We start from the raw sequence: 43,386 nt of genomic DNA on the forward strand, positions 1-43,386 counted from the left end.
GTGATGTGGTTCCGGTCCGCGAACTCCCATACGGGCCCGCAGCTATGCTGCATCAAGAGGCCGGACAGATGGCAGCATCCGACTACATGCACCCCTCTCAAAAACCGCTTGCATCTTTAGGGGCGTCCACAGATGGGAAGCACATTTGCTCTTGCGATCCCAGCGCCTTGCACAGCAATTCAATCAGCTTGTCGATCTTTTTATGCATGCCTTATTGGGGAGGCTGGACGCGAAAATACCTTAGCTTAACAAACACAATTCGCGGCTAAAAATACTCTGATAACGAAGGAAACTTTCCACCCAATGGGGACATGGAATAGGATGATAGATGTCTGTCTTGCGGCCATGATGTCGTAACTTAGCAACGCTCGCGCGGACAGATTCTTCATAACAGCGGTCATACCATAAACCCAAAGCGCCCCAAACAGGACCCAAAGCCCCTCCCAACGGGAAGGCACTTTCACATTAGATTCTGGGATTCCCTATCCAAAGGGCTGGTGCTGCTGGGGAGGATTGAACTCCCGACCTCGTCATTACCAATGACGCGCTCTACCACTGAGCTACAGCAGCCTGCACCGAAGTTGCGGCGCTATGCGAAGGGTTGCGCTTAATGTCAAGCCGCTTGCGCGTTGCGTTGGCATTTGGCATCGGGCGATCATGTCAAAAGAAAGCGACCAACGGCAAACCGAACGTGCAGAAAGATTGCGTGCGGCGCTGCGTAACAATTTGCGTCGCCGTAAAGCGGCGGGAAATAGCAAAGCAGACACCGTTGTTGATGATCGCAAATCAGACGATTGATGGTGCCCACTGACGCTTGAGAGCCGTCTTTGTTCTGCCCCCGATAAAAAAAGACCCGCCGTTTCCAGCGGGCCTAACAGGAAAAACAACTTGGCGTCGTTTGACGTCGAGCCCTTCGGGTCGCACGCCCTCTATTCACTGAAAACAGGAGTCGCTCTTGCACGGAATCGTCATAGCTGTCGTTTACATTTGACATTTTCGGCCAACCGTTTTGCGGTAATGGTTAACATATTGGAAAATAGCGTTTCTTACATCTTTGTGACGCCGGCATTGCGTTGGCTAATTTTGTGAGAGATAGCAGCCCCATGTTATACGCCTTCGCCCGACCCTTTCTGTTTCTTGCCGATGCCGAGCAAGCCCACAATCTGTCACTTGCCGCGTTGAAGCTTGCGCCAATACCCATATCAAGTGATGCCGACCCGGTTCTGGGTCAGGATTTCGCATCGCTGCATTTTGCAAACCCCGTCGGTCTTGCGGCGGGATATGACAAGAACGCCGAAGTTCCCCTGGAAATTTTGCGACTCGGCTTCGGGTTCACCGAAGTGGGGACGTTGACCCCGCTGCCCCAGTCAGGCAACCCGCAGCCGCGCCTGTTCCGGCTTGCCGAGGATCGTGCGGTCATCAACCGAATGGGGTTCAACAATGCGGGTCAGGACGCGGCCCTTACCCGATTGGCGAAAATATCCGGACGGGTAAAATCCGGGCCAATCGGTATCAATATCGGCGCGAACAAGGACAGCGCGGATCGGGTGGCGGACTATGTATCGGGCGTTCGCAAGATGGAGCCTTTTGCCGATTATCTGACCATCAATATAAGTTCCCCCAACACACCCGGGTTGCGCGCGTTGCAGGACAAGGCGGCGCTCGATGACCTGTTGGCACAAGCGATGGCGGCGCGGGTGCAGGGCAAGCCGGTGTTTTTGAAAGTGGCACCGGATTTGCAGCCTGCGGATATTGATGACATTGTCGAAGTCGCGCGCGCGCGCGGGGTTGCGGCCCTTATTGTATCGAACACCACAATCGGCCGTCCGGCGCTGAAATCCCGATATTCTGGCGAGAGTGGAGGTTTGTCCGGCGATCCCTTGCGCGACCTCGCGCAGCAGCGGCTGGTGGATTTTCGCAAGGCCAGCGGCGGACAGATGCCGCTGATCGGGGTAGGCGGCATAACCAGTGCTCAGGACGCCTATGCGCGCATTCGGGCGGGCGCGTCGCTGGTGCAGATTTACAGCGCACTGGTTTACGAAGGACCGGGCCTTGCGGCGCGCATCAATAAAGGGCTGGCGCGATTGTTGAAAGCGGATGGTTTCCAGAGCATTGCCGATACTGTCGGGGTGGATGCCTGAAAAGGGGCTTTGCCTTGGCCGCACCGCGCCGCTAGACACGGGCGCATGAAAAGATTTCTTATCGCATTATTTGCCGTTGCGCTCGCGCCCCAATTTGCCAGTGCCAACACGGTTGGTGTGGCTTCTTCCGCCGACCCAAGGGTGACCGAGGCTGGCATGGAAATGCTGAAGCAAGGCGGGACTGCTGCGGATGCGGCCATGGCCATGATGCTGGCGCTGACGGTGGTGGAGCCGCAATCAAGCGGCATCGGTGGCGGCGGGTTCCTGATGTATCAGGACGCAGGCAAAGGCGTATTGAGTACTTTGAACGGCCGCGAAACCGCGCCGGCGGCGGCCACGCCTGACCGTTTTGTCGGGCCGGACGGAAAACCCATGCCCTTTTTGCAGGCTTTCCAAGGCGGACGTTCGGTGGGCGTACCGGGCAATGTCGCATTGATGGCGCAGGCGCATAAGAAATGGGGCAAGCTGCCTTGGGCAACGTTGTTCAAACCCGCCATCCGGCTGGCGCAAAAAGGATATGTGGTCAACGCCACGCTGGAATCGCGGTTGAAGATGGTCGAGCGTCTCTGGCCCAATTTTGATGAGGCGCGGGCCATTTACTGGGTGGACGGAAAGCCGGTGGTTGCAGGCGCGACAATCCGCAATCCGAAGCTGGCCGCGACGTTGAAGCTGATCGCCAAAAAGGGACCGGACGCCTTTTACAAAGGGGCGGTGGCAAAGCAGATTGTGGACGCGGTCACCAGCAGCAAAGTCGGTGCAGGGGATATGACCCTGACCGATCTTGAAAAATACCGGGTCAAGGAACAGGCGGCGGTCTGTGCGCCTTACCGTATCTATGTCGTCTGCGGCATGGGGCCGCCTTCATCGGGGGCGACCACGGTTTTGCAGATCTTGGGCAGCTTGCAGCGGTTCGACATGACGGCGATGGGCAAGGACAATCCCAAAAGCTGGTTCCTGCTGGGTCAAGCGATGCAACTCGCTTATGCCGACCGCGAGAAATATCTGGGTGACAGCGATTTTGTCGAGGTGCCGGTGAAGGGCCTTTTGGACCCTGAATATCTAAAGCAACGGTCGGCCCTGATCGATCCGGACAAGGCACGGGCGGACTATCCGGCGGGTACACCCCCCGGCGCCATGCCTCGCACCGCGGCGCTTTCGAGCGAGGTTGCCGGCACAACGCATTTCGCCGCGGTTGATGCCAAGGGCAATGTCGCCAATATGACCTCGACCATCGAAAGCGTGTTCGGCAGCCAGTTGGTGGCGGGAGGGTTCTTCCTGAATAACGAGCTCACCGATTTCACCTTCGCGCCGGAAAAAGACGGCGCGCCGGTGGCCAACCGAGTGACGGGTGGCAAGCGGCCCTTGTCGTCGATGTCGCCGACAATCGTCTTTGACCGTGACGGGCGGGCGGTCCTCACGCTCGGTTCTGCGGGTGGCAAAAGGATCATCATGCACGTCACCAAAACTTTGGTCGGTGTGCTTGATTTCGGTCTTCCGCTGGATCAGGCGATAGCTTTGCCCAATATTTATTTCGGGCAAGGCGAATTGCAAGTCGAAGAAGGAACTGCACTTGCCGCGATGGCCGACACGCTTTCCGGCTTTGGCCAGAAAGTTCAGCCGTCCGATCTGGGGTCAAAGGTCAATGGGGCCCAATGGCGATCCGGCGCGTGGACCGGCGCGTCCGATCCGCGCAGCGAAGGAACGTCGGCGACGCTCGATGACAAAGGCAAGGTGACTGTGTCGGTCCCCAAAACGGACAAGGATGCACCCGCGGCGAGCATCCACTGAGTTCCCGTCAATCTTCGGTTATCATGCTTTGGGTTTTTGTTTCGGGGAGCATCAGATATGCGATCACCGTGGCCCCGACGCAGATTGCGACATACCAGAAGAAGCCGGTTTCATTGCCCTCACTTTTGAACCACAGCGCCACATATTCCAGCGTTCCGGCAAAGATCGTATTTCCCACCGCATAAGGAAAGGCAACGCCCAGCGCGCGGATGTGGGCGGGGAATAACTCGGCCTTTACCATTGCATTATTGGCGGTGTAGCCGCCGTGCAGCGTGATCGGAATCAGGATGAGCGCCATTGCAATAAGTGGCGAAGTCGCCGTGCCGACCAGCGTGTAAACCGGCACCGCGACCAACGCGACGCCGACACCGGCGATCAGCAACAACGGCTTTCGCCCGAACCTGTCGGCAAGCATCCCGGCAATCGGTTGCAGGCAGAATGACCAGATCAATACGCCTGCGATAATCAGGGTCGCCGTCTGTTTTTCAAAGCCCGCGGTATTGATGAGATATTTCAACATATAGGTGGTGAAAGCATAAGAAGCGAGGCCGCCGCCGCCCGACATCACCATGACCAGAATGCAAGACCGTTTATGGTTGCGCCACAGCATTTTCAGCGATGAATGTTCCTGCTTCTGGTCAATCGTCGCAAAGGATTTCGTCTCGGTCATCGTGCGCCGCAAAAGATAGACGCACAGCGCGAGAATGGTCCCGATAACAAACGGAATCCGCCACCCCCAGTCGCCCAGTTGCGCCTCGCTTAAAATCGCCTGCAGCAACAATGCGACCAGAATGGCAAGCAATTGGCCGCCGCTGAGCGTGGCATATTGGAAACTGGACCAGAAGCCGCGATGTGCCGCCGGAGCCATCTCGGACAGATAGGTGGCGCTTGACCCATATTCACCGCCGACCGATAACCCTTGCACCATACGTGCCAAGACAAGGATGACGGGGGCGACAACACCGGCCTGCGCGAAAGTCGGCGCGCAGGCAATGGCCAGCGAACCGCCCGCCATCATCAGGACCGATAATGTCAGCCCGGCCTTTCGGCCATGCTTGTCGCCGTAAATCCCCATCACCCATGCGCCGATCGGCCGCATCAGAAACCCGGCGGCAAATATGGCGGCCGTGTTGAGCAATTGCGCGGTCAGGTCGCCTTCGGGGAAAAACAACGGTGCGAAGTAAATGCTGAATGTCGCATAAGCGAACCAGTCATACCATTCGACCAGATTTCCGGCCGATCCGCTGATGATCGAGACGAAGCGTTGCCGGTTCATACAGGCAGACCGATCAACGAAATCTGGCGGCCATAACCGGGTTCGTTGCCGTGGCAACTGCGGCGGTAACTGAAGAAACGGTCGGGCTGGCTATAGGTATCTTCGCCCAGACATTCGATCTGGGTGACGCCCGTCTGCGCCAGACGCGCAGCGACATAGCCTTCGATATCAAACTGGTAATGGCCTGCCTTGCCATCGGAAAAAAAACGGTCATTCTCCGGATTTTCGGCGACGAAACGCTGGTAGAAACCGCTGTCCACCTCATAGCTTTTCTGCGCGATGCACGGGCCGATGGCGCATCGGATTCGGCTGCGGTCGGCCCCCAGTCTTTCCATCGCGTCCAGCGTATTTTCGGTGATTCCGGTCAGCGCGCCTTTCCACCCGGCGTGGGCCGCGCCGATAACACCTGCCTCTGTGTCTGCGAACAGGACCGGCACGCAATCCGCGGTGACGATGCCGAGCAGCAGGCCGGGGCGGTTGGTGACCATCGCGTCGCCCTTGGGCGGGTCTTCAGGATCGATTGCATCTGTGACCGTTACGACATCGGGGGAATGGATCTGGTAGACGCGGGCAATGTCGGCGTCGGGCAGCACGGCCTCAGCGGCACGGCGGCGGTTTTCGAGCACGGCCTCGCGTTCATCCTCGGACCCCAATCCGACATTCAGCCCCGCATAAATGCCGGTGGACACGCCGCCGATGCGGCCCAAAAATCCGTGCGGGACATCGCCCAGCATCCTTGCCTTGATAACTTCGACGCTCATCTCTTGCGCTTCTCCCTCCGGTCTTAATTGCAAGCGCCGCGCTTGACGGCAAGCCATTAGATTGCGAACCAGAGCATATGGGCAAACATATGCTGATTTTCGGAATGGGGTACACGGCTTCGCGGCTGGCCGGCCGGTTGCGCGCGTTAGGGTGGCAAGTCACCGGAACGCGGCGGATGAGCGGGGAGGGGGCGGTGGCCTTTGACGACCGCTTTGCCGTGCTGCACGCGCTGGAAAGCGCAACGCATATCCTGTCGAGCGTTCCGCCGCTGGCCGAAGGCGTCGACCCTGTGCTTGACCAATATGGCGACGCCATCGCGGCCAGCCGTGCGGAATGGACGGGCTATCTGTCGTCCACCGGCGTTTATGGCGATACCGGCGGCGCGTGGGTCGATGAGAGTGCGGCTATTGGTCAGGGCCGCCGCACCGCGCGCGCCGACGCGGATCTGGCATGGCAGGCGCTGCGGCCAGATGTGCACGTGTTCCGCCTTCCCGGCATATACGGGCCGGGGCGCTCGGCGCTGGACCGGGTGCATGAGGGCAAGGCGCACCGGATTGACATTCCCGACCAGATTTTCAGCCGCATCCATGTGGACGATATCGTCGCTGCGGTGGTCGCGTCCTTTGCCGGACCATCGGGTGTTTACAATATTTCGGACGACCTGCCCGCATCGCAAAACGCGGTTATCGAATATGCCTGCGACCTGACTGGCGCAAAATGGCCGCCGTTGCTCAGCCTTGAAGACGCGCAGCTTTCGCCGATGGCGCGCGGATTTTATGCTGAAAACCGACGGATATCGAACAGGAAAGCCAAGCGGATGCTGCAATGGATTCCGCAATATAGCGATTACAGACAAGGACTTAAGTCCCTGATCGATTCATTAAATCAAAATGGTGATTGACGATAATGGACCTATCGGCCTAGCCTCGCGTTAATACGGCAACAGACCGGACGTTACTGTTGTTAACGGGAGAATTATTTTGGCATCTATCGCCGCTGAGTCCAAAATGGGCGCCGTCAAGGCTCCATCGCTTTTATTGATATTGACCGAGTTGCCACGCGCCTTGCTGGAAACAGGTTCGCTGCCTTGGGCCGCGCCGTTTTTGTTGCGGGCACCCAAGGGGGACGGACATCCGGTAATGCTGCTGCCGGGCTTTATGGCTTCGGAATTTTCGATGCGCGCCTTGCACACCTATCTCAAAAAGCTGGGTTATGATCCCTATCATTGGGAATTGGGCCGCAATCTGGGGCATAAGGCAGTCGGACAAGAGGGCGAAAAAATGATCGCCCGCCTCGACGAAATTTACGCAAAAACCGGCAGGAAAGTCAGCCTTGTCGGCTGGTCATTGGGTGGATCGTTCGCACGGATGCTGTCGCGCCGCCGCCCTGACCATATCCGTCAGGTCATTTCGCTGGGCTCGCCGATCACCGGTACACCCAAATCGACCAATGCGTGGCGCGCCTATCAATATGTGACCGGGCAAAAACTGGATGATCCCAAGATGAAGGAACAGGTCAGCGAAGGCCATGCCGTGCCGCCGGTTCCGTCCACCGCGATTTTTTCGCGCACCGATGGCGTAGTCGCCTGGCAAAATTCGCGAGAGCCCAAGTCGAAGACCACCGACAATATCGAAGTGCGCGGCAGCCATTGCGGCCTTGGCGCGAATCCCGCAGTTTTGTGGGCCATCGCCGACCGTCTGGCCCAGCCCGAAGACGGCTGGAAACCCTTTGAACGCACCGGTGCCCGGGCGTTGGTCTATCCGTCGTCGGGGCATTAGGTTTTCAATAACTCCTCTCCCCTGAAGGGGAAAAATAAGACGCAACTCCTCTCTCCTTTAGGGGAGAGGTACGTAGTCTTATGGCTTTAGCCATTAGACGAAGTGGAGAGGGGGAGTTGGGGCACTGACCTCACCGTTGTAGCCCCTCTCCAACTACGCCTAGGCCTTGCGGCCAAGGCTTCGTATCCTCTCCCCTGAGCCGAAGGCGGCCAGAGGCCAACGGGAGAGGGGAGGGCTGGCATCAATGTTCACGCCCTTTTTTCACCCCCGTGCGCCTGCCCCCTTTCCATTCGCGCCATTCAACCCTAACAGGGCCAACATGTGGCACCTTCATCAATATCCGCTTTGTCCGTTCTCGCGCAAAGTGCGTTTGCTTTTGGGTGAGAAGGGCGTCGCCTACAGCCTTGTGCGCGAAAATCCTTGGGAACAGCGGGACGATTTTCTGCAAATGAACCCGGCGGCACGCACGCCGGTGATGCGTGATGCCGAACGGAACATAACATTGGTCGATTCCGTCGCCATTTCGGAATATATCGACGAAACCGTTTCGGCCAATCCCATGATAAGCGGTACCGCCCAATATCGGGCCGAAATCCGACGTCTGGTTGCTTGGTTTGACGAACAATTTTACGGCGATGTGACGCAGCCGTTGCTGCACGAACGGATGAAAAAGCGCCTGATTGACCGCCAGCCACCCGATAGCCGCGTGCTGCGGGAGGCTATGAAACTGGCAAACGGGCATCTGGAATATGTCGATTATCTGATCGACCACCGCGCATGGATGGCAGGATCGGTGATGAGCATGGCCGATCTGGCGGCTGCGGCGCAAATTTCCGTTGCCGATTATCTGGGCGGTATCGACTGGACCGGCCATGAACAGACCAAGGCATGGTACGCCATGTTCAAATCCCGCCCCAGTTTCCGGCCATTATTGTCCGAACGCATGGAAGTCATCGCGCCGCCCAAACATTATGAGCAGGTGGATTTTTAGGGGCTGCAACGTTGCGCCTTCTTCTTCGCGCCTTTGTGTCTTTGTGTGAGATTACCCTCTCCCCTTCAGGGGAGAGGATACGAAGCCTTGGCCGCAAGGCCTAGGCGCAGTTGGTGAGGGGCTTCGACGGTGAAGGCAGTGCGCCAACTCCCCCTCTCCACTTCGTCTAATGGCTGACGCCATAAGACTACGTATCTCTCCCCTGAAGGGGAGAGGGGGGAGACACTCTCTCAACCCTCCGCCAGTTCCTTAAGCTGCTCCGCGCAGGCGCCCCAGCCTTGCTGGAATCCCATCTCGTCATGCTGCTTCGCCTTGGCTTCATCCCAGTGGCGCGACCGTGCGGTGTACCGCGTTCCGTCGCCCTCGGGTGCGATTTCCCAGATGCCGAGCATGAAGGGATCCGTCGGCATCAGGCTGCCGTCAGCGCGCCGCACAACGGCGTCGGTGGATACGAAGCGAACGCCCGGCACCACTTCCAGAAAAATACCCTCTTGCGGATGCTCTTCGCCTTCGGGGCCTTTCATCACCATCGCGCTTCGTCCGCCGCTATGCCATTGCTGCTCAATGATTTCGGTCCGCCAGGGTTTGGGGCACCACCATTCTGCCATGCGGTTGGTCATGATATCCCAGACCTTTTCCGGCGGCGCGACGATAAAGGTGCTTACCGAGAGCTCCCAGCCATTTTCTAGTGTTGCGGTCATGTCGTGTCTCTATTTATCCAAAGCCCGTGCCGTATCGACGATAGGCGCGAACCCTCCCATAATCATCCTTTTGCCATCGAACGGCATTTCGCCCAGTTCGGCCATGCGCGGGTCGGACATCATTTTCTGGAAGGCTTCATCGCGCGTTTGTTTGTCGGGATATTCGCACCAGCTGAACACGACAGTCTCGTCTTCCTTGGCGTTTACCGCGCGTTTGAAATCGGTGAGCGTGCCATCGGGTACATCGTCACCCCAGCATTCGACCATTCGGGTCATTCCGAATTCTTTGAATAACTGCACCGCACTTTCGGCGTGCTGGCGGTATTTTTCCTTATTTGCGGTGGGAACCGCCAACACAAATCCTTCGATATACATTGTTCTTCTCCTTTGGTTTTGCGACGAATTGGTCAGGCCTTTGGCTGCGTATCGCCAAGCGGATGTCCCATCGACCAGCTATAGCCGAACGGATCCTTGATTTGCCCATAGCGGTCGCCCCAAAACATGTCCTCAGGCGGCATGGTCGCCGTTGCGCCCGCCGCCACAGCGCGGGCGTACCACGCATCGGCGTCGTCAACCTGCAGGTGCAGGGTCAGGCCGCTGCCGCCTGCAACATCGGCTTCGGCGGCGTCGACATATTCGGGAAACTCGTCATGCAGCATCAGCGACGCGCCATTGATATGGATATGTGCGTGCATCAGGCGCTTCCCGTCCTCGGCAAGCATCCGGCGTATCTCGGTTGCACCGAATGCCTTGATGTAAAACTCTATAGCCTCGGCGGCGCGGTTGTCGCCGATCTGGATATGCGGGGTCAGCCCGCCGGTTGGTGTATGATCTTCGTTCATTTCCTCTCTCCTTTTCTCGCTCACTCTTTTTTGAACAGCATGGCGACATAGCGTTTCAGGTGGGTAACGCTGTCGCGGGCAATTACGGGATGGCCATTGGCTTTGGCCAAAATGAATGCGCCCTGCAGGACGGCCTGGATATGGTAGGCAAGGCTGAATGCGGTAACGCCTTCAGCGACCCCGTGGATGTCGATGGCCAGTTGGATATCCTCGGCGAGCCGCATCGCATAAGCGCGGATGCTTGCGTCGCAGGCGGCGCGGATGGGGTCGCTGCTGTTATAGCTTTCCTGCACTATGGTGCCGACAAAGCAGGTGAAATCCTCCGCCGGGCCATCAAGCATCGACAGCCGGAAGTCGATATGACCCATCAAGCGGTCGAGCGGGTCGAGAAGCCGGGTCCAGTCGGGCAGGGTGAAGATGCGTTGTTCGGCAATGTCGGTCCATGCGCCCGCAGCAGCGACGGCCAGCGCTTCTTTCGAGGCGAAGTGGTGAAAAAAGGCGCCTTTGGTGACGCCTGCGCCCTGACAGATTTCATCGACGGACGTTGCTGAAAAGCCCTTGTAGCGCACGGTCGCGATGGCGGCGGCTATCAGCCGTTCGCGCGCGGAAACGGGCGAGGGGGCAGGCGTGCTTTGGGCATTTCGGGTGCGACTCGGCGGCATATCTTACAGGATACCAACCAGTTGGTATGTGTCAATAGAAGCCTCTCCAAGCTTCAGCGGAGTCAACAAACTGGAATGAGTGTCCGGAATAAAGCTTGAAATATCAGCTAGTTTTAGCTATAACTAAGGATATATTTTGATGGAGTGGTGTTGGCAGCGTGGTGTCACCAAAAGCCTATGAAAACATGCCTGCCCATCGGCGCAGGGGTGACTACGCCAAGGACAGGCATGAATAAAGCGACGGCTTGCTTTGTGTCCCGATTATACCGTGCGGGGAATTTCCAAATGATGTTTGGGCACGGTTAAGACAATATTAGCCCTGATCTGACGGCGTTGCGTAATAATCTTTCAACAATTGAGGAAAATACACATGGTGTCGACAGTCTCGACCGTCGCCTATCTGGGGCTGGAAGCGCGAAGTGTTGAGGTGCAGTGCCAAATTGCTCCGGGAATGGTCGGCTTTGCAGTCGTCGGGTTGCCCGACAAAGCGGTGGCCGAAAGCCGCGAACGGGTGCGCGCCGCCATATCCGCGCTGGGGCTGGCGCTCCCACCCAAGCGGATAACGATCAACCTGTCACCGGCCGATTTGCCCAAAGAAGGCTCGCATTACGACCTGCCCATCGCGTTGGCGTTGCTTTCGGCAATGGGACTGGTCGATGCGGAAACGCTGGCGCATTATGTCGTCGTCGGGGAACTGGGGCTTGACGGCAAGGTTGCAGGTTCGCCGGGGGTATTACTTGCCGCCCTGCACGCATCATCACGCGACATGGGCCTGATTTGCCCTGCGGTGCAAGGGTCGGAGGCTGCTTGGGCCGGGCAAATAGAGGTCGTTGCCGCGCCGGATCTGTTGGCTTTGCTCAATCATCTGAAAGGGCAGGCGTTGTTGCGGGCACCCGAACCTGGTGTTGCTGATCCGCCAAAAGCGGGGCCGGACATGAAAATGGTGAAAGGTCAGGAAACGGCGAAACGCGCCCTCGAAATTGCGGCGGCGGGTGGACATAATCTCTGCATGGTCGGGCCACCGGGGGCCGGCAAATCGTTACTGGCATCCTGTATGCCCGGAATTTTGCCCGAATTGACACCGGCCGAAGCACTTGAGGTTTCGATGATAATGTCGGTTGCCGGCGGCCTCGAAAACGGACGGCTTGTTCGCAGTAGGCCGTTTCGAAACCCGCACCACAGCGCATCCATGCCCGCTTTGGTCGGTGGCGGTGCGCGCGTTCGGCCCGGAGAGGTGAGCTTGGCGCATCTGGGCATATTATTCCTTGATGAGCTACCCGAATTTCAGCGCGTCGCACTTGATAGTTTGCGCCAGCCTTTGGAAACGGGTGAAGTCAGCGTTGCACGCGCCAATAGCCATGTGACCTTTCCTGCAAATTTCCAACTGGTCGCCGCTATGAATCCATGTCGCTGTGGCCATTTGGGCGATGCGGCTTTGGCCTGTAGCCGGGCGCCGCGCTGTGCAGCAGATTATCAGGCGAAAATTTCCGGGCCATTACTGGATCGCATTGATCTGCATGTCGAGGTGCAGGCGGTCAGCGCGGCTGATCTGGTATTACCGCCACCTGCCGAGGGTTCTGCCGAAGTTGCCAAGCGGGTGTGGGCCTATGCCTTTGCGATGCCATTCAGCTAACGTTTTTGGTTTAAAGCCAAGAAATTTAGCTGCGTCGGAGCGCGACACGCGACCATCGGGCGTGACAGTTACCTTTGTAATTTCAAGATTATTCATCAATTTAATCCTTTGAGGTCAATTATGACCCCAATTGATTACTATGCTTTCTAAGGCCGAGCAATACCATGGAGTCATATATGACCCCAAATTATATTGACATAATGAAGTCTGTTGCCGTAAATGTCCGCAACATTCCCTAAAAGGTAGTTGTATGGCCGAAAAATCTAACTTGAAGCGAACGCCGGCGAATGCCGTCCATTTGAAGCTGCGATTTACGGAAGAACTGCGACAAAAACTGGAAGCGGCAGCTAGGGCCAGCAACACGTCGATGAACGCTTATATAGTCGAGGGGCTTGAACGATTGCTTCAGATTGGCGAGGGCTTCGATGACTTTCCATCTCTTGCGCTTTGGCATGAACTAAGCAGCATTGTCAGGCGGGTAGAACGTGTCACCGAAGCGAAATGGCAATCGGACCGCAAAACGTTTGTAGCTGTATCATGTATGATCGATGCGCACCTGAAGGACCTACAACCGCCCTACGTAAATGAAGCCGTCTTGCTTGAAGTTCAAGGCAAGCTGGCTCAACTTGAAAACAAAATCGAGGGGTTGCTTGGACTATTGCAAGATGCTGGTGCACTTCGACCTATTGCATCGGAAGTTTCTGGTCGCCCGATTTCGCGCGGGCTATTCAGCCCATTGATGCTGGCCAATCCTAGTCCAGAGAACCTAGTCATTATTCGGCTTTTGCAGGGCCTTGGTTACGAGCCTACTTTGAGGCTCGATGACCCTGTTGACGACTGGAAGCTGGGGGACGGCGATGTTCTAAATCCAGTAGCCGCACAATCATTGTTTCAGCAGATTCCTCGTCTGGCCAATGACCTTCACGCCTTACGCAAACAATTGAACGAAGCATTTCAACCCAACGATCTGGCTGAAAAAGAAGGAAAACGTCTTGCTAATTCTCTTCGTCAGCGAATGACGATGGCCAACGATTTTGGAGAGGCAACCTAATGGCATTAAGGTTTCAACGACTGACGCGACCCGAAATCCGCAATCTCGGTATCGGATCGCGCATTGCCGAACACGGCATTATTGTGGAGCGAATGAAGAGTGGAGACCTTCGGTTCAGTGTAAATGTGATGATCGACGGACAGCGCGTCCATCGCGTTATTGGCCGCGAAAGTGAAGGGGTAACGCGGGAGCAAGCAGAGCGAGCCATCGAAGCGTTCCGCACAAAAGCCAGAGAGGGGCGCCTCGATCTGCCAACCGGTCGCAAAGTGCATCGCACATTCCGCGAAGCCGCCGAACAGTATCTTGAAAATATCGATACCACCCTGCGAGCCGGAATGCGCGGTTATCAGGACGTCCCGAACAAGAAGCGCCACCTTCTGACTTATCTTGTGCCATACTTCAAAGATCAGCGTGCCGACAAGGTGACAGACTTCGCCGTCCAACATTACGTGCGTCATCGCCTCGAAAAAGGTGCAGTTCTGGCCACGGTGAACCGCGAACTCTCTACGCTTTCTCATTTTATGAACAGGATGATTCAGTGGAAGTGGATAAAGGCCGATGACAAGCCCAGAATTGAAAAGGAAGATGAACCTCGCAAAAAGATCGTAATTCTGTCTGGCGAACACCAACAGGCTCTGATGAAGGGCGGCATCGCGGACCAAGACCCCGCAACATGGCTGTTCATCGCGTTCGGTCTTAATACCGCCATGCGTCACGGCGAGATATTGCGGGTCCGCTGGGATGAGATCGACTTCGCCAGTAACCGCATTCACATACCGCAAGCGAAAGCCGGGCAGCGTATCCAACCGATCACCGGTAGCCTGCGGACCATGTTAGAAAACGAACGTAAATCCCGCGACGATCAGGAAGGGTATATTTTTACGCACAGACGACATGGCGGTAAAACTCCATATCGCAAGAGCATGGCACGCCAATTTGAGCGTGCCGTCCTTCGTGCCGGACTTGAACCGACCAAGGTTACCCCCCACGTCATGCGACACACCGCTATTACGGCGCTGGTTCAGGCGGGCGTAGATTTACCGACCATTCAGAAGATTAGCGGCCATAAAACGCTTTTGATGGTCATGCGCTATGTTCATCTAGCAGATGACCATATCGACACCGCTATCGCTGCTTTGGACACTGGAATGTTTGACGCGATTACACCAGAGTTACACACAGCAGGAAATTTGGCATTGAATGGTAGGGCAAAGGTTGTCGCTATCAGTAGCGGGAAGGCCGCATAAAACCGTTAGTTTTTGTCTGGTGCGGATGGCGGGACTCGAACCCGCACGCCCAAAAGGACAACAGATTTTAAGTCTGTAGCGTCTACCATTCCGCCACATCCGCGTGCCGATAGCGCAGACAACATAATTACATTGCGGTCAAGTCGCTTTGGTAAAACAGCTTATTTGTTAAGCTGTTCGCGTACTTCCTTGCCGGGCTTGAAATATGGGACACGTTTCGATGGCACCTCCACCGATGCGCCGGTCCGTGGATTACGGCCCTTGCGGGGGCTGCGTTCGCGGGTCGAAAAAGCGCCAAAACCGCGCAGCTCGACACGTCCGCCATCGGAAAGTCGCTGGATAATCTGGTTAAAGAACAAATCGACAATCTTTTCGATTTCTTCAGTTTTGAGCTCGGGATTCTCGCTCTCCAGTTTTTTAATCAACTCGGACCGGATCATGGGCAAAGTCCTTCATTTTGTTTTTAAGTCGATACCCGAGTTAATAGAAGCCGTGCGACCAAAGGGATCCGGCTCGGGAGCGTCGCAAAGCTGCCAGATTATTTTTTATTTTACAACGCATTTGCAGCAGGAACGCTTGTTCAAAAGCATAAAAAACCCGCTCTCGTTTCCAAGAGCGGGCTTTTTTGTCCCAAAAATAGAACTTTTGTTAGAAAGCCGTGGCTTACTTCTTCACGCCCTTCAGCGCTTCGCCCAGAATGTCGCCAAGCGATGCGCCCGAGTCGGACGAACCATATTGCTCAACAGCCTGCTTCTCTTCGGCAAGTTGAAGTGCCTTGACCGAGAAGTTCGGCTTTTTCGAACGGTCGAAACCGGTGATCATGGCGTCGAATTTCTGGCCAACCTGGAAACGGTCAGGACGTTGTTCGTCGCGATCACGGCCAAGGTCAGCGCGCTTGATAAAGCCGGTTGCGCCGTCTTCACCTGCCTGCACTTCAAGACCGCCGTCGCGTACTTCGAGAACGGTGACCGTTGTCGTGGCACCCTTCTTAAGTCCGCCAGTCGTAGTCGCTCCTGCAGCGGTGGGGGCACCCTTTTCGATCTGCTTGATGCCAAGCGAGATACGCTCTTTCTCTGCATCAATGTCCAGAACGATGGCCTTGATCGTTTCGCCCTTGCGGTGAAGATGCAATGCCTCTTCGCCCGAAATGCCCCATGCGATATCCGACATGTGAACCATGCCATCGACATCGCCATCGAGGCCGATGAAAAGACCAAATTCGGTCGCGTTCTTAACTTCGCCTTCGACGGTCGATCCGACTGGGAATTTCTCTGCAAAGCTTGCCCAAGGATTATCCTGAGCCTGCTTGAGACCGAGCGAGATACGACGCTTTTCCATGTCGATATCAAGAACAATGACGTCAACTTCCTGGCTCGTCGAAACGATTTTTCCAGGGTGGACATTCTTTTTGGTCCAGCTCATTTCCGAAACGTGCACCAGACCTTCGATGCCGGGTTCGAGTTCGATGAATGCGCCATATTCAGTGATATTTGTGACCGCGCCCTTAAGCTTGGTGCCAACCGGATAATTCTTGACGGCGGCATCCCAAGGATCGCTTTCAAGCTGCTTCATGCCAAGGCTGATGCGCTGTGTGTCCTTGTTGATGCGGACGATCTGGACCTTGACGGTGTCACCAATGTTGATGATTTCGCTCGGGTGATTGATCCGCTTGTAGCTGATGTCGGTGACGTGCAGCAGGCCATCGATGCCGCCCAGATCAACGAACGCACCATAATCGGTGATGTTCTTGACGACGCCGTCGATGATTTGACCTTCGGCAAGATTCTGGATCAGGCCGGTGCGCTGTTCTGCGCGGGTTTCTTCCAGAATGGCACGACGCGAAACGACGATGTTGCCACGCTTGCGGTCCATTTTCAGGATGACGAAGGGCTGGGCGATGTCCATCAGCGGCGCAACGTCACGCACGGGGCGGACGTCGACCTGGCTGCCGGGCAAGAACGCAACGGCACCGCCAAGATCGACAGTGAAGCCACCTTTAACGCGGCCGAAGATGACGCCGTCGACGCGGTTGCCAGCTTCGAATTCGCCTTCGAGGACATCCCATGCAGCTTCACGGCGTGCACGGTCACGGCTCAGCATTGCCTCGCCATTCATATTTTCGACGCGGTCGACATAGACTTCGACTTCGTCGCCGACTTTCAGGTCGGCTTTCTGGCCGGGCATAGCGAATTCACGCAGCGCCACACGGCCTTCGGATTTGAGACCCACATCGATGACAGCATGGTCATTGTCGATTGCGGTTACCGTTCCCTTTACGACGCGGCCTTCAAAGCCACCGTCTGCGCCACCAAGTGATTCGTCGAGAAGTGCCGCGAAATCGTCGCGGGTCGGGTTTGGCGAAGTTGCCATAGGTTAGAGTTTCCTTACGTACTTTTTATCCGGCCAATCGGTTGGTTCCGATGGTCTTTGACCAGAGCTGCCTTATTACCCGAATAGCAATAAAGCGTTCAAAAACAGATTGTTGTACTCGAAATCACTGTCATGCCGAACTTGTTTCAGCAACTTACTCCAGCCGGTGCGGCGATATAGTAAGACCCTGAAACAGGTTCAGGGTGACGGGTGCTTCTTTGTGAACACTCCGGCCACGTCAGCCCCGGCGAAGCTTAGCCTCCACCAGCGCAATCGCAGCTTGAACGGCGCCGCCTATAGTCAAATCGCCGGTATCAAGCAAGAGCGCGTCTGCCGCTGGTTTTAGCGGTGCGTTTGTCCGAGATGAATCACGGGCATCGCGGGCAAGAATATCCACCAAAATGGCTTCTAACGATATGTCTTCGCCTCTGCCCGTCATTTCACCATGTCGCCGTTCTGCGCGAATTACCGCATTGGCGGTCACGAACAGCTTTACATCCGCATCGGGCGCAATCACCGTTCCGATATCCCGCCCGTCGAGCAATGCCCCACCGGGTTGATGGGCAAAATCAACTTGACGCTTATTCAGAGCCGCGCGCACCTCGGGATGCACAGAAACACGACTGGCAAGCCCGCCAACGGCTTCACTGCGGAGCGTAAGATCGTTCAAAACCGTTTCGGGAAAATCGCATGCTTTGCGTGCATCATGTGGATTGTCGGGATCGCCACAATTTTGCAGCACTTGAAACCCGACGGCGCGATAAAGCAAGCCGGTATCAAGAAAGGGTAAGCCATAATGCGTGGCCAATGCCTTTGCGATGGTGCCTTTGCCCGATGCAGTAGGGCCGTCTACCGCGATAATCATGGAAGTATGCGTGCCGGTTCAGTGTGAATGCTCATGCCTTGAGCGCCTCAATTATGGATTCAAATGTTGGAAAGCTCGTCGCAATAGGTGACACGTCGTCAACCGTGACGCCGTGATAGCAATGCTGTCCCGCCACGGCGAAACTCATCGCTATGCGGTGGTCCAGCGCGCTGTTCACAGTAGCACCGCCTTCCAGCGGCTCGCCGCCGCTTCCGTCGATGACCAGTCCGTCCGCGCGCTCTTCGACCCTGGCGCCGATGGCTTTCAGACCCGCTGCCATTAAAGCCAGCCTGTCACTTTCCTTGACGCGCAGTTCGTCCAGTCCGCTGGTTATTGTCCGACCTTGTGCCATGCTGGCGGCTACGAAGAAGACCGGAAATTCGTCGATCATGCTGGGTGCGACTTCGGGCGGGACTTCGATGCCGCGCAATACCGAATAGCGCGCAGTGATATCAGCGACGGGTTCGCCCCCCACTTCGCGTTGGTTAGTATAGGTCAATTCTGCGCCCATCACTTCCAGCATCTTGTATATACCGGTGCGGGTGGGGTTCATGCCGACATGGGTTACCGTCACCTCGCTTCCCGGAGTTATCAATGCGGCAACGATTGGAAACGCCGCAGAAGATGGATCTCCAGGTACTTCGATTGTCTGTGGCTTTAGTTCGGCCTCGCCAACAAGGCGAATATGGCGCACGCCTTTAATGTCCGTTTCAATGCTGAGATCCGCACCAAACCCACGCAACATTCGCTCGCTATGATCGCGGGTAGGGATGGGCTCGATTACTTCGGTAATCCCCGGCGCATTGAGACCCGCCAGCAAGACCGCACTTTTTACCTGTGCCGAAGCGACGGGTAAGCGAAATTGGATCGGAATAGCCGGAACCAGGCCGCGCACCATGAGCGGCAATGTGCCGCCCGGACTAGCGGTGAACTCGGCGCCCATGAGACTTAGCGGATCGATTACCCGTCCCATAGGGCGCTTTGACAGGCTCGCATCGCCAATAAAAGTTGCCGTCAGACGGTGGCTCGCAACCAATCCCATCAGCAATCGGGTGGACGTTCCGCTGTTGCCCATATCGAGCGCAGCCGCAGGCTGCATCAATCCGCCGACGCCAACACCGTGCACCGTCCAGCACCCGTCACCTATTCGTTCAATTGACGCACCCATTGCGCGCATCGCGGCGGCAGTGGCCAAAACATCTTCGCCTTCGAGCAATCCTGTAATCCTGCTCTCTCCGACTGCAAGGGCGCTGAGCATCAACGATCTGTGCGAGATCGACTTGTCACCTGGAACCTTGACGGTTCCGCTTAACGGGCCTGCGTTGCGAAAGGTGGCGGGACGTGGATTGGCGTTGTGCATAAGCGGTTGCTTTGCTTTCAAGGTCAATGGAAGTCAACAGACGCGAAACCAACCTCGTTTTGTGCAGATTGCCGTCACGCTTTGCACACTAGTTTTTGACAGCGCCGCAACGCTGTGGCAAAGGCCGCGCCAATTGACGGTGATTCATATATGTGGATCGCCCATTTCAAGCAATTTTATAAAGGATTTGAGCCTGCCATGATTAAGGCTGAATGGGGAACCAAGCGCACTTGCCCTAAATGCGGTACGCGTTTTTACGATCTCACCAAAGACGAACCGGTTGAGTGCATTGAGTGCGGCAACCAGTGGACGCCGGAACCCGTCCTGAAGTCGAAACAGCCGCTTCCCTTTGAAGAGGTTGAAAAGAAGAAAGACGACGCTGATTTGGCGGACGACGATCTCGATATTGATGTCGACGCCGTTGATGGCGACGTGTCGCCCGACAATGATGTTGACCTTGGCGGCGACGACGACCTCGGCGTGGCTGGTGGCGAAGATGAACCCGACGATATTTAAGTCGAACTTCGTGCTTGATATATAAAGGAGCGCCCGCTAGTGGCGCTCCTCACCAAATAGCCGCCTTGTTTGCGGCATGATGGGGCCTTAGCTCAGCTGGTAGAGCGCTACACTGGCAGTGTAGAGGTCAGGGGTTCGACTCCCCTAGGCTCCACCAGTCTTCGTTAAAGCTAAGGCTGGGAAGCCAGTTTGGTGGTTGGCGGAGTTGGTCGGCGCACTGGCCAAAACCCTCTCCTTGCCCTAAAGGCCACCCCATGCATTTTCTTGACCAAGCAAAAATTTTTATCCGTTCCGGCGCCGGTGGCCCGGGGGCTGTTAGTTTCCGGCGCGAGAAATATGTCCAATATGGCGGTCCCGACGGTGGCAACGGCGGCAAGGGCGGTGACATCGTAATTGAGGCTGTTGCCGGTCTGAATACGCTAATCGATTTTCGGTATGCACAACATTTCAAAGCCATGCGTGGAATTCAGGGCATGGGGCGTGACCGGCACGGCGCCTATGGCGACGATCTTGTTATTCAGTTACCCGTCGGTACGCAGGTGCTCGCGGATGACGAAGAGCGCAGTCTGCTACTCGACCTCACCGAAGTCGGCCAACGCGTCGTTTTTCTCAAGGGTGGCGATGGTGGACGAGGAAATGCTTCGTATAAAAGTTCGACCAACCGCGCCCCACGGCAACACGGTCCGGGTTGGCCCGGCGAGGAAATGTATGTCTGGCTCCGGCTGAAGCTTCTGGCTGACGCCGGACTGGTAGGGATGCCGAATGCAGGCAAGTCGACATTCATCAATCAGGTTTCGAACACCAAGGCGAAAGTCGGTGCCTATCCATTTACGACGACCCGCCCCCAGTTAGGGGTGGTGGAGCATAAAAGCCGTGAATTTGTAATTGCTGATATTCCGGGCCTGATCGCTGGAGCAGCCGAAGGCGTTGGCATTGGGGATCGCTTTCTGGGGCATATCGAGCGGTGCCAGATATTGATCCACCTGATCGATGCCACGCAGGAAGATCCGGTTGAGGCATGGCATATCGTCTGTGATGAATTGAGCGAATATGGTGCGGGCCTCAATGAAAAGCCCCAGATCGTAGCGCTTAACAAGGGCGATTTGCTTGACCCTGAATTGATGGCGGATATTTCGGCCCAGCTGCAAGCAGCCGGTGCGCAGGATGTTATCGCTATTTCGGGCGCCACCGGACAAGGCGTTGATCTGGTGCTTGACCGTGTGCTTGAAGCCTTGCCGGCGAAAAGCGGACTGGAAGGAGCAAAAGCCGACGGTCTAACCGAGGATGGGACATGGTCGCCGATCTAAATCCCGCCGCCTTTCCCGCAAATATTTGCCCTTTGCTGGTCGTAAAGGTCGGATCATCATTGCTGGTGCAGCCCGATGGTGGCGTGCGGCGGGACTGGCTCCAAACTCTGGTTGCAGACATCAGTTTGCGGCATCAGGCGGGGCAACGGATCATAGTGGTCACATCTGGTGCAATTGCGTTGGGTGCACGGCGACTTGGTTTTGACAAAGGTGGCCGCGCCAGTCTGGCTGATGCACAGGCCGCCGCATCGGTGGGGCAAATAATTTTGTCAGGCATATGGTCCGACCTGCTGGGCGCAGAAGGTCTGGCCGCGGCCCAGATGCTCGTCACTTTGGATGATTTGGAAGAACGCCGGCGCTATCTGAATATCGCGGCCACGCTTGATCGTTTGATCGGGGCCGGTGCCATACCTGTTATCAACGAAAATGACAGCGTGGCGACCGAAGAAATCCGCTTTGGCGATAATGACCGTCTGGCCGCACGGGTCGCGCAAGCCGCCGGTGCGGGTGGCGTCATACTTTTATCCGACGTTGACGGCCTATTTGATCGTGCTCCTAATTTACCGGGTGCCGTTCTCATACCTCATGTCGACAAGATCGATGGCCGGGTTCGTATCATGGTCGCGCAGGGCTCGACGTCGGGAATGGGTTCGGGCGGTATGGCTTCCAAGCTGGATGCAGCCGATATCGCAACGCGTGCAGGGATTGGTCTGGCCATTACTTCTGGCTTGCACCCCCACCCACTCGCAACCCTTACAACCGGTGGCCCGGCGACCTATTTTTCCCCACGGGCCAGCGGTTCCGCACGCAAGGCATGGCTAAGCGGCCGATTGACGGTAAAGGGCCGGATTAGAGTCGATAAGGGTGCGATTAAAGCATTAAAAGCGGGGAGCAGTCTGCTTCCGGCGGGCGCTATTGGCGTTGAAGGCGAGTTCAAACGTGGCGATGTGATCGACATCAGCGCCGATGACGGGCTTGCATTCGCTCGGGGACTTTCGGAATATGACGCAGTCGACGCCGCCCGGATTTGTGGACATAGATCCAGTGAACTGGGCGACATTCTCGGAACAGTTCCACGCTCTGTCCTCGTCCACCGTGACCAGATGGTTTTGCTTTGAAGACGGTTGCACTAACCGGTGCCACCGGATTCGTTGGACGGATAACAATGGACCGGTTGGTTGCGGCAGGGTGGCAGGTCCGGGCCCTGACACGTCGTGATCAGGCAGACAGACCGGGTGTAATATGGATCAATGGCGCACTGGATAACCCTGAAAGCCTGAAAAATATATGTGACGGCGCGGATGCTGTGTTGCACGTCGCTGGTGTCGTCAATGCACCTGATGCGGAAGGTTTTGAATCCGGCAATGTTACCGGCACCGCCAATTTGCTTGCCGCCGCCAAAGAAGCGGGCATCGCACGGTTTGTCCATGTGTCGTCGCTTGCCGCAAAGCAGCCCCATCTGTCGATGTATGGGGCAAGCAAAAAGCGGGCAGAAAATCTGGTTCTAAAGAGCATGTTCGACTGGACAATCATTCGGCCTCCCGGCGTTTTCGGACCCGGCGATACCGAAATGTTAGATATGTTTCGTCTCGCGATCAAAGGATGGGCACTGTTGCCACCACGTGGCCGGGTTTCGGTCATTCACGTTGATGATCTGGCACGGCTGTTGGTCGCATTGGTGCCTTCTAAACCGGGCGTTTCGGCGCAGATTTTTGAAGCCGATGATGGCGTTGTCAACGGTTGGAGCCACGAATCGTTTGCGCGAGCTATCGGTGCCGCAACCGGTCGGCGTGTAAGGGCTTTTCATGCTCCGCGCTTTTTGCTGAAAGTTGCAGCATCGGGGGATCGTCTTTTTCGCGGACGAAACGCCAAGTTGACACGGGATCGGGCAAGTTATCTTTCACACCCCGATTGGACCATTGATCCCGAAGCAAAGCCTCCGTCTGAGTTGTGGGTACCAAAGATTGCGACTTTACCGGGGCTGAAAGAAACCACCGACTGGTACAAGGCGCAAGGGTGGCTATAAATTGCCCTCTTGCCGCCTTAATCGGTTGCCATAGCGCGGCAAAACAAAAGGATTTGATATGACCGACCGTAGCGAAATGTTTGATCGGCTGAAGGGCCTGATCGCACCATTCAATAAAAAGGGTGTTGAAATTTCCGAAGTGACGACGTTTGCAGGTGATCTTGAATGGGATAGTCTAACCGTGATGGACTTTGTTGCCGAGGTCGAGGATGATTTCGATATCGTCATAAGCATGAACTTGCAGGCAGAAATTGAAAATGTCGGCCATCTCGTCGACGCGGTAAAGAAGCTTACGGATTGATCCTATGACTGACCTGTTTTCGAAATTCGACGCACTGATCGCCCAACGTGAAGGCTTGCTGGCCACAGGCGTGAAAGACCCGTTCAACCTTGTGATGGAAGAAGTGAAATCACCCACCGTTGCGGTCTGCAATGGCAAGGAAACGATCTTGCTCGGCACCTATAATTATATGGGCATGACATTTGATGATGATGTCATTGCTGCGGGTAAAAAGGCACTGGACGAATTTGGCGCTGGCACAACCGGCAGCCGCGTATTGAATGGCACTTTTCAGGGCCATAAAGAATGCGAAGATGCGCTTCGAGAGTTTTATGGAATGGACCATGCGATGGTTTTTTCCACCGGTTACCAGGCGAATCTGGGGATCATCAGCACCATTGCTGGCAAAGGCGATTATATCATTCTCGACATCGACAGCCATGCGTCCATTTATGACGGCTGTAAGATGGGCGACGCCGAAATTGTCGCGTTTCGTCATAATGATGTGGAGGCGTTGGAGAAACGCCTGAAGCGTTTGCCCGCCGATGCAGGCAAGCTGGTAGTGCTTGAAGGTGTCTATTCGATGCTGGGCGACGTGGCGCCGCTAAAAGAAATGATCCGCATTTCCAAAGAAGCCGGAGCAATGGTGTTGGTCGATGAGGCGCACAGCATGGGCTTCATTGGCGAAAACGGTCGCGGTGTTGCCGAAGAGCAAGGCGTGCTTGATGATGTCGATTTTGTGATCGGCACGTTCAGCAAAAGCGTTGGCACCGTTGGCGGTTTTTGTGTTTCCAATCATCCAAAGTTTGAAATTATGCGGCTGGTCTGCCGCCCTTATGTGTTCACGGCGAGCTTGCCGCCGGCTGTGGTGGCGTGTTCGGCGACTAGCATCCGCAAATTGATGCACAATGGCAACAAGCGCGCGCATCTGTGGGAAAATTCACGGACATTACATAAAGGTCTACGCGACCTTGGTTTCCAGCTTGGCACGGCCGAAGCGCAAAGCGCGATTATCGCGGTCATCATGCCGGACCTCGAACAAGGTGCGGCCATGTGGCAGGCTTTACTTGAAAACGGCCTTTATGTGAATCTCGCCCGCCCCCCTGCGACTCCTGCTGGAATGACATTGCTGCGCTGTTCGCTGTGTGCCGAGCATACGAGCGATCAGGTTGCGGATATTCTTGACCGGTTTGAACGGGCAGGGAAAGCGGTAGGGATTATTTGACCGCCTTGCGATGACAAGGCTCGACCGGAATACGCGTCTAATGGCTGTTGGTTTTGCGGCGATGGCCGGTATGGTCGATGCAATCGGATTTCTGGCTAGCGGCGGGTTTTTCCTCTCGTTCATGAGCGGAAATTCCACGCGGTTAAGTGTGGGGGTGGCCACCGGTGGACCTTATATCGGGATGGTTGCCTTATTATTGTTTAGCTTTGTCGTTGGTGTGACCGGGGGGTCTCTGATTGGCCGGAAGGGGGCTTTGTCTGACAAAAGGCGAAAATCGCTCATTCTAGGCATCATGTCCGGATTGCTGTTTATTGCCCCATTACTGGCGGGACAGAATATGCTTTTGCTCGCACTTTGCGTGGCAGCATTTTGTATGGGGGCCGAAAACACGCTGTTTGAACGCGATGGCACTGTATCTTTCGGCCTAACCTATATGACCGGTGCTTTGGTGAAAATTGGTCAGGGTTTGGCAACGCTTTTCAGCGGCGGAGAGCGGCTTATATGGCTTCCGTATCTGATATTATGGCTTGGCTTGGTGAGTGGTGCAGCGATCGGTGCAGCATTATTTGCCGTTTTTGGCATGGCGAGTTTATGGGTGCCGTCCGCCATTGCGGCCACGTTTGCGCTGACACTGACTTTAGCGGACAGAGCCCTTCAATAGCAGTTTCGGCACCAGAAAAAGCGCCGCTAATAGGGGCCATTTTCTTTGCCACGGTTTGATTTCGATTTGCGTTCCAGCGTGGCGGTTAATCTTCCATGCAAGATAATCGATCCCGCCTGCGTAGGTGAATGCAGCTTTCGCCAGCCGTGCCACAGTCAGGAACTTTCCGTTGCGGCGAAGGGCAGGCCAGCGGTCGCGTTCCTGCATTATCCGGCACTGTGGATCGGCAAGAATGTGCACCTTTCCCCCGCGAATTTCGTTGGCAATCGGCGTATGTTGTAACGCGGCGTGACCGAAACGCGCATAACGGTCAGGGTCGAAATCGACCACTGACGCGGGCCGGTCGTTCCGTTCCGCCCGTAGCTCTGCATCATAGGTCATCCGGAAACCTGTTTGCCATAGGTCTAGCACGTCGACCTCACGCTCGGTAAAGGCCAGTGCGGCATTTAGGAGCGTCGGCGCCGCACCGGAGATTGCGTTGGCAACCGATACACGCGCCGCAGCATCGGTTGACCAGACAAGTCGGGAAGGCTGGGCGAAACGGGCCCAAACTGATACGGCCGAAGCCGCTGGCCGGTTGAGGTCGTGAAAATCGGCTTCGCTCAAAACCGCCACTTTTGCGACCAATCCGTCATGTTGAAACGGAAATACATTCGGCGGCAACCGATGGTTCCATGTTGCAAGCCATTTTTGGGTATAAGTGGCTTCGTAACTGGACACTATCAGGTAGAAATCGAGCATCTGACCTTCGAGTTGTTTCGACCTCAGGCACGAGCCGTAGAACAGGACAGCGCTAGCTGCATTCGGATATTGGCGCGCGATATGCGCGGCAAAGGCCTGCACTTGGGGGTGGGCGGGTATGGCCAGTTCATCTGCAACAAGTTGGGTCAAAGAGTGCACAGCACTGCCTTAGCGATTTTCATATAGCTTTGTTAAGTGAGAAGATCAGGCCGCCAGTTTCAGAAAAGGCACCGGCGGCGTTGAACGCAACACGATAGGGTTACCACGACTGGCCTCGAATACCTCACCATCCAGAACGACGCTGCTGTCATCGCTGTCGATGCGGATCGTGTCGCCTTCCTGAAAATGGACACCCGTCATTGTGCGCTGCCCCAATTTACCGCCCAGCGAAGCCACTATCATTTTCAACATGGACCAGGGTCTTTGGTCGACCGCCAGAAACTTCATTAGCCCCTTGCGTGCGCCGCCAGCTTGTGCGCCGAGCAGCAACTTATCCAATGTCGTTACGATAAGTACCGAAAATATGCCTTGCAGTTCACCTTGCCGGATGAATGAAACACTGATGGGTTTCGCTCTTGCCGGAAGGAAATCAGCCTTTAGTCTGAAAATAGCTGAAAACAGCACCGCCATTGCCGCAAGGAAATGGCTAAGGCCATTTGGCAGACCGAGCGGATAAATTTTGTTCCGGCAATATAAGATTGTTTCCGCAAGCCCCGCCCCGCCCAGGAACATGCCCAGTACCGGTCTTGCCCCCTCGCTCCCGTCGCTCAAGGCGATCAGTTCGCGAACCACAATATGTTCCGACAAGTCACCTTTGGCGACCTCGATGATCCGGCTTAAGGCGACCAGCGGATCGCCCTCTGCGCCCAAGTCTAGCGCGATCAAATTGGTCTTGCCATTGGGTAACACGGCAACCGGCGGCGGCGCTCCGTCGAAATGGCCACCATGATAAAGTTCGGTTAGCGCAGATTGCACCGTCCCGTCGCCGCCGTTCACAACCAGAACCTTAGGCTTGACCCGCGCAATCATTTCCAGCGCTTTGGCGATCTGGCCGATTTCTTCGACTTCATAATGGAATATGTCAGGATTGCGGGCACAATAGCTGCGAACAGTCGGCAACAGTGACCTGTTTCCGGTTGAATTGGGATTCGAAAGAAGCGCTACAAGTGCCAAATCATGTCCGTTATAAATATTTCAGGTTGATGGTTATCTTGGTCACGCCCGGTCCGGCCTGAAAAGCGACCTTGCTGACCGATGGCTTGCCGAGGTTGAGGATGCTTATGCTCGGGTTATTGGAAAAGCCGCCGCCGTCCTGGCTGATGTCGGTTTTTCCGTTGCCATTGCGGTCATGGCGCACAGCGATGCCATATCGGCCCTCCGAAGGCACAGGAACGCAGAAATTCATATTTCCGGTACTTGCACGGCTTTCAACGCGATGCAGCCACCGACCCTTGGCCAACCAGGCACTGCCGGTTGCTGGATAGGATTGCACACGCACTTTACCTGCGGATTCTTTCACCCCGCGTACAACCACAAGCACCGACGGGCCTTTTTCCGCGGCGCAGCGAGTCATGTCATTACCGATTTCCTGACCAGCCACGGCTGACCCCGCCCCTAAAGCGAGCGCAGAAATCGCACAAATCTTAGCAAACTTCATCATATTAAAACTCCTGGAACAGTATTTTTGGCCTGTGTGTTTTCCAGCGCCATCGATATTGCCCCTGAACCTGATACCGTCTATCGAGTGAGTTTGCGGCCAAATTAGGGTAATAGGGCGACCATAAGTTGAAATTTATAACCGCCACTGACCGCTATATCTTTCGATTGGTGATGTTACCCTTGCTTGCGACGCTGGCCATCGCGGCATCGCTGTTGCTGTTGGAAAAAATGTTGAGCCTTTTCGACTTTGTCGCGGCAGAAGGCGGCCCGGTCAGCGTGGTCTGGCGAATGCTTGCAAATCTTGTTCCAGAATATCTGTCATTGGGTATTCCGATCGGCTTGTTACTGGGCATATTGCTGGCCTTCAGGAGGCTCGCAACCTCATCTGAACTCGATATATTTCGTGCGGTTGGGATGAGCTATTTTCGCCTTTTGCGTGTTCCATTCCTGTTTGCGATCACCCTTGCGATTGTGAATTTTGCGATTGTCGGCTTTGTTCAGCCGAGTTCACGTTACTTATACGAAGAGCTGCGTTTTGAACTGCGGTCGGGGGCCTTCGGCGCGAAAGTGCGGGTCGGCGAGTTTAACAATGTTGGCGAAAATTTGACGATGCGGATCGAAGAAAGCCGCGATAATGGCAATCAGCTATCGGGAATGTTTGTTTACGCCAAAGGCAAAAACGGGCAGTCGATTGCGGTTTCTGCAGAAAAAGGCCAGTTTCTGAGAACGGATGATCCTGACACCATATTGCTGCGGTTGGAAAAAGGCACTTTGGTGCATGACGCACCCAATTACCGAACCCCGCGGGTGTTGAGCTTTAGCAGTCACGATGTCCCGATACCACTCCCGAAAATAGAGAGCTTCCGTGCGCGTGGTGGCAAGGACAGGGAATATATCATCACTGAACTCATGCGGATTGGCGGCGATCCGGCAAAGCCTGCGATGGAACGCGATCAAGCCTGGGCGAACTTCCATTTCCGCCTTGTCGAGGTGGCGATGATGCTTTTGCTTCCGTTTCTGGCGGTTGCACTTGCCGTGCCGCCAAAACGTTCCACTTCGGCGCTTGGCGTTTTCCTGTCGATTGTCATGGTTGTGACCTATCACAAGATCAATGAATATGCCGAAGGGGTCGGCGGAATGGGTGTGGTGGATCCGTTTATTGCGCTTTGGGTGCCGTTCCTGTTTTTTGCGGCACTTATTCTTTGGATGTACCATATCATAGCACATGTACCCGGTGGGCAACCGATAGGTGCACTGGAAGTATTCGCAAGCCGGGTTGGCATTTTCCTACGCAAGACATTCAATTTCAAAAGAAAATCGCGGTTGGCAACGATCGGTATGCCAGAAGCGGAGGCGTAAACCATGCATTTTTTCCCGTCCCGCAACATTACGATTTATATGGCAAAGCTTTTTGTGGTGCGTACTCTTGCCGTGCTCGCGATGCTAGTTCTGATATTGATGACGTTGGATCTTTTGGGGGAAAGTGGGAAAATCCTTTCTGTTCCCGGTAACGATCAGGGTGATGTGATGCGCTACGTCATGATGCGAGCGCCCCAGATTATTGCCAGATTTTTGCCCTTTTCAGTATTGCTGGGCACATTGATTGCCTTTGCCACGCTTAGCCAGCATAGCGAAGTTATCGCGATGAAAGCGGCGGGTCTATCGGCCCATCAGATTTTGGCGCCGATGTTTGTGGCCAGTCTGGCAGTGGCGGGAATTTCCTTCGCTTTTAATGATATTGTCGTTGCACCCAATACCGCCCGGTTAAAGATTTGGCAGGCCGAAGATTATGGACCGGTCCCCAAAGATACCGGAATAAAAGCCAATGTCTGGGTCCGCGAAGGCCCGGATTTGATAAATGCTGCGACAGTTACCGGCACAGGGGCACAAATACAGCTTGGTGATGTCAGCCTTTATTTGCGGACCAATGGCAGCCTGCGTCAGGTGATAAGAGCGCGCGAAGCCCGATACACGGGAACAGCATGGAAACTGGACGACGTCACATCCTTTGATGTCGCCACAACCGAAGAACAAAAATTCGACACTATGACCTTTGGGAGCGATATCAAGCCCGACCGGTTCAATTATGTGAAGGTCGACGGCGATAGCTTGGGTTTCTTTTCGCTGATGAAAGCGATTGATGATTTGAAAGCGGCTGGCCGAAGGACCGACAATCTGGAAGGCATATTGTGGCATAAGCTATCGGCACCACTTTCGACGTTACTCATGCCATTATTGGCTGCGGTCGCAGCATTTGGTTTAGCGCGTTCGGGCGCGCTTTTCTTGCGGGCGGTGATCGGAATGGCATTAGGCTTCACATATTTCGTCGCGGACAATTTTGCACTCGCAATGGGGAATTTGGGTGCTTATCCGCCGGTTATTGCGGCTTGGGGACCGTTTTTGCTTTTCTTCCTGATTGGTGAAACCGTGCTGGTCCGAACCGAAGAGTGAGCATCGCAAGATGAGTGGCCCCATCGAAGATGCGTTGGTTCCGCCTGCGCCTGCGGTCAGCAATAAAGAAGTTGCCAAGGGTGCGGGTCTCGCCGCCCTATCCCGTTTAGGTGCACTTATCGAGGTTGTCGCGCAGCCAGCCTATACTTGGATGTTCGGTTTGTCCGGTTATGGCATCTATGTGGTCCTGTGGGCTGCGATCAATATATTGGCAAATATCCTCGATCTGGCGATGGGACAGGCGCTGCAACGTGTTGTCCCGGCAGAGGAGGATCGGCTAAGGCAACATGCGGCAGTCAAATTCGCACTGATAACGGGCACGGGTCTTGGCGTTTTGGCGGCAACGGTGATTTCCCTTTCGGCGGACTGGCTGGCCGGGTTTGTGGCGACTGCCCCAGAAGATGTGGCGCAAATGCCGCGGGCCATCGCGCTGTTTGCATGGAGCCTTCCGCTTTGGATTTTTGTTGAAATTGCGACTGCTGCCGCCCGTGCCAAGCGTGCATTTGGTCCGGAAATCCGGCTGCGTATTTTCTGGGAACAAATTGCACGCCTGCTGTTCGCGGCGAGTTTTTTCTTCGTCGGATTTGATCTGTTGGGATTGCTGTTGGGGCATATGCTGTCACTGGCGGTGACCGCAATTATGTCGGCGCAATTGCTGGGTCGCTATTATAATATGCGAATGCTGATCCGGGCCCCCATGACCGCAACGGTTCGTGCGGCGGTGTTGAAAGGCGGCGCCGCCATGTTGCCCCCTTCAATTGCACGTCGTGCATATAATGACCTGCCGCCGATTTTACTCAATCTGATGGTTCCAGGTGCGGCAGGCGCGGCTGCGGCGGGACTATATGGCATAGCGCGAAAAATCGCATCGATCCCGCTTATCGTCCGGCAATCCTTTCTTTATGTCCTGTCGCCACTTGCTTCGGCGCAGGCTTCGGTTGATCGTGGGGCGTTGCTGCCGATGTATCGATTTTCGACGCATATGTCGCTGTTACTTGCGGTGCCATTGACCGGTTTCATGATTCTGATCGCATCTGATATGTTGACCGCTTTTGCACCCGGGACTGCGGCAGCATTGCCGGTGTTGATTATATTGTTGGCGGCAAGGGCTGGCGAGGCTGTGATAGGTCCGGCAACACCAATTGTGGAAATGGTCGGCCACCGCGCTCTTCCGTTGCTTAACTCAATCCTGGGCCTCGCACTGTGGTTGCTGCTCGCCCTTGTCCTCGTACCCACTTATGGCGCATTTGGCATGGCAATTTCCGTTTCTGTCGCAGTGATCGCCACGGCATGGGCCGCGGTGGTGGAACTGCAAATCAGCGACCGGCTCAGCCCGTTTGGCGCGGGATTTTTCCGCGCTCTTGCCGCGGGCAGCGCGATTATCATTTTTCTGTGGGTGGCAGGCGAGGCGTTAATGCCATTTGGCGCACGCGTCCGTGCGTTGTCGCTCTTTGCATTGTTTTGGCCGTCTCTATGGCTTGGACTGCGTTATGGGTTGGATGAATCGGACAAAGCCGCACTAGGTTCGTTCCGCAAACGGCTGCGTATCTAGGGACGAATGCCCCAAATATATTGACAGTTGGCAGATGCGGACTCAAAAAAAGCTTATGACAGAAATTATCATCCGACCCGTCCTGACAAAGGCTGACAAGAAAGCCTTTGTGGACCTACCTTATCGTTTATACGCCGACAATCCCAATTGGGTGCCACCATTGAAGGATGAGGTTTATGGCCTGATTACGCCAGGGAAAAACCCGTGGTTCGAACATGGCGAGGCAGAATTTTTTCTGGCCGAACGCGGCGGCCAGATTGTTGGGCGTATCTCCGCGCATATCGATCACCTTGCCCTGCAGCAGCCAGTCGAACAGGGAATGGGTCCAGGCTGCGGCAATTGGGGCTTGTTCGAGGCCGAAGATAGTCATGTCGCTGCCTTGCTGATTGAAAGCGCGGAGTCCGCCTTGCGGGCGAAGGGCATGACCCGGTCATTGGGGCCAATCAGCCTTGCGATGTGGGATGAACCGGGCTTGCTTGCCGAAGGATTTGACCAACCGCCCGTGGTCATGATGGGCTATAACCAACCCGATTACGCCGATTGGGTGTTGGCGGCCGGATATGTCGGAGTGCAGGATCTGCTGACACTTGACTTGCCGATAGATAAAGGTTTTCCCGAATTGATAAACCGGATTGTTTCCATGGGCGAGCGGTCGGACAGAATACGGATAAGGCGCGTTGACAAAAGCCGGTTCGACGAAGAAGCTGCGCTCCTGCTCAGCATCCTAAATGATGCTTGGAGCGACAATTGGGGCTTTGTGCCATTCACTGATGCCGAAATCGCCTATGCCGGTAAAAAATTGAAACCCATCGTATATGAAGATCTGATCCGAGTAGCCGAACTGGATGGCGAACCGGTCGCTTTCATGATGACCATCCCCGACTTGAATGAAAAGCTGAAGGATTTTGGAGGCAGTCTGTGGCCCTTTAACTGGGCAAAACTGCTCTGGTGGTTACGCAAGCCAAAAGTGCGTACAATGCGTGTGCCGTTGATGGGAGTCGTCAAAAAACTGCAGTCCACGCGGATGGCGAGCCAGTTGGCATTTATGCTGGTCGAATATATCCGCCGAGCTTCTGTTTCCAAATTCGGTGCTGTTCGCGGTGACTTCGGGTGGGTGCTCGCCAGCAATGGTCCCATGCGTTCGGTGGGGGAGGCCGTGGGCGGTACGCTCAATAAAGTGTACCGGATTTACGAAAAGCAGCTTTAGGGCCTGACCTTAAGGTAAACCAACCGCTCCTTATCCTTTTTGCTTTGCCTTGTGAGCCGCAATATCGGCGTCAAGCACCGCAATCCGGACACGTTCCGGGGAATCCTTGGGCAATCCTTTTAGCCGCGCCGATGCCCAAAGGCTGCGGCGTTCGGATTCGAGAGCTTTGAGGTAGAGGTCAGCCATGAAGAAGCCCTAGGCGCTAAAGCTCAGGAGGTAAATGCCGGTTCGCCAATCACGGCTTCCATCGGCAGTGCCCCGTAAATATGCGGGAACAGGGCACCGCCGCGCGACTCCTCCCATTTTACCAGATCGCCCAGGGCCGAAAGATCCACTTCGGCGATAACAAGTCCGGTCTGCCCGGCAAAATGCTTGTCGAGTGTGCCTTGCAACTGTTCGGCGGCGGACAAATGGATGTAGCCGTCGGCAACATCGACCGGCGCGCCGTGAAATACGCCGTAGGCCTGAAATTGCGCCCATTGGTCGGCGGTGAATATCTTGAATGCGGTTGCGGGCATCGGGCGTTCCAGTTAAGCGTCAAGTAGACGTTGCGTTGGCGGTTTTGACACTTAAACTAAAGCCGATGTGTAACCATTATGCAAATAATCCGGACGCGCAGGCGCTTTTGCAAACATGGCGTGAATATATTTCGTGGAGCCTGACGGATCATATTCCGCCCCAAGCAACTGAGCTGGAGGAAGAGATATGGCCCCGGCGCGAAGCCGCCGTGGTGCGTAAGGATGCGGCGATGCATGGCGCGGTGGTTGACCTGATGACCTGGGGTGTTCCCCTTTCGCTACCGGGCAAGCGGCCGGGGACGACGGTGACGAAGCATGTCACCAATGTCCGCAATCTCGCCAGCCCGTTTTGGCGGTCGATGCTGGTCAAGCCGGAACAGCGCTGCCTTGTGCCCTTCACCCGCTTTGCCGAGCCGAAAATGGGGCAGGGCCGGGCCGAGCACTGGTTCACGATTACCGACCGACCGGTTGCGGCCTTTGCCGGTATCTGGCGCTCGATTGGTGGGGCGACGAAGGATGGCGTGTCGCCGCCCGAGGGGAAAAAGATGTTTGCCTTCCTGACCTGCGAGCCAAATCCGCTGGTTGCGCCGCTGCATCCCAAAGCGATGCCGGTGATCCTGCAGGAAGCCGATTATCAGATATGGCTAACGGCGGAATGGGACGAAGCTGCAAAGCTGGTCGCGCCATTCCCCAGCCAGTTGATGGCGGTTGAATGACGAGGGCTTAGCGTTGCCGCGCCTCTAATATCGTCTCGATAATCATGACTGTCATAAAGGACAGAACCATGCCTGTGAACAAGGCGACGAAGGGAATTTGCAGTGCGTCCATGACGGGCTCCTTTGAAGCGGTGAAGCTATCAATAGATTGCCGTCGCAGAAGTTCCTTGATTTGGGTCAAATTTGAATTCTTTTTTCCGGAACTGTTTGGCAGATCCTTTCTTCTTTACTACCTTGCGGCCGGGTCGCTCCAAGGGAGAGCGAATATGAATGCGAACAAGGCTTTATGGGAAAAGGGTGATTTCACCCGGTTGGCGGCGTGTATGCGCGATAGCGGCGCCGCGCTGGTTAGCACACTTGGCGTTACCCCAAATATGCACGTACTCGATCTGGGCTGCGGCGACGGGACGACCGCCATTCCATCGGCGCAGGCAGGCGCAGAGGTGCTCGGCGTCGACATTGCCAGCAATCTGGTTGCCGCTGGCAATGCGCGCGCGACCGCGATGGGCCTTGGCAACATCCGCTTTCAGGAAGGCGACGCCTCCGCGCTCACCGACCTTGCCGACAACAGCTTCGACTTGGTGGTCAGCATATTCGGCGCGATGTTTGCGCCGCGGCCTTATGATGTCGCCGCTGAAATGGTGCGCGTGACAAAGCCCGGCGGGCGGATCGTCATGGGCAACTGGATTCCTGGCGACCCAACCTTGATCGCACAGGTGTTGAAGGTCAGCGCGTCCTACACGCCGCCCCCACCCGAAGGCTTTGTCAGCCCGGTTCTGTGGGGCAAGGAAGACGAAGTTCGCGCGCGCTTCGCCGCCGCCGGAATATCGGAAGCGAACGTCACCGCATCGAGGGAACTCTACACCTTCCGCTTTGACGGCGCACCAAAGGAGTTCGTCGATCTTTTCCGTACCTATTACGGCCCCACCATGAACGCATTCGAAGCAGCGGAAAAAGATGGCCGCGCCGACGCGCTTTATGGCGAGCTGGTCGTATTGTTCGAACGCGAAAATGTAAGCGGCGATCCTGAGCGGACCGAAATTCCGGCGGCGTTTCTGAAGGTGGCGGTGGACGTAAGCTAACTGGCATCGGGGCGGGGCTGTAAAACACATCCCATTCGGGAACACCCGCCCCCCTGCCGCGTTTGTTGGACAGACACCAGAACGCCAAGGAGGCACTGCCATGACCGCATCCGACACCCCCAAAACCGCCCCCGACAACCTCGAACAGGCAGACGAGGACGCGCAGGCGCAGACCGTCGCAGGAGAGGCAATGACGCACAGCAGCGCGCCGAACCTGTCGGGTGAGGATAGCGAACATGGTGGTGCCCCCAATCCGGCGCAGATCATCCCGGATGACGCACAGGATGTCGTGGACCATATGGAACACATGGAAAGCAGCGGCCAGATTGACATGGACGCCTTTCGCGGCGAGCGCAGCGACGATGATGAGTCCGGTATGCTGGGCGAAGGCGGCATGGAACCTGGCGATCTGGACGAACATGGCAACGCCCGCCCGGACGCCGACGACGCGATATAACGCATCCATAAAACAGACTGTTGCAATAAAGTAACAGACTCTTGTTATTTTATATTCATGAACCCTTATCGGGAACCATCCGTTTTCTTGTCGGCCCTGCACGCAGCAGGGTAAGTTTGATAATAAATGGATATATAAAATGCGTACATATCTTATAGGCGCGGCTCTCCTCTCCACCGTCGCCGTCACACCTGCCTTTGCACAGGAAGAAGCGCCCTTCACCGGACCGCACATTGAAGGGATCGTCGGCTATGACGATGTCAGCGACGGCAAGGGCAACCTGATGTACGGCGTCAACGCAGGCTATGACTTCCAGCTTGGCGGCGTGATAGCCGGTAACGAGGGTGAATATGCCGATTCCGAAGTGAAGGGTTCGGCATCCGACCTGATCACCACCGGCGACAGCTTCAGCCTGAACACCGACCGCGACCTCTATGTCGGCGCGCGTCTGGGCTTTGCGATTTCGCCAACGACCATGATCTACGCCAAGGGTGGATACACCAACGCGAAGTTCGAAGGTCGTTTCGACGATGGCGCAGGCACCATCTACAACACCGGCGTGACCACCGACGGCTACCGTCTGGGCGCCGGTATTGAGCAGAAATTCGCCCTGTTCGGACCAAGCGGCTTCATCAAGGCTGAATATCGTTATTCCAACTATAAGAATATCGACATCGGCGAAGATGATTTCGACCTTGAAACCGACTTCGACCGTCACCAGGCCGTCGTCGGCGTGGGCGTACGCTTCTAGTCTGACGCTGGGTAACACCGGCTGAAAAGAACCGCCGTGGCGAAAGCTGCGGCGGTTTTTTGCGTCTCGGCCGTCAGGCCATTTAATTTTTGCTAGAAGTAAAAAGGGAAAAAAGACGTAAGGCGCCCCGCCTTGAGGCCGTGCAAGAACGTCTTCCTCCTCCTTGTCTTCTTCCTTTTAGGGAATCAAAATACCCGCCCCCGCCCGGATACGGCGGCAGGCGATGGTGTGGTAGGAGTTACCGCTGCCCAGCCAATTGGCGTAGCTGGCAGGTTGGTGTATTCTACCCCAAGGACTCGATGCCCCTGCCATTGAGTCGGAGGGAGGACTAGCATGATTGCCCGTGACCAGATACTCGACACCATCGACCAAATTTACACCGCCCGCGTCGCAGGCGACAAATCCTCTTTTGCCCGATATTGGGCCGAAGGCTCCACCTATGAAATGATGGGTGCACCCCAGACATTGGGCGAACAGTCGCGCACCAAAAACGACGCCCGCACCGCGATTGGCGAGCTGATCGACACCTTCAAATTCCACACCGTCAACCTCGTTGATTCCGTCGTGGACGGCAACAGGGCGGTGGTCCGGCTGCAGATTGATGTATCGACAGGCGGCGGCCCGATCCACAATACCGAGCTGTTGAATATCTGGGAATTTGACGATGCAGGAAAAGTGCAGTCGCTAGCGGAATCGGTCGACACCGCCTTGGTCGCCCGAATGCTCAGCGGCGAATAACGCAATAGGGAATTTGCCCACCACCCTCTCCCCTTCAGGGGAGAGGATACGAAGCCTTAGCCGAAAGGCTTAGGCGGAGTTGGAGAGGGGTTCGACGGTGAGGTGCGCGCGCCAACTCCCCCTCTCCGCTGCGACTAGGCGGCAAGCCGCCAAGTCTCACACCTCTCCCCTGAAGGAGAGAGGGGGGTTTGTTTCACAGACGCAATATGATTTCTGTTATCCCGCCAACATCCACCCACCGGCGAGCGCGGCGGCGAACACCTGAAAGATCGCGGTCTGGTGCAGGTTGCTGGAAAAGGGCTGCTTGCGGGTCTTGTGCCGGAACACCGCGCGGCCAGTGTAAGCGCCGATGGTGCCGCCCAGAAATGCCCAGGCAAGCAACGTGCCCTCCGACACGCGCCACGAGCCTCCCTCGGCACGGATATTGTCGAGGCCGAACAGCATGAATGTCCAGATGTTGACCAGCACGAAAGCGGCAAGGGCGTTGGGAAGGGTGAGGAGGGTATTGATGTCCATTCGATTATTCCTTAACTCCCCTCTCCCCTTTAGGGGAGAGGATACGAAGCCTTATTGCGAGAGCAATTAGGCGAAGTTGGAGAGGGGAGAGTTCGCGCGCAAACCCCTCAGCTCAAACCTCACCGCCCAACCCCTCTCCGCTGCGACTAGGCGGCAAGCCGCCAAGTCTCGCACCTCTCCCCTGAAGGTGAGAGGGGGCATTAGTTCCCGTAATAAGGCTCACACGCGACGCCGTCATCGCCGCGGTCGAGATGCGGGGCGTAGCCCGGCTGGCCCCGAAGCAAAGGCGCTTTCCCGGCGGCGCGAACGTCGGAGCAGTAGCGGTAATAGACTGACTGTTCCGTAAAGCGCATTGCGGCCTTTTCTTCCGCCGATTTAATGGGGAAGTTATAAACCGCCAAAAAGGTCAAAGCTGCCAAAGGGGCAACAGCTTTCAGGGTCGAGTCGCGTGCCATCCGGGGAGGATGACATGGGGTGGTTAGGGAATAGTTTAGGCGCCAATCGGTTCAAAGCACAAAGCGCGTATAGGTCAGACTATTTTAGGTTTTTTGAGTTAGCGCCATGCGATGAACGACGATCAAGCCGAAATATGCTGGGATAAACTCTACGCCGAAGTCAATGCGTGGCGTGGGGAGTGCATGCATCATATCGCGGTCGCCGAGAGGGCAATAACGGAAACTCTGTTGGTGTTGGACGGCGCTAAACCAGATGGGACCAAGTTTCCACTTCGGCATTTAATCGGGCATCGGTTTGAAGATATATCGGCAGCGACGGGCCCGGACGGGCCTTTTGCTGAAGAGGGTAAAGCTGCGCATAAGGCCATCGAAAATTATCGCCGGCATGAGGCGTTTCGTACTTTGCTTTGTCATGGAGTTGCTCAAGTAACGGTAACGCGAGGTGGCGCTTGGCTTTTAATTATCCGAAGTCTTTCGATCCGCCCGCGGCAGGCGGAGGAAACAACCGCCATTTTTGAAAAGAGCGTTGCGGAAGAGAAATTGGTCCAATTGAAGTCGGACGGGCAAAAGCTTGCTTCGAATCTTGGGCAGTTGCGCAAAAAGTTGCAGGTTAAAGCGCCGGTCTAGCTGGCGGAACTATTGCACTGCGTTCACAGAGTTTCTTCATAACGTCCATTCAAAATGGCACGTCGTTATCGTTAAGTGCATCAATGATTTCGTCAATTGCCTTGTCGGCTCCTGTTGCTTGCCGCACTGCCATCTCTCGCAAACTTTCCATTACTTTCCAATAATTATGAAATGACTGACCCATTTGCGGCTTGAAAGCAGAAATTGAGTTGTCATTAAAACTGTCAACTGTATGTCCATCCAAATTATAGATGGTGATGTATTCCATAGGTTCACCTTCATAATCCACACCCGACGTTAGGACGATTTTATAATCGGCAATAATACAAAAGGGGTAGTTCTCGTCTGTTAGGCTCCAAACAATTGAGGAACTACTGGTTGAATAAAAAAGTTTATCAACCAAATTTTTAAATTTAATATTGCTTTCAGACATAGGGGTTCGCCTCTTCAATATATTTCTTGATGGCTGCTAATACTTCATAATTACTTCGAATTACGGTTTTAGCTTTAGCTACGTCGGGGTATTCTCCTTTTCCCGATTGTGCAGCGTCTATTTTGTTGCAAAGCCGTTGAATCTGTTCTGCCATTTTACGCAGCTTTTCTTTTTGCACGTCAGGCAACGATGGAATGGACATCGTCATACGTATAATCGCTCGACGAGCATCTTCATAACTATCAGAAGCATCGTTCCAACTGCCATTGTTTAGGTGGCGCCTAGTGATGTCCAAAGCGTAAGAGGCTTCTGCAACGTCTCTCCCCGCGTCGTGCTGCGTGACACGCAACTTAAAATTCTCCACCGCGATTTGCGCGTGGTCGGCTGCTGAAACAGCGCGCCTTGCTTCGCGAAATGTGTAGAAAAGGCCCACCAGCGTTAAACCAGTGCCAAAAATGCCTATCAAAAAAGAAAGCGCGCCTACACTCGCGGTGTTGCCAGTATCAAAGATCCAGTCGAGCACGGAGTTTTCTCTTCTACTCCGCTGCAACCCCCGCCTGCTCAAACATATCCACGCCGTCATTCTCGGCTGCCGGCTCAATGCCGATGATCTTCTTTTTGCGGTTGTCGAAGCTGTTCCATACTTGGCCCCAATCGCCGCGGGTGCTGGCTTTGCTGTACTCGGTCGCGCGGGTTTCGAAGAAGTTGGCGTGCTCGACACCGTTCAACAATGGCGCGAGCCAGGGTAGCGGGTGGTCTTCGACCATGTAGATCGCGGGTAGGCCAAGCTGGCCCAGACGCCAGTCGGCGATGTAGCGGATGTAGCGCTTGATTTCCTTGGCGGTCATGCCGGGCACTGGGCCCATTTCGAATGCGAGGTCGATGAAGCTGTCTTCCAGACGGACGACCTTCTGGCAGCAATCGATGATGTCTTCCTTGACGGCCTTGGTCAGGCAGCCGCGCTCTGCACAGAAAGCGTGGAACAGCTTGGTGATGCCTTCGCAGTGAAGGCTTTCGTCGCGGACCGACCAGGATACGATCTGCCCCATGCCCTTCATCTTGTTGAAGCGCGGGAAGTTCATCAGCATCGCGAAGGACGCGAACAGCTGCAGCCCTTCGGTGAAGCCGCCGAACATGGCGAGCGTGCGGGCGATGTCTTCATCGCTGTCGACGCCGAACTGGTGGATATAATCGACCTTCGCGGCCATTTCCTCATATTCGAGGAAGGCGCTATATTCGCTTTCGGGCATGCCGATGGTGTCGAGCAAATGGCTGTATGCCGCGATGTGCACGGTTTCCATGTTGGAAAACGCGGTCAGCATCATCTTGATTTCGGTCGGCTTGAACACGCGGCCGTAATTTTCGTGGTAGCAATTCTGCACCTCGATATCGGCCTGCGTGAAGAAGCGGAAGATCTGCGTCAACAGGTTGCGCTCATGATCGGACAGCTTCTGCGCCCAGTCACGGCAATCCTCACCCAATGGCACTTCTTCTGGCAACCAGTGGATCTGCTGCTGGCGTTTCCAGAAGTCATAGGCCCATGGATATTCGAAGGGCTTGTAGCTGTTACGGGCTTCTAAAAGTGACATTGTCGTTTCCTCTTGGCTAATTCTTATATCATGCGGTGCGCTGGGTGCACAATGCCCCGGCGTGGTAAGTAAACAGGCGGCTGGCGAACCGCGGGGACAGTTTGAGCAATCCGCGGCGTATCGCCATTTTCGCGGCTGCGGCGGACGCGCTGCTCGTAAACTGGTGGATATCGCGGCTGTGGTCGAACAGCTGCATCGCGCCGACATTCAGCCCGCCGGTCGCCAGCGTCAGCGCAAAGCTTTCGGGCGTGTAGGCATTGATATGGCCGATATCGAGCGTGGTCTGCATATTGGCCTCGTTCGTGCGCAGGTTTAGCTCGCACGGTACTTCGAGGTAGATCGGGCCTTTGGTAACGCGCGCGAGTTCGGCCAGAAAGCCGCGCTCGTCAGGGACATGTTCGAGCACATGGCTGGCGAATACCAGATCGAAGCTGTTGTCGGCATAAGGCAGGCGCACGCCGTCATAGCTGTCGAGCTGGAGGGCGTTTGCACTGGCGTCGGGGCCACGATGCTGGTCGGGGTCGGCGACATCGACGCCGCGATGGTCGTTGCCGATGCCGAGCGCCTTGACGGCGGCGAGGACGTCGCCGGTACCGCAGCCGACCTCGAGGACAGAGCCGATATTGGCGGCCTTTGCCCCAAGCAACATCGCCAGATTGGCTGCCTTGTCCGCCGCGCCCAGTTGCCGCCAGCGCAGCATCCGCGCGTCATATTCGCCTTCATAATGGGCGTTATGTTCGCCGACGCGGAATTGCGGCACATCAAAGGCGACGTTCCGGCTTGCCTCGCGCACCGCCCCGCCGCGCGCAGCGTCGCTGTTCGGCGCAGTGCTGGCAAGGGTGGCGGCTTGGGTCATGAATTGCGGTTCCTCGGGAGGGTTTTACGCCCCCCGCGTCACGCGAGAGGCGCTTAGTTTATTGGCAGGCGAGACATTCTTCATAATTCGTCGGTGTCGACAGTTCCATGACCGGTGCCTCGACCGTGTTGTCGGCTTCGACGCCACCGGCAAAGCCGGCGCGCTGGATGCTCTTCGAACGCAGGTAATATAAGGACTTCACACCCAGTTCCCATGCGCGGAAGTGGAGCATGAGGAGGTCCCATTTTTCCACATCGGCGGGAATATAGAGGTTCAGCGACGTTGCCTGGTCGATATAAGGCGTGCGGTCGGCGGCGAGTTCGATCAGCCAGCGCTGGTCGATCTCGAAGCTGGTCTTGAACGTGTCCTTTTCCTCTGGTGTGAGGAAATCGAGATGCTGCACGCTGCCGCCTTTTTCGAGGATGCTGTTCCAGACGTTGGTGCTGTCCTTCGCCTTGGCCTGAAGCAGTTTTTCGAGATAGGGGTTCTTGACGACGAAGCTGCCCGAGAGCGTCTTGTGCGTGTAGATGTTCGCCGGGATCGGCTCGATGCACGCCGATGTGCCGCCGCAGATGATCGAGATCGATGCGGTAGGGGCAATCGCCATCTTGCAGCTGAAACGCTCCATCACGCCCATTTCTTCGGCGTCGGGGCAGGCGCCGCGTTCGTTGGCGAGCATCATCGATGCTTCATCCACCTGCGCGCGGATATGCTTGAAGAACTTCATGTTCCACGATTTGGCGAGCGCGCTTTCGAAGCCGACGCCGCGTGACTGCAGGAAGCTGTGATAGCCCATGACGCCGAGGCCGACAGAACGTTCGCGTGCGGCGGAGTATTACGCGCGGGCCATCTCGTCCGGCGCGCGGTCGATGAAGTCCTGCAGGACATTGTCGAGCATGCGCATCACGTCTTCAATGAACTGCTTGTCGACGCTCCAGTCGTCCCATGTTTCAAGGTTGAGCGAAGAGAGGCAGCAGACCGCGGTGCGATCATTGCCGAGATGGTCGCGACCTGTAGGCAGAGTGATTTCGCTGCACAGGTTGGAAGTCGAGACCTTGAGGCCGAGATCGCGGTGATGCTTTGGCATCGCGTTGTTCACGGTGTCGGAGAAGATGATGTAAGGCTCGCCAGTTGCAAGGCGGGTTTCGACCAGCTTCTGGAAAAGCGAACGCGCATCGATGGTGCTGCGCACTTCGCCGGTCTTGGGCGAGCGCAGGTCGAATTCATCGCCCGAGCGGACGGCTTCCATGAACTCGTCGGTGAGCAATACGCCATGGTGCAGGTTCAGCGCCTTGCGGTTGAAATCGCCCGATGGCTTGCGGATTTCGAGAAATTCCTCGATCTCGGGGTGGCTGACGTCGAGATAGCACGCGGCTGACCCGCGACGCAGCGACCCTTGCGAAATGGCGAGGGTGAGGCTGTCCATCACGCGGACGAACGGGATGATGCCGCTGGTCTTGCCATTGAGGCCGACAGGTTCGCCGATGCCGCGTACGCTGCCCCAATAAGTACCGATGCCGCCGCCACGTGAGGCGAGCCAGACATTTTCGTTCCAG

46 protein-coding genes, 3 tRNA genes and 2 pseudogenes are annotated in these 43,386 nt (G+C 55.8%); 27 read left to right on the forward strand and 24 right to left on the reverse strand.

Annotation, left to right across the window (positions count from 1 at the left end; all coding sequences use genetic code 11):
* Window positions 1-495: 495 nt before the first annotated feature.
* Window positions 496-570: transfer RNA gene (locus ACEW72_RS08275), tRNA-Thr, on the reverse strand.
* Between the two features lie 87 nt (window positions 571-657).
* Here ACEW72_RS08275 and ACEW72_RS08280 point away from each other — a divergent pair.
* From ACEW72_RS08280 to ggt, 3 genes are all read left to right on the forward strand, one after another.
* On the forward strand, window positions 658-798 hold the full coding sequence (locus tag ACEW72_RS08280) for a hypothetical protein (protein WP_373475912.1): 141 nt from the start codon (window positions 658-660) through the stop codon (window positions 796-798).
* 305 nt (window positions 799-1,103) lie between these two features.
* Window positions 1,104-2,141, forward strand: coding sequence for a quinone-dependent dihydroorotate dehydrogenase (locus tag ACEW72_RS08285; RefSeq protein WP_373475913.1), 1,038 nt, complete (start codon window positions 1,104-1,106; stop codon window positions 2,139-2,141).
* A gap of 45 nt (window positions 2,142-2,186) precedes the next feature.
* The gene (ggt, locus tag ACEW72_RS08290; RefSeq protein ID WP_373475914.1) at window positions 2,187-3,929 is read left to right on the forward strand and encodes a gamma-glutamyltransferase; all 1,743 of its coding nucleotides are present in this window, start codon (window positions 2,187-2,189) and stop codon (window positions 3,927-3,929) included.
* 7 nt (window positions 3,930-3,936) lie between these two features.
* On the opposite strand, the gene ACEW72_RS08295 is transcribed toward ggt, so the two are convergent.
* Together ACEW72_RS08295 and pgeF are read right to left on the reverse strand one after the other, a co-directional pair.
* Window positions 3,937-5,205 carry an MFS transporter gene (locus ACEW72_RS08295; protein WP_373475915.1) on the reverse strand — a complete coding sequence of 423 codons (1,269 nt, stop codon included), beginning with the start codon at window positions 5,203-5,205 and terminating at the stop codon, window positions 3,937-3,939.
* Window positions 5,202-5,966 (reverse strand): peptidoglycan editing factor PgeF, encoded by a 765-nt coding sequence (pgeF, locus tag ACEW72_RS08300; protein WP_373475916.1) that lies wholly within the window; start codon window positions 5,964-5,966, stop codon window positions 5,202-5,204. The genes ACEW72_RS08295 and pgeF overlap by 4 nt, the downstream gene beginning before the upstream one ends.
* 77 nt (window positions 5,967-6,043) lie before the next feature.
* On the opposite strand from pgeF, the gene ACEW72_RS08305 reads away from it, so the two are divergent.
* From ACEW72_RS08305 to ACEW72_RS08315, 3 genes are all read left to right on the forward strand, one after another.
* Window positions 6,044-6,868 (forward strand): SDR family oxidoreductase, encoded by an 825-nt coding sequence (locus ACEW72_RS08305; RefSeq protein WP_373475917.1) that lies wholly within the window; start codon window positions 6,044-6,046, stop codon window positions 6,866-6,868.
* Between the two features lie 79 nt (window positions 6,869-6,947).
* Window positions 6,948-7,745 carry an esterase/lipase family protein gene (locus ACEW72_RS08310; RefSeq protein ID WP_373475918.1) on the forward strand — a complete coding sequence of 266 codons (798 nt, stop codon included), beginning with the start codon at window positions 6,948-6,950 and terminating at the stop codon, window positions 7,743-7,745.
* Between the two features lie 319 nt (window positions 7,746-8,064).
* Window positions 8,065-8,736, forward strand: a complete 672-nt coding sequence (locus ACEW72_RS08315) for a glutathione S-transferase family protein (RefSeq protein WP_373475919.1) — start codon at window positions 8,065-8,067, stop codon at window positions 8,734-8,736.
* Between the two features lie 230 nt (window positions 8,737-8,966).
* Here the strand turns inward: ACEW72_RS08315 and ACEW72_RS08320 are convergent, their stop codons facing one another.
* Genes ACEW72_RS08320 through ACEW72_RS08335 form a run of 4 tightly spaced genes read right to left on the reverse strand, consistent with a single transcriptional unit; the run spans window position 8,967 to window position 10,941 of the window.
* The gene (locus ACEW72_RS08320; RefSeq protein WP_373475920.1) at window positions 8,967-9,437 is read right to left on the reverse strand and encodes an SRPBCC domain-containing protein; all 471 of its coding nucleotides are present in this window, start codon (window positions 9,435-9,437) and stop codon (window positions 8,967-8,969) included.
* 9 nt (window positions 9,438-9,446) lie between these two features.
* Window positions 9,447-9,812: a DUF1428 domain-containing protein gene (locus tag ACEW72_RS08325; protein WP_373475921.1), complete on the reverse strand. Its 366-nt coding sequence runs from the start codon at window positions 9,810-9,812 to the stop codon at window positions 9,447-9,449.
* Between the two features lie 32 nt (window positions 9,813-9,844).
* Window positions 9,845-10,279 carry a VOC family protein gene (locus ACEW72_RS08330; RefSeq protein WP_373475922.1) on the reverse strand — a complete coding sequence of 145 codons (435 nt, stop codon included), beginning with the start codon at window positions 10,277-10,279 and terminating at the stop codon, window positions 9,845-9,847.
* 20 nt (window positions 10,280-10,299) lie between these two features.
* Window positions 10,300-10,941 (reverse strand): TetR/AcrR family transcriptional regulator, encoded by a 642-nt coding sequence (locus ACEW72_RS08335; RefSeq protein WP_373475923.1) that lies wholly within the window; start codon window positions 10,939-10,941, stop codon window positions 10,300-10,302.
* 370 nt (window positions 10,942-11,311) lie between these two features.
* On the opposite strand from ACEW72_RS08335, the pseudogene ACEW72_RS08340 reads away from it, so the two are divergent.
* The 3 genes and pseudogenes from ACEW72_RS08340 to ACEW72_RS08350 form a co-directional block, all read left to right on the forward strand.
* Window positions 11,312-12,547: pseudogene (locus tag ACEW72_RS08340) on the forward strand (YifB family Mg chelatase-like AAA ATPase); the annotation flags it as partial.
* 277 nt (window positions 12,548-12,824) lie between these two features.
* The gene (locus ACEW72_RS08345; protein ID WP_373475924.1) at window positions 12,825-13,625 is read left to right on the forward strand and encodes a hypothetical protein; all 801 of its coding nucleotides are present in this window, start codon (window positions 12,825-12,827) and stop codon (window positions 13,623-13,625) included.
* Complete coding sequence (locus tag ACEW72_RS08350) at window positions 13,625-14,872, forward strand: tyrosine-type recombinase/integrase (RefSeq protein ID WP_373475925.1); 1,248 nt, start codon at window positions 13,625-13,627, stop codon at window positions 14,870-14,872. The genes ACEW72_RS08345 and ACEW72_RS08350 overlap by 1 nt, the downstream gene beginning before the upstream one ends.
* 17 nt (window positions 14,873-14,889) lie before the next feature.
* Here the strand turns inward: ACEW72_RS08350 and ACEW72_RS08355 are convergent.
* From ACEW72_RS08355 to aroA, 5 genes are all read right to left on the reverse strand, one after another.
* Window positions 14,890-14,975 (reverse strand) — tRNA-Leu (locus tag ACEW72_RS08355).
* 58 nt (window positions 14,976-15,033) lie between these two features.
* Complete coding sequence (locus ACEW72_RS08360) at window positions 15,034-15,312, reverse strand: integration host factor subunit beta (protein ID WP_373475926.1); 279 nt, start codon at window positions 15,310-15,312, stop codon at window positions 15,034-15,036.
* A 223-nt stretch (window positions 15,313-15,535) separates the two neighbouring features.
* Window positions 15,536-17,242 (reverse strand): 30S ribosomal protein S1, encoded by a 1,707-nt coding sequence (rpsA, locus tag ACEW72_RS08365; protein WP_373475927.1) that lies wholly within the window; start codon window positions 17,240-17,242, stop codon window positions 15,536-15,538.
* A 238-nt stretch (window positions 17,243-17,480) separates the two neighbouring features.
* Window positions 17,481-18,107 (reverse strand): d(CMP) kinase, encoded by a 627-nt coding sequence (locus tag ACEW72_RS08370; protein WP_373475928.1) that lies wholly within the window; start codon window positions 18,105-18,107, stop codon window positions 17,481-17,483.
* Window positions 18,108-18,138: 31 nt separating this feature from the next.
* The gene (gene aroA / locus ACEW72_RS08375; protein WP_373475929.1) at window positions 18,139-19,467 is read right to left on the reverse strand and encodes a 3-phosphoshikimate 1-carboxyvinyltransferase; all 1,329 of its coding nucleotides are present in this window, start codon (window positions 19,465-19,467) and stop codon (window positions 18,139-18,141) included.
* 198 nt (window positions 19,468-19,665) lie between these two features.
* On the opposite strand from aroA, the gene ACEW72_RS08380 reads away from it, so the two are divergent.
* From ACEW72_RS08380 to ACEW72_RS08415, 8 genes are all read left to right on the forward strand, one after another.
* Window positions 19,666-19,983: a TIGR02300 family protein gene (locus ACEW72_RS08380; protein ID WP_373475930.1), complete on the forward strand. Its 318-nt coding sequence runs from the start codon at window positions 19,666-19,668 to the stop codon at window positions 19,981-19,983.
* 81 nt (window positions 19,984-20,064) lie between these two features.
* Window positions 20,065-20,140: transfer RNA gene (locus tag ACEW72_RS08385), tRNA-Ala, on the forward strand.
* A gap of 97 nt (window positions 20,141-20,237) precedes the next feature.
* Entirely contained in the window at window positions 20,238-21,290 is a 1,053-nt protein-coding gene (gene obgE / locus ACEW72_RS08390) for a GTPase ObgE (protein WP_373475931.1), read from the forward strand.
* Entirely contained in the window at window positions 21,275-22,408 is a 1,134-nt protein-coding gene (gene proB / locus ACEW72_RS08395) for a glutamate 5-kinase (protein ID WP_373475932.1), read from the forward strand. Before obgE ends, proB begins: the two co-directional genes overlap by 16 nt.
* Complete coding sequence (locus ACEW72_RS08400; RefSeq protein WP_373475933.1) at window positions 22,405-23,316, forward strand: NAD-dependent epimerase/dehydratase family protein; 912 nt, start codon at window positions 22,405-22,407, stop codon at window positions 23,314-23,316. Before proB ends, ACEW72_RS08400 begins: the two co-directional genes overlap by 4 nt.
* Window positions 23,317-23,374: 58 nt before the next feature.
* Complete coding sequence (locus ACEW72_RS08405) at window positions 23,375-23,617, forward strand: acyl carrier protein (protein WP_160353854.1); 243 nt, start codon at window positions 23,375-23,377, stop codon at window positions 23,615-23,617.
* Between the two features lie 4 nt (window positions 23,618-23,621).
* The gene (locus ACEW72_RS08410; protein WP_373475934.1) at window positions 23,622-24,821 is read left to right on the forward strand and encodes an aminotransferase class I/II-fold pyridoxal phosphate-dependent enzyme; all 1,200 of its coding nucleotides are present in this window, start codon (window positions 23,622-23,624) and stop codon (window positions 24,819-24,821) included.
* 40 nt (window positions 24,822-24,861) lie between these two features.
* Complete coding sequence (locus tag ACEW72_RS08415) at window positions 24,862-25,482, forward strand: YoaK family protein (protein ID WP_373475935.1); 621 nt, start codon at window positions 24,862-24,864, stop codon at window positions 25,480-25,482.
* Here the strand turns inward: ACEW72_RS08415 and ACEW72_RS08420 are convergent.
* Genes ACEW72_RS08420 through ACEW72_RS08430 form a run of 3 tightly spaced genes read right to left on the reverse strand, consistent with a single transcriptional unit; the run spans window position 25,459 to window position 27,880 of the window.
* A complete protein-coding gene (locus ACEW72_RS08420) occupies window positions 25,459-26,382 on the reverse strand; it encodes a hypothetical protein (protein WP_373475936.1) in 924 nt (307 codons plus the stop codon). The two genes, ACEW72_RS08415 and ACEW72_RS08420, sit on opposite strands and share 24 nt — an antisense overlap.
* Window positions 26,383-26,427: 45 nt before the next feature.
* A complete protein-coding gene (locus tag ACEW72_RS08425; RefSeq protein WP_373475937.1) occupies window positions 26,428-27,396 on the reverse strand; it encodes a diacylglycerol kinase family protein in 969 nt (322 codons plus the stop codon).
* 10 nt (window positions 27,397-27,406) lie between these two features.
* A complete protein-coding gene (locus ACEW72_RS08430; protein WP_373475956.1) occupies window positions 27,407-27,880 on the reverse strand; it encodes a DUF2141 domain-containing protein in 474 nt (157 codons plus the stop codon).
* Window positions 27,881-28,008: 128 nt separating this feature from the next.
* On the opposite strand from ACEW72_RS08430, the gene lptF reads away from it, so the two are divergent.
* From lptF to ACEW72_RS08450, 4 genes are read left to right on the forward strand one after another with little or no spacing between them, the layout of a single operon-like run.
* A complete protein-coding gene (gene lptF / locus ACEW72_RS08435; protein WP_373475938.1) occupies window positions 28,009-29,241 on the forward strand; it encodes an LPS export ABC transporter permease LptF in 1,233 nt (410 codons plus the stop codon).
* Between the two features lie 39 nt (window positions 29,242-29,280).
* The gene (gene lptG / locus ACEW72_RS08440) at window positions 29,281-30,333 is read left to right on the forward strand and encodes an LPS export ABC transporter permease LptG (RefSeq protein WP_373475939.1); all 1,053 of its coding nucleotides are present in this window, start codon (window positions 29,281-29,283) and stop codon (window positions 30,331-30,333) included.
* 10 nt (window positions 30,334-30,343) lie between these two features.
* A complete protein-coding gene (locus tag ACEW72_RS08445) occupies window positions 30,344-31,885 on the forward strand; it encodes a lipopolysaccharide biosynthesis protein (RefSeq protein ID WP_373475940.1) in 1,542 nt (513 codons plus the stop codon).
* A gap of 55 nt (window positions 31,886-31,940) precedes the next feature.
* Entirely contained in the window at window positions 31,941-33,092 is a 1,152-nt protein-coding gene (locus ACEW72_RS08450) for an N-acetyltransferase (protein WP_373475941.1), read from the forward strand.
* A 30-nt stretch (window positions 33,093-33,122) separates the two neighbouring features.
* Here the strand turns inward: ACEW72_RS08450 and ACEW72_RS08455 are convergent, their stop codons facing one another.
* A complete protein-coding gene (locus ACEW72_RS08455; protein WP_373475942.1) occupies window positions 33,123-33,278 on the reverse strand; it encodes a hypothetical protein in 156 nt (51 codons plus the stop codon).
* A 23-nt stretch (window positions 33,279-33,301) separates the two neighbouring features.
* Window positions 33,302-33,610 (reverse strand): DUF952 domain-containing protein, encoded by a 309-nt coding sequence (locus ACEW72_RS08460; protein WP_373475943.1) that lies wholly within the window; start codon window positions 33,608-33,610, stop codon window positions 33,302-33,304.
* Between the two features lie 44 nt (window positions 33,611-33,654).
* Between ACEW72_RS08460 and ACEW72_RS08465 the strand changes: the two genes are divergently transcribed.
* The 5 genes from ACEW72_RS08465 to ACEW72_RS08485 all read left to right on the forward strand — a co-directional run bounded on the left by ACEW72_RS08465 (window position 33,655) and on the right by ACEW72_RS08485 (window position 37,354).
* A complete protein-coding gene (locus ACEW72_RS08465) occupies window positions 33,655-34,326 on the forward strand; it encodes an SOS response-associated peptidase family protein (RefSeq protein WP_373475944.1) in 672 nt (223 codons plus the stop codon).
* A gap of 266 nt (window positions 34,327-34,592) precedes the next feature.
* Window positions 34,593-35,408, forward strand: coding sequence for a class I SAM-dependent methyltransferase (locus ACEW72_RS08470; RefSeq protein WP_373475945.1), 816 nt, complete (start codon window positions 34,593-34,595; stop codon window positions 35,406-35,408).
* Between the two features lie 100 nt (window positions 35,409-35,508).
* On the forward strand, window positions 35,509-35,865 hold the full coding sequence (locus tag ACEW72_RS08475) for a hypothetical protein (RefSeq protein WP_373475946.1): 357 nt from the start codon (window positions 35,509-35,511) through the stop codon (window positions 35,863-35,865).
* Window positions 35,866-36,004: 139 nt separating this feature from the next.
* On the forward strand, window positions 36,005-36,616 hold the full coding sequence (locus ACEW72_RS08480) for an outer membrane protein (protein WP_373475947.1): 612 nt from the start codon (window positions 36,005-36,007) through the stop codon (window positions 36,614-36,616).
* Between the two features lie 333 nt (window positions 36,617-36,949).
* Window positions 36,950-37,354 carry a nuclear transport factor 2 family protein gene (locus ACEW72_RS08485; RefSeq protein ID WP_373475948.1) on the forward strand — a complete coding sequence of 135 codons (405 nt, stop codon included), beginning with the start codon at window positions 36,950-36,952 and terminating at the stop codon, window positions 37,352-37,354.
* Window positions 37,355-37,570: 216 nt separating this feature from the next.
* Here ACEW72_RS08485 and ACEW72_RS08490 read toward each other — a convergent pair whose 3' ends face one another.
* Together ACEW72_RS08490 and ACEW72_RS08495 are read right to left on the reverse strand one after the other, a co-directional pair.
* Complete coding sequence (locus tag ACEW72_RS08490; protein WP_373475949.1) at window positions 37,571-37,870, reverse strand: DUF1294 domain-containing protein; 300 nt, start codon at window positions 37,868-37,870, stop codon at window positions 37,571-37,573.
* A 200-nt stretch (window positions 37,871-38,070) separates the two neighbouring features.
* Window positions 38,071-38,325, reverse strand: coding sequence for an excalibur calcium-binding domain-containing protein (locus tag ACEW72_RS08495; protein ID WP_373475950.1), 255 nt, complete (start codon window positions 38,323-38,325; stop codon window positions 38,071-38,073).
* 111 nt (window positions 38,326-38,436) lie between these two features.
* Between ACEW72_RS08495 and ACEW72_RS08500 the strand changes: the two genes are divergently transcribed.
* Window positions 38,437-38,952 (forward strand): hypothetical protein, encoded by a 516-nt coding sequence (locus ACEW72_RS08500; RefSeq protein WP_373475951.1) that lies wholly within the window; start codon window positions 38,437-38,439, stop codon window positions 38,950-38,952.
* A gap of 49 nt (window positions 38,953-39,001) precedes the next feature.
* On the opposite strand, the gene ACEW72_RS08505 is transcribed toward ACEW72_RS08500, so the two are convergent.
* From ACEW72_RS08505 to ACEW72_RS08525, 5 genes and pseudogenes are all read right to left on the reverse strand, one after another.
* Window positions 39,002-39,385, reverse strand: a complete 384-nt coding sequence (locus tag ACEW72_RS08505; RefSeq protein ID WP_373475952.1) for a hypothetical protein — start codon at window positions 39,383-39,385, stop codon at window positions 39,002-39,004.
* Window positions 39,378-39,908, reverse strand: coding sequence for a hypothetical protein (locus ACEW72_RS08510; RefSeq protein ID WP_373475953.1), 531 nt, complete (start codon window positions 39,906-39,908; stop codon window positions 39,378-39,380). Before ACEW72_RS08510 ends, ACEW72_RS08505 begins: the two co-directional genes overlap by 8 nt.
* 13 nt (window positions 39,909-39,921) lie before the next feature.
* Window positions 39,922-40,974 carry a ribonucleotide-diphosphate reductase subunit beta gene (locus ACEW72_RS08515; protein ID WP_373475954.1) on the reverse strand — a complete coding sequence of 351 codons (1,053 nt, stop codon included), beginning with the start codon at window positions 40,972-40,974 and terminating at the stop codon, window positions 39,922-39,924.
* A 28-nt stretch (window positions 40,975-41,002) separates the two neighbouring features.
* Window positions 41,003-41,830: a class I SAM-dependent methyltransferase gene (locus ACEW72_RS08520; RefSeq protein WP_373475955.1), complete on the reverse strand. Its 828-nt coding sequence runs from the start codon at window positions 41,828-41,830 to the stop codon at window positions 41,003-41,005.
* A 58-nt stretch (window positions 41,831-41,888) separates the two neighbouring features.
* Window positions 41,889-43,386 (reverse strand): annotated as a pseudogene (locus ACEW72_RS08525) (ribonucleoside-diphosphate reductase subunit alpha); the annotation flags it as partial.

Origin of the sequence: Sphingorhabdus sp. (assembly GCF_041737645.1) — a bacterium.
Lineage (GTDB): Bacteria > Pseudomonadota > Alphaproteobacteria > Sphingomonadales > Sphingomonadaceae > Sphingorhabdus_B.

Coding starts and splice junctions, on each gene's coding strand:
- ACEW72_RS08280 (WP_373475912.1), top strand. CDS start 658: ATGTCAAAAGAAAGCGACCAACGGCAAACCGAACGTGCAGAAAGATTG.
- ACEW72_RS08285 (WP_373475913.1), top strand. CDS start 1,104: ATGTTATACGCCTTCGCCCGACCCTTTCTGTTTCTTGCCGATGCCGAG.
- ggt (WP_373475914.1), top strand. CDS start 2,187: ATGAAAAGATTTCTTATCGCATTATTTGCCGTTGCGCTCGCGCCCCAA.
- ACEW72_RS08295 (WP_373475915.1), bottom strand. CDS start 5,205: ATGAACCGGCAACGCTTCGTCTCGATCATCAGCGGATCGGCCGGAAAT.
- pgeF (WP_373475916.1), bottom strand. CDS start 5,966: ATGAGCGTCGAAGTTATCAAGGCAAGGATGCTGGGCGATGTCCCGCAC.
- ACEW72_RS08305 (WP_373475917.1), top strand. CDS start 6,044: ATGGGCAAACATATGCTGATTTTCGGAATGGGGTACACGGCTTCGCGG.
- ACEW72_RS08315 (WP_373475919.1), top strand. CDS start 8,065: ATGTGGCACCTTCATCAATATCCGCTTTGTCCGTTCTCGCGCAAAGTG.
- ACEW72_RS08320 (WP_373475920.1), bottom strand. CDS start 9,437: ATGACCGCAACACTAGAAAATGGCTGGGAGCTCTCGGTAAGCACCTTT.
- ACEW72_RS08325 (WP_373475921.1), bottom strand. CDS start 9,812: ATGTATATCGAAGGATTTGTGTTGGCGGTTCCCACCGCAAATAAGGAA.
- ACEW72_RS08330 (WP_373475922.1), bottom strand. CDS start 10,279: ATGAACGAAGATCATACACCAACCGGCGGGCTGACCCCGCATATCCAG.
- ACEW72_RS08335 (WP_373475923.1), bottom strand. CDS start 10,941: ATGCCGCCGAGTCGCACCCGAAATGCCCAAAGCACGCCTGCCCCCTCG.
- ACEW72_RS08345 (WP_373475924.1), top strand. CDS start 12,825: ATGGCCGAAAAATCTAACTTGAAGCGAACGCCGGCGAATGCCGTCCAT.
- ACEW72_RS08350 (WP_373475925.1), top strand. CDS start 13,625: ATGGCATTAAGGTTTCAACGACTGACGCGACCCGAAATCCGCAATCTC.
- ACEW72_RS08360 (WP_373475926.1), bottom strand. CDS start 15,312: ATGATCCGGTCCGAGTTGATTAAAAAACTGGAGAGCGAGAATCCCGAG.
- rpsA (WP_373475927.1), bottom strand. CDS start 17,242: ATGGCAACTTCGCCAAACCCGACCCGCGACGATTTCGCGGCACTTCTC.
- ACEW72_RS08370 (WP_373475928.1), bottom strand. CDS start 18,107: ATGATTATCGCGGTAGACGGCCCTACTGCATCGGGCAAAGGCACCATC.
- aroA (WP_373475929.1), bottom strand. CDS start 19,467: ATGCACAACGCCAATCCACGTCCCGCCACCTTTCGCAACGCAGGCCCG.
- ACEW72_RS08380 (WP_373475930.1), top strand. CDS start 19,666: ATGATTAAGGCTGAATGGGGAACCAAGCGCACTTGCCCTAAATGCGGT.
- obgE (WP_373475931.1), top strand. CDS start 20,238: ATGCATTTTCTTGACCAAGCAAAAATTTTTATCCGTTCCGGCGCCGGT.
- proB (WP_373475932.1), top strand. CDS start 21,275: ATGGTCGCCGATCTAAATCCCGCCGCCTTTCCCGCAAATATTTGCCCT.
- ACEW72_RS08405 (WP_160353854.1), top strand. CDS start 23,375: ATGACCGACCGTAGCGAAATGTTTGATCGGCTGAAGGGCCTGATCGCA.
- ACEW72_RS08410 (WP_373475934.1), top strand. CDS start 23,622: ATGACTGACCTGTTTTCGAAATTCGACGCACTGATCGCCCAACGTGAA.
- ACEW72_RS08415 (WP_373475935.1), top strand. CDS start 24,862: ATGGCTGTTGGTTTTGCGGCGATGGCCGGTATGGTCGATGCAATCGGA.
- ACEW72_RS08430 (WP_373475956.1), bottom strand. CDS start 27,880: ATGAAGTTTGCTAAGATTTGTGCGATTTCTGCGCTCGCTTTAGGGGCG.
- lptG (WP_373475939.1), top strand. CDS start 29,281: ATGGCAAAGCTTTTTGTGGTGCGTACTCTTGCCGTGCTCGCGATGCTA.
- ACEW72_RS08445 (WP_373475940.1), top strand. CDS start 30,344: ATGAGTGGCCCCATCGAAGATGCGTTGGTTCCGCCTGCGCCTGCGGTC.
- ACEW72_RS08450 (WP_373475941.1), top strand. CDS start 31,941: ATGACAGAAATTATCATCCGACCCGTCCTGACAAAGGCTGACAAGAAA.
- ACEW72_RS08455 (WP_373475942.1), bottom strand. CDS start 33,278: ATGGCTGACCTCTACCTCAAAGCTCTCGAATCCGAACGCCGCAGCCTT.
- ACEW72_RS08460 (WP_373475943.1), bottom strand. CDS start 33,610: ATGCCCGCAACCGCATTCAAGATATTCACCGCCGACCAATGGGCGCAA.
- ACEW72_RS08470 (WP_373475945.1), top strand. CDS start 34,593: ATGAATGCGAACAAGGCTTTATGGGAAAAGGGTGATTTCACCCGGTTG.
- ACEW72_RS08475 (WP_373475946.1), top strand. CDS start 35,509: ATGACCGCATCCGACACCCCCAAAACCGCCCCCGACAACCTCGAACAG.
- ACEW72_RS08480 (WP_373475947.1), top strand. CDS start 36,005: ATGCGTACATATCTTATAGGCGCGGCTCTCCTCTCCACCGTCGCCGTC.
- ACEW72_RS08485 (WP_373475948.1), top strand. CDS start 36,950: ATGATTGCCCGTGACCAGATACTCGACACCATCGACCAAATTTACACC.
- ACEW72_RS08490 (WP_373475949.1), bottom strand. CDS start 37,870: ATGGACATCAATACCCTCCTCACCCTTCCCAACGCCCTTGCCGCTTTC.
- ACEW72_RS08495 (WP_373475950.1), bottom strand. CDS start 38,325: ATGGCACGCGACTCGACCCTGAAAGCTGTTGCCCCTTTGGCAGCTTTG.
- ACEW72_RS08500 (WP_373475951.1), top strand. CDS start 38,437: ATGAACGACGATCAAGCCGAAATATGCTGGGATAAACTCTACGCCGAA.
- ACEW72_RS08505 (WP_373475952.1), bottom strand. CDS start 39,385: ATGTCTGAAAGCAATATTAAATTTAAAAATTTGGTTGATAAACTTTTT.
- ACEW72_RS08515 (WP_373475954.1), bottom strand. CDS start 40,974: ATGTCACTTTTAGAAGCCCGTAACAGCTACAAGCCCTTCGAATATCCA.
- ACEW72_RS08520 (WP_373475955.1), bottom strand. CDS start 41,830: ATGACCCAAGCCGCCACCCTTGCCAGCACTGCGCCGAACAGCGACGCT.